We start from the raw sequence: 57,671 nt of genomic DNA on the forward strand, positions 1-57,671 counted from the left end.
TGAAAAAAGCGCTGCAACGAATCAAGGCTGTACACGATCTTTCCACTGATGTGTATGAAGTAGTGAACAAAAGTCTTTAATTGATTATTAGCCGGCAGACTTGCATTTGCTGGTTAAATATTGGACTCTGAGGTCTGGTGCAGGAATACCGTGTTATCGGATGAGTACTTCTGCACCTCTCACCTTAGAGAAGACGTGATGTAGCCGTAAACAAAAAGAGGTAGCTGTAACCAAAATAAAAATAAAAACACATGACAGGGAGTCAGCACACCATGATGCCCGGACGCACACCGGCTTTGCGAATAGCCCCGGTTCAGGCTGGCTTTTCGCTAGCAGGACTGTTACTCGCCTTTCCTTCTTATTCCCTTGAATTTTCTGATGAGTCAGGCTCCATGACCGGCGCCCTGGATACCACTTTGTCTTACGGTACATTGTGGCGGGTACAGGGGCAGGACCTGAAACATTACAAGGGCAGCTCAACCGCTGACCATGATGATGTCAACACCAACGATGGCAACCGGGCTTATGATACCGGGGTGGTGTCGCAGGTGTTCAGAATCTCCGCTGACCTGGAGGTAGACTGGGAAGATCAGTATGGACTGTTCATCCGGGGTACCGCATTTTACGACACCCGGATGATGGATCGTCACAACTACTGGCTGGATGCAAACCGTGGGCGTTCGCCTGATCAGACAGATACCTATCCCTATGGTGATGACTGGTCAGAGGATGTACTGGACGGGCAGGGGCATGATGCCAAAATTCAGGATGCCTATATTTACGGAGCCTGGGATATTGGCGATATGCCACTGGATGTGCGTTTTGGCAAACAGGTTATCAACTGGGGAGAGGGAATTTTTTACCGGGATGGCATTAATACCGTTAATGCATTAGACGGCGCTTCCTTTGCATTACCGGGGTCGGAAGTGAAGGACTTGCTGATTCCGCAACATGCCCTGTCTTTCCGGCTGGGCGTCACCGATAACCTGTCCATGGCAGCCTATTACCAGTTTGAATGGGAAAACTCTGTAACGCCGGGGCGGGGGACTTTTTTCAGCACCAATGATCTGTTTACGGATGGGGGGACCAAGGGGTATAACGAGGCACCTGCATTGTTTGAACAGGTAAGAAGAGGCTGGAATGCATCAGCTGGCGGCGCATTGGGTGATTTTTATGATATTACTGGCGTCAATGTCCATAGCGGCTATCTGGTTGTCGCTGATACATCCGGTGAAAAAGATGCAAGTGATAATGGGCAATGGGGAATTAACTTTAAATATTATGCCGAGGAGTTAAATGACACTGAATTTGGATTTTATTTTGTAAATTACAACTCCCATACACCTTACATTGAAGCCCACTTAAGTGATAACGCCGGTTCTGATGCACTGTCAGCAGTTACGGGCGGAAATAACCCGACACTTCAGGCGGCTCTGGATCAGTATTATAGTGGTATTGAGGCATCAGGGCTTGCTTCTAAAACAGCAGTGATCCAAAGTCTGGCGACTGCTCATGTATTGTCAAACAGTGTTTATGCTACACGCGTTTACCCTGAAGATATACAAATGTACGGCTTGAGTTTTAATACCGCCATTGGAAGGTCGTCGATAGCAGGAGAGCTTGCTTACAGACCCAATGCGCCAATCTGGATTGATCACCCTGATGACTTAATTGATGGTGTAAAGGATAACATAAGGAATATTTTGTCTGGCAGTGACTGCTTTGCAGGAAATTTATCACAGGCTTATCCGGATCAGGGGTATTGTCAAAGCTCAGGTGCCTATAAAAATTTTAAAGAAGTTAAATTATGGACGGGTTCGTTAGCGATCGTGCATAACTTTGGTCCATCGCTTGGTTTTGACGGATTGTATGGCATCGTTGAGCCTGCCTTTGAGCTGATTCAGGGGCTGGATGATTATGACCGACATGTTTCTTCAGCTTCAGGTCCATGGGGAGGTGGATTTGACGACGACTACCACCCAGCCAGCGACCGTCTCGACAAATTCAGCTGGGGCTACACGGCAGTTCTTTCAGGGGAGTGGCATGACTTTATTGCCGGTATCAACCTGAACCCTGTCCTGACCTTCAAGCATGATGTCAGTGGTAACTCACGGCTGACTGGTAATTTTCTGGAAGGTCGTAAGGCCGTCACTATGGCGCTGAGGGGTGTTTACCTGAATACGGTAGAAGCTGGTCTTGCCTATACCTCATTCTTTGGCTCAAAACGAACCAATAAGTTACACGACAGAGACAATGTTGCATTTAGCGTGAAGTACTCCTTTTAAGCGACGGATTGCAGGGATTGAATGATGAATAACAATAAGACCATTGCCTTTCTGGCCTGCGCCCTGATGATCGCTGCCAGCTGTCAGCTCAGGGCGGCGGTACCTGAGTCTGAAGCACGGCGTCTGGGTAAAGACCTTACCCCCATTGGTGCCGAGAAGGCTGGTAACAAAGAGGGCAGCATTCCGGCATGGAACGGAGGTATTAAAGATGCGCAAATCCCCGGAGACTTTAAACCGGGCAGCCATTATCCGGACCCGTTTCCTGATGACAAACCACTGTTTACCATTACCGCAAGCAATGTTGACCAGTATAAGGACAAACTGACAGCAGGACAGATTGCCTTGCTGAAGGCTTATCCGGAAACATTCAACATGCCGGTGTACAAGACCCGTCGTACAGCCAGGCAGCCTGTCCGGATTTATAATAATACCCGTAAAGCAGCGACGAGAGCTCAGTTGCTGGCTGAGGGCAAGGGTTTTTCCGGTGCTTATGATGCTTACCCATTTCCGATTCCTCAGAATGGGCTGGAGGCTCTGTGGAATCACATAGTGCGTTATCGTGGCGAGTATGTCGTACGACGTGCGTCAGAGGTAGCCGTGCATCGTAATGGTGCTTATTCATTGTCGACTTCCCAGCAGGAAGCCCTGATGAACTACAACCTGCCCGGTGGATCCGAAGCGACTCTGGATAATATTATTGTCTATTATCTTGCGTTTACGCGCTCACCGGCCCGGTTGGCAGGAGGTGCGGTGCTGGTTTATGAAACCCTTGACCAGATTAAGCAGCCACGGCAGGCATGGGCCTACAATGCCGGGCAGCGGCGGGTGCGCAGGGCGCCAAACCTGTCTTACGATACCCCCATTACGTCGTCAGACGGGCTGCGCACAGCAGACGACACCGATATGTATAACGGAGCGCCAAATCGTTATGAATGGAAGCTGCTGGGCAAGAAAGAAATCTACATCCCTTACCATAATTACCGGCTGGTCAGCCCGGATGTAAAGTATGACGACCTGTTGATGATCGGCCATGTCAATCCGGAGTATACCCGCTATGAGCTGCACCGGGTCTGGGTGGTAGAAGGCACCTTGAAGCCCGGTGCGCGTCACATCTATTCCAAACGGGTGTTATACCTTGATGAAGACAGTTGGGGCGCAGCAGTGGTGGATCAGTATGACGGACGAGGTGAGTTATGGCGTAACAGTATGGCTTACCTGATCAATTACTACGATCGGCCAACAGTATGGACCGGTTTGGATGTTTATCATGATCTTCGCTCCCGTCGCTATCATGCCCAGGGGCTGGCGAATGAAGAAGCCCAGTTTGTCAGCTTTGACAGGCCAATACCTGACTTGAAATACTTTAAGCCTTCTGCCCTGCGTCGGCGTGGAAGACGTTAGCGACACAAGACAGAAGAGGACTAGCATGACCAAACTCACCAGCCTGCTGGTGTTTGCTATGTTGCTTAGTGGTGGTTTGCCTGCAGTCAGTCAGGCTTCAGGCGACTCCATTACAAGCAAAGCCATTTCAGACACTGCCATTAAAGAACGCTATTCCGTTATATCCAGCAAGGCTGCCACTTCGCTGCTGCTGGATATTACCCGTCTGCCAGACAGTGAACGGCTGGTGGCTGTGGGAGACCGGGGGCATATACTTTTTTCCGATGATGATGGCCGTTCCTGGCAGCAGTCCCGGGTGCCAACGATTCAGATGCTTACAGCGGTGGCCTTTCCTTCCAGAAGAGTGGGCTATGCCGTTGGCCACGACAACCTGATCCTGAAGTCAGAAGATGCCGGAGAGAACTGGCAACGGGTTTACCGGGATATTGAAATGCAGGCCCCCCTGCTGGATGTCTGGTTCCAGAGTGAACAGCGCGGCTTTGCGGTAGGCGCCTATGGCACGATATTGAGTACCGTCGACGGTGGTAAAACCTGGGCCGATATTCGTAACAGCATCGACAACGAAGAAGAGTTTCACTACAACGGTATTGCCAGTGATGGACTCGACAACCTGTACCTTGCCGGTGAGGCGGGCATTCTGTATCGCTCTGCTGATGCGGGTGAAACCTGGAGTACATTAACCGGCCCCTATGAAGGCTCTCTGTTTGGTGTCAGTGCCAGCGGTGATGAGGTGATCATTCATGGGCTGAGAGGTAATGTGTTCCGCAGCAGAAATAACGGGGAGTCGTGGCTTGCGCTTTCTTCAGGGACTGAAGACACTCTGTTCGGATCTCTGTTGCTCGATGATGGCAGCAGCTATCTGGTGGGTACTTCCGGCACTGTTCTGTCGGGCTTGACCGGTCGCTGGCAAATTACCCACCGTGAAGACCGAATGCCACTGTCAGCATTGGCTGAAGCCTCAGACGGTGCCATTGTTGTTGTTGGACAGGGAGGCGTTAAGAGAATGAATAAAAACGTCGATATGGCCCTGGCTAATAAGCGGCGTTTTATGCAATAAAGGGACTCTCACAATGCTGTCGAAAAGATCCGGTAATGTTGAGTCAACCCCGGAACGAATGATCTTCCACAACCGGACCAAGGTGTGTGTATTTTTTGTTCTGGCCACTTTATTCCTGACCTGGAAAATTGTCACCGGCCTGAAGGTGGACGCCAGCTTTGAAAAGATGGTGCCTGTGCAGCACCCTTATATTCAAAACATGTTTAAGCACCTGCAAAGTACAGGGGGAGGCAATGCCGTCCGTATTGCTGTGGCAGCCCGGGAAGGGGATATTTTCTCAGCTGAATATATGGAAATTCTGCGCCAGATAAACGACGAAGTGTTTTATCTTGATGGTGTCGATCGTCCTAAGTTGAAATCTCTCTGGTCTCCGGGTGTTCGCTGGACCGAGGTAACAGAAGAAGGCTTTGCTGGTGGTCCGGTAATTCCACAGACCTATGATGGTTCCCGTGCCAGCCTGGATGAATTGCGCACCAATATTTTGCGTTCCGGTCAGGTAGGGCAGCTGGTGGCAAACGATTTCAGGTCCAGTATTGTCAGCATCCCACTGTTTGAAACAGACCCTGAAACCGGCGAGTGGCTGGATTACAAGGCACTGTCAGAACAACTGGAGCAGTTGCGCAGCCAATATACGGAATTGGGCGTCAATATCCATATTGTTGGTACAGCCAAAGTCTTTGGCGACCTGTTTGAAGGAGTTCAGTCTATTGTACTGTTCTTTATTGTTGCCATTGTGATTACGGCGTTGTTGCTGTTTTTGTATTCCCGCTGTTTGCGCAGCACGCTTATTCCATTGATTACTTCTCTGGTGGCTGTCGTCTGGCAGATGGGGCTGCTTGCTACGCTTGGCTTTGGTCTTGACCTGTACTCCCTGCTGGTACCGTTTCTGGTGTTTGCCATTGGTGTCAGTCACGGTGTCCAGATCATTAACAGTATTGGCGTGGAAGCCGCAGCAGGTGCTGATAAGGTGACTGCTGCCCGTCGTGCATTCCGAAGTCTCTATATTCCCGGTATGGTCGCGCTGGCATCCGATGCCATCGGTTTCCTTACCTTGCTGATTATTGAAATACAGGTTATTCAGGACCTCGCTCTGACAGCCAGTATTGGCGTTGCAGCTATCATTATGACCAACCTGGTGCTTTTACCGGTGCTTATGTCATACGGTGGAACCAGCCAGAAATCTATCAATCGAATCCGGGAGCGCCAGCATAATGACGGTGGGGTATGGAGCCTGTTATCGAACTTCGCCCACCCCAGAGTTGTGCCGGTTTCTGTTGTCATTGCTTTACTGGGATTTGGCTGGGGGCTATACCGGGCAGCAGACCTTGAAATAGGTGACCTTGATCCCGGAGCCCCTGAATTCCATCCGGATTCCCGCTATAACAAAGATAATTTATTCCTGACGTCTAATTATTCGACCAGCGCCGACCTGTTTGTTGTCATGGTGGAAACCGGGGTTGAGCAGTGTTCGACCTATCCGGTTATGGAAGCGATAGACCGCTATATGTGGCATATGGAGAATGTGCCGGGTGTACAACAGGCATTGTCGATGGTGACGGCTTCCAAGCAGGTTGTTAAGGGGTTAAATGAGGGAAGCCTTAAATGGCAGGCGCTGTCCCGCAACCCTTATGTTCTTAACAGTTCGGTGTCTACCCTGAGGGGGCTTTATAACAGTGACTGTTCCATGGCACCGGTGGTTCTTTACCTTGATGACCATAAAGCCGACACCTTGTCGCGGGTAGTGGCTGAAACCAAAGCCTTTGCTGACGAGAATAATAATGAGAATGTGCAATTTGTTCTGGCCAGTGGTAACTCAGGCATTGAAGCCGCCACGAATGAAGTCATCTCTCTGGCTCAGAACCAGATGTTGATGTGGGTGTACCTGGTGGTCAGTATCCTCTGCCTGCTAACCTTCCGCTCTCTGCGCGCGGTCTTCTGTATAGTGATTCCTCTTGGGTTGACCTCGGTTCTGTGTCAGGCACTGATGTCCTTCCTGGGGATCGGGGTGAAGGTTGCGACGTTGCCTGTGATTGCACTGGGAGTTGGCATTGGTGTGGATTATGGCATCTATATATACAGCCGTCTGGAGAGTTTCCTGAAACAGGGGCTGCCCTTACAGGAGGCTTACCATAAGACCTTGCAGATTACAGGCAAGGCGGTGACATTCACTGGTATCACTCTCGCTATTGGTGTCGGGACCTGGATATTTTCCCCGTTGAAGTTCCAGGCAGATATGGGGATTCTGCTGACCTTTATGTTTATCTGGAATATGGTTGGTGCGATCTGGCTGTTACCAGCTCTCGCCCGGTTCCTGTTGAAGTCGGAGAGTTATGTAGAAAAAACGGAAGCCAGTGACCGGGAAGGAAAGCTGACCGGTTCTACTGCGTAATATTCTTTGACTTGTAGGTTGGGACGAGCGAAGCGATTCCCAACATCGGAGTTCAATGCTATTCACCGTGTTGGGAGTCGCTGTCGCTCGTCCCAACCTACGGAACACACAGCAAACGGGTTAATCTGTAGGGTACAAACCCGGTAACGAGTCATTCTTTTTCGTTTGCTTCAAGTGCTGGTTTCTAAGCTTTTCACATTCGCGCAAAATATCAGGGAAAGGCGCGTCACTCTTGTCGGGCGAGTAAACGGCAGAGTCCATCTGCTGGAACAGGGCTCGAAGTTCAGTGGATCCAAGTTTTGTCAGACAACGTTCTACAGTAGACAGGTGTTGTTCATTGAACAGGCTCTGGCACCAGGTGGTTAATGCCAGCTTCACTTCATTAACGTTTCTCTGCTCACAACCTTCCCGGAACAATTTGAAAGCGTCAGCTTCAGACTGATGTTGTCTGTCTTCCTGCACCGTATCCGTAATAACAGGTATCCGCTGACGTCTGGCAAGAAGCCAGAGAGAGGTGCTGATCAACCACAGCAGTGCAAACAGCCCGGTTAGAAAAGGCCATAAGTAAGCATTACCAGTGGTTGGGGAAGTAGTTTCCATAACCTCTGGAGGTGGGCAGTCAGCAGTTTGAGAGTCGGCTCTGGCTTTGTCGATCGGGGTGGCAGCTGGCAATGCAGGAATGGCTGCTGCATTAGCAGCCGGAAGCACCCTGATGGTTCTGGCTGGCAGCTCCGCCACTTTTTCTTCGTTACTGGTCACATCAAACCAGCTGTAGCGCAGGGCTGGCAGAGTCATGTTGCCGGGCTGGGTAGGTATGATAGCCACTGCGTCCATCCGCTTGCCAATGATGCCGGTATCCGTCGGTGTATCTTCGGTTTTAGACTGATCTGGATAAATATTGGCATTCTGCAATCTTGGTTTGGGAATGGTGGGCAGCTGCGCACTGGTCAGTCCATCGGCTTCAACGGTAATGGTTCGGGTAATGGCGTCCCCCACATGGACCCCGTCGTTCAGGTCCTGGCTCCAGGACTCACTAAGGGACAGGTCAGAAGCCGGTAGCCAGGCTCTGCCGCTATAGCTTGCAGGCTGGGGTTGCACGTTCAGAATGATTTCGGCAGACCTTGCGACAACAGGCTTGCCGTTTGACAGGGAGAACATGCTGCCGAACGGATCATTGCGCTCTGCCATGGTACCGTTGAAGACCAGTTCAGGTATTTCCATCGGGCCGGTTTTCTGCGGGTGGATGGCAAACTTCAACTCGAACACGCCATAGCGTTTACCATCAATGATGGTTTCATACTTTCGGGTGTCACCCAGTTGCTGAACAATTGCGCCCTCAATATTTAGCGGGGATAGACGGCTATCGTCATAAAGGTTAACCCTGTAGAACACTCTTAGTGTGAGAACAACCTGCTGCTGAACATAAACAAATTCATTATCCACTTCTGTGCGCATAAAGACCGGGCTGACGTTGTTGCCGGTGGATGAGTCTTTCTGCACCTGAATCCTGATTGGCTCAGACGAGAGGTTACCCAGCTTCAGGGCTGGAATGGTCAGGTGGCCTTCGTGTTTAGGAGCCAGTGTAACAATCCAGTCAAACCATGATTCTGTTTGCCCGTTGACGATACGAATCTGTCGGTTCTGTCGTGTTGTAACGACTTCGAAATCCTGGTTCAGGGCGGACAGGTCAGGTGACAGGTCCGTGCTTTTATCCGTTCGCAGGGTCAGGTCAAGGGTTTCGTAGGGGGCAATGATGGTTCGATCAACCGTTGCTGTGAATGTGGCAGCCAGAGCTGAGCCAGCAAACATAAACAGAAGCAGAGCCATCAGCGAATTAACAGCCGTCAGCGATCTTGTAGCCATCAGCCGTTTTGTGGTTAATCTGGTTAGTAATTCATAGAGTGCCGACGTCACCATGCCCGCTCCTGTTGTCTGTTTTCCTGCCTGAGTTGTTGCTGGTGCAGAAACTTTCTTCTTAATAATCCCCCGGGGTCATCAGGGATGGTATTCAGCCAGTTTTCCACTGCCTGCTGGTCGGGTGTCTGAGCATCAAGCTCTTCAGCAGGTTGCTCCATCATGGCCTGTTGTTGCTGTTCATCCTCTTCTCTGTCTGCTTGCTGGCTGGCAGAGTGCTGTTCCTGTTGCTGTTGTTCCTGCTTCTGTTCTTCGGTTTGAGCATTCTGTTGTTGAGCGTCCTGTTTTTGTTGCTCCTGCTGCTGACTATTTTTCTGCTCAGATTGCTGCTGCTCAGTTTGTTGCTCGTCAGCCTGCTGATTCTGAGAGTCACGGTTTTCCTGATGTTGTTGGGAACTGTCCTGCGACTGTTGCTGTTCACCTTCAGAGTTTTGCTGATCCTGCTGGTTTTGTTGTTCCTGCTGCTGTTGTTTCAGCTGTTCCAGCAACGCTTTGTTGAACTGGGCGTCGTCCATGTCCGGTTGCAGTTTAAGGGCCTTGTTATAGGCGGCAATAGCATCGTCCAGCTTGCCAGCTTTCGCCAGGGCATTGCCCTGGTTGTAAAAGCCCTGCGCGGTTTCAGACTCACCAAAAAGGTTGGCAGCGTCGTCAAACTGCTGGTTTTGGTAAAGGGCTTCAGCTTTCCAGTCCGGGTCTTTAAACAGTTGTGCGGCTGACTCCGGGTCGTTGTTGTCAAGTGCTGAGGCACCACGCTGGTCTGTGTTTTTCCAGAGTGCTGACCAGTCAACCGCCATAGCCTGTTGTTCAGGCAGGGCGGTGAATAACACAAACAGCACCAGTAACCAGCCTTTACGAAAGCTGATCAGGGCCAGGGGCAGGAGAAGCAGCACCAGCCAGTAACCTGCGTCATGCCATTGGTCAAACTGCCGGTCAACCTTAACCACTGAATCCGAAGCATCGGGTTTAGGTAGCAGGGCTTCGAGGTCACTGTTATCGAGTGACAAGTCCCGGTACTCGCCAGAAACTGCACGGGTAAGTTGCTGCAGCTCTGTTCTGTTCAGTCTCGGTACCAGTATGGCTCCCTGATTGTCTTTCAGGTAGCCTCCCCCGGGAATCGCAATAGGCGCCCCCTGTTCAGAACCAATACCAAGGATTGACAGTTTATGGCCCGACTGTTTTATCCGGGTTTCGATGTCAGCCATTTGATAACCGGGAATACTGTCTGTGATCAACAGGATATCACCATGTTCACTGGCACCTTGGGATAACAGTTTGATAGCCTGTTCAATGCCTCTGAGCGGATTTTGCCCCTGCTCAGGCATAATGTCCGGACTGAGTGCCGGAACCAGGTTTGATAATGTATTGGTGTCGTCTGTTAAAGGGGAAACGGTGTGAGCGCCACCGGCAAAGGCGACGATAGCCGTAAGCCCATCCTGTCGCAGACGAAACAGATCAAGCAGTTTATAACGTAATCGTGTCATCCTGTCCGGTGGCAGGTCGGCAGCGTACTGGTGATAAGACAGGTCTGCCACCACAACCAGAGGGTGCTGGCTTTTGCTGACAGGGGTTGTAACCTTCTGCCAGGTTGGGCCGGCAAGGGCGATACAGGCCAGAATCCAGCCGGTCGTCAGCAGAGCTACTGGCCAGCGCTGCTGTTGGCGGGTTTCGCCATGGATCAGGTGAGCCAGTAACTCGGGCGCAATGACCTTGTTCCAGTTACCCGATGTCTGCTGTTGTCGCCAGACCAGTGTCAGTAGCAACAGGCTGGGCAACAGCATCAGCAACCACATCGGACGCAGAAAATGAAACTGAGAAAAAAATTCTGTCATGCTCAGACTCCTTCCTGCGTTTTGTGTTTAGAGAACCATTCCCGGGGGCGTGTTTGCTGGTGTAATAAAGCGATTAAAAAACTCAAAATCAGAGCCAGCAGCAAAGGCCAGTAATACAGGGCTATGCCGGGGCGAAAACTTTCTTCTTCCTGCTGAACGGGCTCCAGTTCATCCAGTATGTTATAAATCTGTTCCAGCTCTTCCGTGTTTTTTGCACGGAAGTAGCGGCCACCGGTGAGGTTTGCCATTTCGGTCAGAGTTTTTTCATCAAGATCGGCAGAGGGGTTAACCCGGCGCGCCCCGAATGAAGTACCAAAGATACCGGGCTGGACCATCTCTTCAGCGCCCATACCGATGGAATAGATTTTAATGCCTTCCTCTGCCGCCAGTCTGGCAGCCTGCAAAGGCGTGATTTCGCCAGCCGTGTTAGCGCCATCGGTGAGCAGAATCAGTACCCGGCTCTCCTGGGGACGATTACGCAGATGCTTGACGGCCAGGCCCAGTGCATCGCCTATGGCGGTTTTATTGCCCGCCATACCAATAGCAGATTCGTCCATCAGGGTGCCAACGGTTTGCAGATCGAAGGTCAGCGGTGCCTGAAGATAAGCCTGGGTTCCAAAAAGAATCAGCCCTAACCGGTCACCTTTGCGACGCTCGATAAAATCGGTCAGCACATGCTTGGTAACCACCAGTCGGTCAACCGCTACACCGTTGAGTTCCATATCATTGATTTCCATACTGCCGGACAAGTCAACCGCCAGCATGACATCCCGACCGCTGCCCTGAAGCTGGACGGGTTCGCCCAGCCAGACAGGGCGCGCAGCCGCCAGCAGCAGCAGTAGCCAGATAAGAATCGGGAGTATAGATGACCACTGACGTTTTGGTGCGGGATAAGCCTGATTGTCTCCTGCAATGCTGGTCAGATGACGATAGAAAGGCACCTGCAGAGCCGTCCCCCCGGACTGGCTTGCGGGTGTCATAAAACGATAGATCAGATAAGGCAGCGGGATTGCGATAAAGACCCAAGGCCATTGCAGTTCAAGCATGGTGTTTTTTAATCCAGCTTAAGGTGATGGAATGCAGGGCATTCACTGCCACAGTATTCTCTTCTGAAGCGTTCTCTTCTGAAGATCGTTCTTTCCGGTAACGGCTGTCGCCCAGGGCAGCTCCGGCGCCCTGGAGAAAACCTCTGTTACCACTTTTGTCGGCTAGGAACTGTTGCCACTCTTTGCCATGTAACCGGGCAACCGGTTCATCGGGATAGGCCTGAAGAGCCGTTTGCTTCAACAGACGGTTACAGGCGTTGATAAACCGGCGTTCGTCGCCGTGTTGCTGAAACTCTGCCAGAAGCTGATGGCTGGCCCTTGCCGCCTGTCGACGGTAACGGGTTCTGCGAACAGCCTTCAGGGTTAAATAAACGACAGCGGCGATCACCAGCACGGCCAGCAGGCCACCCAGCCACCAGCCTATAGCAGGTGGCCACCAGTTGACGGGATCTGGCAGGTGGTTAGGACGAAGTTGGTCCAGTGGGTTTTGCATCTCCATAACCGGTTAACCCCTCGTTCCCTGTCGGCTTCTGACTGAACCGAAATATTCTGTCAGTTGCGCTGAGGTATCAAGGTCCGTTTGTAACCGGATAAAGGGGATTTTCAGGCTGGAGAACTGCTCTTTCAGATTGCTGGTGTACTGCTCATACTGCTGGCGGTATTTTTGTCTGATTTTTCCCGAACGGGTTTCGATAGTCTGACGGTGGACACCGTTGGTGATGTCGTACCGACCGGGTAGGGGCAGTTCGGCCTCCATCGGGTCCGATACGTGAACCGCCACTAATTCACAATGTCTGGACAACCGGGAGAAATGGCGCAGGGTTTCTTCGTTGTGCTGGGCAAAATCACTGATCACAAAAATATGGCTGCCCGGGTGTGAGACTCTGCGGGCATGGCGCAAAGCTTTAGCCAGATAACCGCCACTGGCTGAAGCAATTGACGCAGGAATGGATTTTGCCTCCAGGGACTGATTGTGTTCACTGGCCTTTTTCAACAGGTGCATGAGTGTCTGTTTCGAACGCTTTGGGCGAATCTCACTGAGTTGTTCTTCGTTGAAGACAACACCGCCAATCCGGTCACCATGGTTCAGTGTTGCCCATGCCAGCAGGCTGCATGCCTCGGCCGCTGTGACCGACTTGAAGTTGAGACGGCTACCAAAGAACAGACTGTGGCTCTGGTCCAGCAGTATCAGAACCGGACGCTCGCGCTCTTCCCGAAACACTTTGGTATGAGGTTTGCTCCGCCTGGCCGTTACCCGCCAGTCGATGGAACGGATATCGTCACCATGCTGATAGGCACGCACTTCTTCAAAGTCGACTCCGCGGCCTTTAAAAGGAGAAATGCCTGTGCCTGCCAGCAGGCTGCGTGAGCGGTTATGCTTAAACAGTGCCAGATCCCTGGCCTTGAAGCGTAATCCAACCAGCTCTTTCAGGTCCGAGTAGGCTCCACTCATTATGCGTTAATACTCCTGCCTTTCGCTCACTACTATTTATTGCCCGGCTTATCTGCCTGACTTGCTTTGCCAGACTTATCTCGCCCGGTTCATGCGACCGGAACCAGATTTAGCAGCTGGTCAATAATCTGGTCAGCATCCTTACCCTCGGCTTCTGCTTCAAAACTTAACAGCAGCCGGTGGCGGAATACATCGTGAACCACGGCCTGAACATCGTCCGGGCTGACAAAGTCTCTGCCTGCGAGCCAGGCATGGGCGCGGGCGCAGCGATCCAGGGCAATGGTTCCACGAGGGCTTGCACCATAGTCCAACCAGCCTGCCAGGCGTTCACCATACAATGATGGGTGCCGGGAGGCGTTGACCAGTTGGACGATATACTCTTCAACCACGGGCTCCATGTGCATGGCCAGCACATTCTGCCGGGCTTCCAGAACGTTTCCCTGGGTCAGCTGTTGCGAGGGTCTGGCAGGCTGCTGTTGCATGGCTTCGCCACGTGCCAGCCGGAGAATCTGCCGTTCTGCGGATATATTCGGGTATTCCACTTTTACATGCATCAGGAAACGGTCAAGCTGTGCTTCCGGCAATGGATAGGTGCCTTCCTGCTCAATGGGGTTCTGGGTTGCCATCACCATAAAAACCCTTGGCAGCGGGTAGGTTTTACGGCCAATACTGACCTGCCGTTCGCCCATAGCCTCAAGCAGGGCTGACTGCACCTTGGCTGGCGCCCGGTTGATTTCATCGGCCAGAACCAGGTTGTGGAATATCGGTCCCGGCTGGAAACGGAAACTGCCGTCTTCGGGGGTATAGATATCAGTGCCGGTAACGTCGGCAGGCAAAAGGTCGGGTGTAAACTGAATGCGGTGGAAGCTGGCTTCAAGCCCTTCTGCCAGAACTTTTATGGCGCGGGTTTTTGCCAGTCCGGGTGCGCCTTCAACCAGCAGGTGACCATCGGCCAGAAGGGTAATCAGCAGGCGGTTGACCAGGTGCTCCTGACCAATAATACAGCTACAGAGGTACTCTTTCAGTTCATTCAGAACGTTTTGTGCAGACATAAATTGTTCTGTCCCAGTTTATTTACCGTAAAAACTTTTTATCACCTAAGTGATAAGAAAATTTCCTTCGCTTATGGCTCTTTGTGCCAATACTGTTCAAAATATTGGCAATAACCAATAAAAGCACTGGTGTTGTGCCGATAGTAGTAATGATCAGGGACGTCCCTGCCCGGCACGGGATTTCTTTTGCAGGCAGCTGACAGCTGTTTACCTAATTGTTTGTAACAAGGGTTCAATACAAGGTAATTCTGCAATAAATGATTCAGACAGACCAGCGGGCGGTTTTAACTGATAGCAAGCAGTTAAGGGGCTTGATCTATCAGGCGAAGCAGGCTGTCTTTTTCTATAGTTCAGTAATATAGGTTCAGTGACCGCAATGGTCTAGTTTATCAGCCGGTTTATAGCCGATGATGGCATAAAACTGACAACTCCCTTGCATAAAGCGGACACTCTGACCCTACTTATTAATCAAGATACCGCTTTTGCCCCCGGAGATGCCAGCATGGGTCAGCGAGACGCTCAGGAGCGTAAGGAAGCCCTGGATAAAATACTGGACGAGTTAGCTCCCCAGATTCCCGCAGAACAATACGACGCCCTTCGACCTTTTGTTTACCAATACTATTCTATGGATACCCGTCAGGACCTGATGGGGCAGAAGCGACGGGACCTGCTGGGTTCAACCCTGTCATTCTGGAAGTTTTTGCAGTATCACGATCCGGAACAGCCCGAAATTGAAGTTCTGAACCCTGATTACCCCCACCACGGCTGGCATTCGACCCATACGGTCATCCGTATTATTCACCGGGATATGCCCTTTCTGGTCGATTCCCTGAGAATGAAGCTGAATGAGCGAGGCGTGGTGATTCATCATCTCAGGAATACGATTCTGCAGTCGCACCGCGATGAGCATTATCAGATGGTGTTTGGCGATAGTGCTAAAGATCGTGTCGAAGCGACTGCCTGCAAGGAAGCCATCATCTATGTAGAAATTGACCGGCAGGAAAAGGATGAAGATCTGGAAGCCCTGCGGGAGCAGATTTATGCGATTATGGAGGATGTCTCCAGGGTTGTTGAGGATTACATTCCGACCTGTGACCGCATCAGGCAGCTGGCTACCACCCTGACCGGTAACCGGGCAAAGGAGGTTCAGGACTTTCTGGGCTGGTTGCTGGATAACAAGTTCACCTTTCTTGGTTACGAAGAGCTGAAGGTGATTGAGCAGTCAGGTAAAAAGCAGATCATACGTCCTTCAGAATCGTTACTGGGGCTGCTGAAAATCAATCATCAGGGCAGTATCGGGCAACTGGACCTTGAGCCTTTTATTGAGCATGATTTCTTTGAGCAGACCGAACCGCTGTCATTCTCCAAGGCCAGTGTTCGTTCAACTGTTCACCGCCCGGCCTACCCCGACTTCATAACCGTGCGGCAGTTTGCCGAGGATGGTTCTGTTGTCGGTGAGGCGAGGATTGTTGGCCTGTATACCTCGCCTGTTTATCGCCAGAGTCCGTTCCGGATTCCTTATATTGCCAGTAAAGTTACCGATATTTTTGAACAGTCCGGTCTGGGGCGTAAAAGCCATCATGGCAAGGACCTTGAACAGATTCTGGAGGTTTTTCCACGGGATGAACTGTTTCAGACGCCCAAAGATGAACTGTTTCAAACCGTCATGGAGATTCTTCGCATTCAGGAGCGCAAGCAGATCAAACTGTTTATCCGACAGGACCTTTACGGCCCTTTCTGTTCGGCCCTGGTGTTTGTACCCAGAGAGGTTTACAGCACTGAGCTGCGCAGGCGCATGGAAACCATCCTCTGTCAGCATCTGCAGTCGGTTGATTCAGAGTTTACAACGTATTTTTCAGAGTCTGTTCTGGCCCGGGTTCATTTCAATTTCAAGCTGCGTAACCGGGTTGAGTTCAGTCAGGAGTCGATCAATGATGAACTCGTTATGGCTGCCAGTTCCTGGGAAGATGAAGTCCGGGCTTCTATTCTGGAGTCCCATGGTGAGGTGAAAGGCAATAAGCTGATCTCTCTCTATGCCAATGGTTTTTCTGCGGCTTACCGGGAGGCTTTTACGCCCGATGCCGCTGCTGTAGATGTTGAGCATTTTCAGCGCATTGATAAAGACAATCCACTGTCCATGGGCTTCTATCAGTCATTAAACGATGCGCCTGACCGGATTCACTTCAAGCTGTATCACTTTGTCGAACCCCTGCCACTGGCTGACCAGATTCCGATTATTGAGAACCTTGGCCTGCGGGTAATTGGTGAATACCCGTTCCTGATTCACAAAAGCAATGAAGAGGTGATCTGGATACACGACTTTTTGCTGAGTTTTCACGATAACGTCAGCACCAATATCCAGAAAGTGGACAGTATCTTCAAGGAAGCGTTTGAGAAAATCTGGTTTGGTGAGGCAGAGAATGACCGGTTTAACCTGTTAGTTCTGGCGGCTGGTATGAACTGGCGTCAGGTGGCTATGCTGCGGGGCTATGCCCGTTATATCAAACAGATCCGGATGGGCTTCAGTCAGACCTATATTGCCGAAACCCTGTGCAATAATATCGAGATTACCCGGCAGCTGCTGGAGCTGTTTGAAGTACGCTTTAACCCGGAACTGGCACTGTCCCGTACCCAGCGTCTGGCCCGGCAGCAGCAGATTCAGCAGTCTATTCTGGAAGCTCTTGATCAGGTAACGGTGCTTAGTGAAGATCGGATTATTCGTCGCTTTCAGACCGTTATTTCTGCGACCTTGAGAACCAACTTCTATCAAATGGATGAAGAAGGTAATCCTAAGTCGTATATTTCATTCAAAATCTCTCCCCGTGATATTCCTGATATCCCCAAACCCATGCCTCTGTACGAAATTTTTGTTTACTCGCCCAGGGTCGAAGGTGTTCACCTGCGCGGGGGCAAGGTGGCACGTGGCGGGTTGCGCTGGTCTGACCGGGTAGAGGACTACCGGACTGAAGTGCTGGGACTGGTAAAAGCCCAGCAGGTGAAAAATGCCCTGATTGTACCTGTTGGTGCCAAGGGCGGTTTTGCGCCCAAGCACATGCCTGTGAACCCAAGCCGTGAAGCGATGATGGAAGAGGGTATCGCCTGCTACCAGATATTTATACGGGCTTTGCTGGATGTGACGGATAATCTGGTGGATAACGAAGTGATTCATCCAGAATCTGTCGTGTATTACGATGACAACGATTCTTATCTGGTGGTTGCAGCGGATAAGGGAACGGCAACCTTTTCCGATATCGCCAATAACATTGCACAAGAATATAATTTCTGGCTGGGGGATGCCTTTGCTTCCGGTGGCAGTGCCGGGTATGACCACAAGAAAATGGGCATTACTGCAAAAGGGGCATGGGTGTCCGTGCAGCGCCACTTCCGTGAAAGGAGTATCAATGTCCAGCAGGATAATGTCACCGTTATCGGGATCGGGGATATGGCAGGTGACGTCTTTGGTAATGGACTATTGTCGTCTGAAACCCTGCAGATGGTGGCCGCGTTTAACCACATGCATATTTTTATTGACCCTAATCCTGACCCTGTCCGCAGTTACCATGAGAGAAGAAGGCTGTTTAATCTGCCAAGGTCAAGCTGGAAGGATTATGACAGCGGCCTGATTTCTGAAGGCGGTGGCCTGTTTTCCCGTAATGCCAAGTCCATTGTGGTCTCTGAACCTATGAAGGAACGGTTTGGAATCAAAGCTAACCGCCTTACCCCGAACGAACTGATTCGTTCGCTGCTGCGTGCGCCGGTTGACCTGATCTGGAACGGCGGTATCGGCACCTACGTTAAAGCCATCAATGAAAGTCATGCCCATGTGGGGGACAAGGCCAATGACCCGTTGCGTATCAACGGTTGCGAACTGAGGGCGAAAGTCGTCGGCGAGGGTGGGAACCTCGGGTTAAGCCAGCTGGGACGCGTTGAGTACGCCTTGCAGGGCGGGGCGCTGAATACGGACTTTATTGATAACTCCGGTGGCGTAGACTGTTCTGACCATGAAGTGAATATCAAGATTCTGCTGAATGATATTGTTTCTAATGGCGATATGACCATGAAGCAGCGCAACCAGCTGCTGGAATCTATGACGGACGATGTTGCACGACTGGTGTTGCTCAATAACTACCGTCAGACGCAGGCCATTACCCAGGCTGAGTCTGAAGCCCGGTACCGGATGGATGAATACAAGCGTTTTATGGATTATCTCGAAAGTGAAGGCAGGCTGGACCGGAATATTGAATACCTGCCAGACAACGAGGCGCTCGCAGAGCGCAGTGCCGCCGGGCAGGGGCTGACCCGGCCTGAGTTGTCGCTGCTGATCTCCTACAGCAAGGCGGAACTGAAAGAAGCCTTGATGGGATCCGATGTCATCAATGAAGATTACCTGTCCAAAGAATTGTTTACCACATTCCCGGCAGTGCTGGTTGAACGGTTTTCTGAGCAGATCAACCATCATCGATTGCGCCGGGAAATCATTGCCACCCAGATTGCCAACCACATGGTGGACATGATGGGCATCACCTATGTCCATCGAGTGCGACAGACAACCGGTGCCAATGCACCGGAAATTGCCAGGGCATTTCTGGTCAGCCGTGATGTCTTTGGTATTCAGGATTATTGGCAACTGATTGAATCGCTGGATTATCAGTTGTCCAGCAGCCTGCAGCAGCAAATGATGGGTTCCATGATCAAACTGGTACGCCGCGCCAGCCGCTGGTTTATCCGGCTGAAGCGTCAGGATCTGGTGGCGGCAGAAACCGTTGAGCAGTACGGGCCACTGATTCAGGAGTTTATTCACTCCTTCGTTGACTATCTGAGCGACACTGAGCATGAAAACCTCAGTGCCAAAGTTGAACAGATGGTGGGTAACCAGATTCCTGAGGATGTTGCCAAGCTGGTCTGTGGTCAGCGCTATCTGCTGAGCTCCCTGCCCATTATTCAGGCTGCCGACCAGACCGGCAAACCCATTGAAAGTGTTGCCAGAATGTTCTTTGCCATTGGCGAGCGGCTCGACCTGAACTGGTACAGCCAGGAGCTGGGAAGTCTGGAAGTTACCAACCACTGGCAGTCGCTGGCACGGGACAGTATTCGCGATGAACTGACCTGGCAACAGCGGGCTCTGACGGTTGCGTTACTGAGTGCAGCTTCGGATACCGGCGATGATCTGGCTCAACAGCTGGATACCTGGATGATGCATCATCATGCCCTGGTTGTTCGCTGGCAGAGTATGCTGGCAGAGATTCGCAATGCCTCCGTATCAGAAATGGCGATGTTTACCGTAGCGAACCGTGAACTGATGGATCTGGCCCAGGCAACGATCCACTCCGCTCAACCTCATTAAACAGGATTAACTGACGGGCTGGTCTTTCCGGGTGGAAGACTGGCTACTCTGTTTGTTTGCGATGTATTCATATCAATTTTCATCTCATTTATAGCGCGACTTTTTGCCCGTAGCCTGTTGATTTGTATCAGGGTATTAACGAATATACTCCCGACTGCCTGTGGTTTTCGGGGAATTTGCCCTGCTGCGAAGTCAGATAGATAAAAACTGCATCTGAATACTGTTTGAAAATAAAAGGATGTCGAGTTGCTTGAACTTGTGAAACTGGGATGTGCAAGGGACGACCGAACCCTCTTCCGTAATCTCTCGGTTAAACTGTCCCCGGGGGAACTGCTACAGATTGAAGGGGCCAACGGTTCAGGCAAGACAACGCTGCTGAGAATTCTGGCCGGGCTGTCCGGTGATTATCAGGGGAAAATAATCTGGAAAGATAAACAACTGTCCAGTGTCTACGCTGATTTTCGTCTGTCGACGTTTTATTTTGGTCATAAACCTGCTGTAAAGGCAGAGCTGACGCCGGTGGAAAATATTGCCTGGCGTGCGAGCCTTCGAAACGAACAGTATTCTCAGCAACAGGTGTTGGAAGCGCTGCAACAGGTCAGTCTGAATGGCTATGAAGATACACCCTGCGGGCAGCTCTCCGCTGGCCAACACCGGCGTGTAGCGCTGGCTGACCTGTTTGTCGGTCAGTCATCGCTCTGGATTCTGGACGAGCCTTTTACGGCCATCGACTTTCATGGGGTAGCCTGGTTGGAAACTCTGTTGGCCAGCCATGTTGCCAGTGGTGGTATGGTCATCATTACCAGCCATCAGAGTTTATCGGAATTGTCGGGCAGCCATCGTACGCTCAGGCTGGATGACTATGTCGTTGAAGATACCATAGAAGATGTCTCTGAAGAGGTCGGGGATCATAAAACCGGGGAGGTGTTCCTGTGAATACTTCCAGAGATACCAAGCAGGCTCCTATGCTGGGTCGACAGGCATTTGTGGGGCTGATCCGGCGAGACCTGGTTCTGGCCTTCCGTACACCCGGCCAAACCCTGAATCCGGTGGCGTTCTATCTGATGGTTGCCAGCCTGTTTCCCATGGGTATTTCCCCGCAAGAGGCGTTATTGTCCCAGCTGGCTGGTGGGGTGGTCTGGATAGGCGCACTGCTGGCCGTGCTGTTGTCACTGGACTCCCTGTTTAAAGGGGATCAGGAAGACGGTTCACTGGAGCAGTTATTATTGTCGCCTCATCCGCTGCCGTTGCTGGTACTGGCTAAAGTCACGGCACACTGGTTAACAACAGGTCTTGCTCTGATTCTTATGGCTCCCCTGCTGGGGTTAATGTTGCATTTGCCAGCCGGGGCCTTTCCTGCACTGATACTAAGCCTGCTGCTGGGTACGCCTTTGATGAGTCTTGCCGGAGGCATTGGTGCAGCCCTTACGGTCAGGGTTCAAAGAGGCGGCGTTCTGTTAACTCTGCTGTCACTGCCGCTCTATACCCCTGTTCTGATTTTTGGTACCGGAGCCATACAGAGTGCCATTGCCGGAATGCCCTACACCGGCCATCTGCTCTGGATGGCGGCGTTGCTGGTTTTTGGATTATGCCTGGCTCCGCTGGCTATTGCGGGAGCCTTGAGGGTTGTGGCTGATGGCTGATTGATGGGAAAGATCATTAAATAGTGGTGGCAGTAAAGTCTGGCGCAACTTTTAATGAAAGAGATTGTCTTATGTTGACAGATATTAATTCATGGAGATATAAGCAATGGATAGAGCACCGGGTTTTGGAGGCTGGCCTCTGTTTACGCCTGAAACGAGTACAACTCAATCGAGAGCGGCTGCCGGGAGTGTTGGTACTAACCCTGTTGAAGGCAGAAAAACCTTTTGGGGCCGTACAACCGGAGTTATCAACAGTCCTTGCCCTATCGCAAGAACTGAAAGAGATAGGAATAGGGGAGAGGCTGACCTTTATCAAGAATTAAAAAAGCAGTTGCCCTCAGAGACTCATAATATGAAAAGCAAAAAAGATATTTTGAGCAAAGCTATCCAATATATTTCAGATTATAATTGTCAGGCTGCTAAGAATACTAATATTGTACCCATCTCATTAAAGCGCATAGGCCAGGAAAGACCAGAATTGCCTAATGTCTATTCAGGAAAAAGTACTGATCAAGAATATGAAATGATAAGAAAGCAAGGAATTAATTCTAAACTTAATGAGCTGGATCGACAGGTGCTTATTTGGGAAGGTAATGATTGCTACCCGCAAACAGAAACTAAAAAATCATTGCTTGAGAGGGCAGCCTCTTGTGTTTCTTTCATCAATAGCAGAAGGGATCAATGTCCAACACTTTTTGGCTCATCAATGGCCACTTCGTTTAATGACGGCCCAGAACCTATTATTGATAAGATCACTATTAATCCAATTGTACCCACGAGATATTATCTCACAAGGGAGATAAGTTCAGACTCCACAACAGCTAGCTTTTCCTCGGAAAACTCGGTTGGCTCTGATTCCTCGAATGAAACACAGGTTGTTTATGAAGCACAACGATCATCCAACTTGATACCAGCTATCACTGATTGTCAGATAGAGGATGAAGATGTGAGTTGTCGTTTCACACATAATGTGAAGGAGAGGAAGCGGCGTGTAGAAATAAGTAATCTTATTACTAGCTTAAACGAAATGCTTCCTGATACTGATGGTTCTAATAAGGCGACAAAAAACGGTACATTAAAAAAAGCTGCTGAATATATCTCAAAATACAATACAGATAATGGTAAAGTTCATCATCTGATACCATCCAACATAAATCGCCTTAGCAATACAAAGAAGGATGAAAGCACTGTTGGTATGGAAAGAAAAAACCAGACAAGAAGGGAAAGGCGAACACAGACTGAAAGGCAAAGGCGAGAAAATATAAATGATAACTTTTGCCGTTTGGATCGTGAACTTCTTGTTTGGGAAGGTGCCAGCAGATATGACTCAAAAACCAGCAAAAAGTCTGTTCTTGAGCGGGCTATTAATTGTGTTTCGGAGATTAAAAATTCGAAGAGCAGGATGGGAGTCTCCAGCCATCCGGTTTTATTCACTCACCAGCCTGGTCGTCTGAATACAGCAGGTGCTGGATTTAATGCTAGCGTCGGATCCTTTGGTTTCGATAATAACCAGCCCTTAGTTTCGGGGATTGCAACAGGTGGCAACCAGCCTGTTAGATCTGTGGTAGTCACTGGGTACACGCTGCCAATTCTAAACGTAGTCGATTCTGATTTTTTATAAGGTTGTTTTTTCATAAGCCCCCGGTTCTGTGATTTCTTAGGGGCTCAGTGATTATTACTCAATATGTTCTGTCAAAGCATCAGAGTCTTGACAGATTAATAATCAGAATGCCATTACTGACGGTGCAAAGGCCCAGCTGGTACGATTCAGCAATCCCCTTGCCGCTGCCCCGGACAGCTCGCTGGCTTTAGAGAACAAGCATTCATAGCGGTTAGCCTGAGCTTCTACCGTGTCTTTCAGTAACCGCTCCTGGCTTCTCACTTCTGCTACCGCTGCGTTAATTACTGCCGGTTTTTTCATGGCCTCTTCTGTTAATTCAGTATCTGCCTCCAGCTGGGTTTCTGCCGCTCTGGTTAAACCTGCGGTCAGCATCAGCCGGGCTCTTTCTTCGTAGTGTCTGACAGCGGTTGCTTCTGCCGCTTTCACAACCCGCTTCTGGGCTTTCTTTTCGGCTTTTCGCTCGTCTCTGGCGCTCAGTCCGAGCAGGTCTGGGATCTTGCTACCCAGGATAATGGTGCGGTAATGCTCATTCAGCGTGTCCAGAATGGCTTCTTCCGATTCACCCGGGGCTGTGGTTCCGCATTGTCTTTCAATGATACCCAGCTGTTCTTCTTTCAGCGTTTGCAGAGTCAGTGCCAGCGCTGCACGGTTAGTACGGCTTGCTTCTATACCGACCTTTGCCAGCTCCGCTTTCAGAGCCTGTAGTTTTTCATCAGACCGGGTAATCTCAGCGGCGTTTTTAATCCCTTCTTCCAGAACGCTCAGGACCTTAACGGATTCAGCGATCTGTGCTGCCAGTTGTTTACGAGACTGTTCAGTCTCTTGCAACTGTCGGGCAACCGCCTGAACATGGGTCAGGGCTTCTGCGTTGTGCGATTCACTCCAGCGCTTCCAGTGGGCATCGTAAAGCGCTTTCATTTTTTCTTCCTGAATGCGCTGGTAGTACAGATCGCGATCCATCATCCGGGCCACCAGGGTTCGGGCTTCCTTCTCACATTCTGCCCGAATCTGTTTGACCATGGGGTTGCCAGAGTTAAACATGGCCTGCTGATAGTGCTGAATGCTGTTGTAGACCGTACTGCCTAAGGTTCGGACTCTGTTTAGCAGCTGGAGGAAGCCGTGGCTGAAGACCAGGGCGGCAAGGGTGGCACCCAGTACCGGGCTGCCCAGAATCACTGCAAAGCCGGTGGCGTAGAGAGTCGCCCCCAAGGCTGCGGTCAGGGCAATGGCAGAGGTGGCGACAGCCAGTTCAGTACCGAGTTTCTTCCATGCGCCGTCCTCACCGTGATAGATCCCTTTGATCGCCTTATACATGTTTTTGAAGGGGGTCAGAACCGGCCCCAGAACGGTACGGGCCATGGCTGTTGGCAGGCTGTCACCCTTGCCGAAGTGGCGAAGCCCTGTCGCAATAGCGTCGTAAGGGCTGGTGGCTGTCAGGAAAACAGGACCGTGATTAACAACTTTGTCCAGCAGACGAACCTGTTCGCCATCCAGGCTGCTGATACCTTCACGAATGGCGTAAGTCCCTCCCGCCTGAAGTGCTGCCTTACCAACGGTCAGGGCGGTGCCGACGGCGGTACCGATGGCAGCGCAGGCAGGTGCCGCAGCGCCAAAGGTGAGCAGTCCACCCATAAGGCCAGCCGCTGTTCCGCAGATGCCAGCCGCAGTGCCGGTCATAACATTTTTAGCAAAATTCAGGGCGGTGGTGGTGTGCATGGTGTAGGCAGCCATATCACACAACAGCTGGAAACGCTTGATGTGTTTAGCCAGATCCGAGTTCGGGTCAACCTCTTCATTAACCGCTTCGTCACCGGCAAAGCAGGATGCCATTGAATGGGCTCTTGCCGCGTTCTGCAACTGGGTTAACAGACCGACACTGTCCGGTCCCAGCAGTGATTGTAACTGGTCCATGATCAGGGAGACATCACCAAACAGTCGGCGGAATTGTTCGGGGTTACGCTCGGCCACTTCCAGAGCCGAGGTGATAATACTCCGGGCTTCCTGTTCCAGCGCTCTGTAACTCTGGCCTGGCAGGCGGAGTACCTGCAGGAAGCTGGCTTTGCCAGCCTGCCAGTCCTTCCACAGCTGACTGCCCGGAGCTGCAATGTTGGCAGCTGCCTGTTTTATCGAGTCTCCGTCCAGGTCGGGAAGTTCTTTGAGTAACTGCAGGAACTCCTCTTCCGCAGAGTAGCCCAGCTTTTGCAGTGTCTTTGCCTGTTCCAGGTCGGCCAGGATCTGGGGGAAGGGACGTTCTTTATCCCAGAAAACCCGTCTTGCGAGCCTATAGACCCCTTCGGTATGGCTTCCTGCCGGACGCACTGGTGTGAATTGCTGACGGATCGAGTGAATCGTTTTGAGTGTCTCGACATCCTTGTCGTAGTCACCGCTGGTGAGAACCACCAGTCCCTCCTGACCTTTGAGTCTGGCGCGAATTTCGAACTCAGCCTGCTCCTGCTGTAAGCGACGGGCATCAAAGCGCACCTTTTGCAGGGTCATCAGGTTGGCATCGCTGCGATTGGTGTGGAAGTCTGCTTCTGCTGTGAACAGGCTTTCCATGGTGGTGTACAACCGGGTTTCCGTGTCACTGGCATTGTTGGCCAGCTTTTCCATCAGCCGCTGCACAGAGGGAACCTTCAGGGCAAACAGACGTTTCCCGACAGGTTTGTGTTGTTCGCTGTCCAGTATGCGATGCAGCTGTTCGGCACGTTCAAAGTTCTCAACCGCTTTATCCATGGCCGCCAGGGCTTCCTGCTCTTCCTCACTGAGAACCAGTGCTGTTCTGTAAGTCGCCATCAGCTCTTTAAACCGCTGGCTCTCTTTAACCATTTTATGAAGCTGGGCTTTATTCATGGCGGCATAGTCGGCATTAACGATCCTGTGCCGGAGCTGTTGCAGGTAGACGTCAACCAGGGCATTTTCCAGATCTTTGTTCAGTTCAGCATTGGCAGGGTCTGCCAGAAAAGCCTGAAGCTCTTTGCGGTTGGTGGTCTGGCCAAGCTGCAGTAACTGGCTGGAGAGCGCTTTTACTTCCGCACGTTCTGAGTCGGTCAGCGACTGACTGGTGTCTTTCAGCTTCAGGCGCAGTTCCTGCAAACGGTATGCACACTGGCTTTTCAGGTATTCTCTGACGGGAGCTGGCTCTGCCAGCAGCATATACTTTGTCAGGTCTCCGGGAGAATGTACTTTGTTAGCATTACGATGTTGCAGCTCGTCAAAGCTCTGCTGCAGGCGATGAAAGGCGGCAGAGGCATCAGCAATGGCTTCCGTTTTCTGCAGATCGGACAGGATGGCAGTGCAAAGGCCTGAGAACCAGCCTTCGTTTTTAAAAGGCTTGAACAACGGTGTGGCTTTATGATGGTCCGGGTCCAGGAACTTCGCGTTCATTACCTGGCAGAAAGTGATTTTTTTGTTGTCTTTTTCCAGTTTTACCAGCAGGGCAAACAGCTCTTCGTACTGACCGGATGCCAGCAACTGGCTCATCAGGGCGATCTGTTGGTTTGCGTGCTCGCGATTGGCACTGCTCCACCAGGTAGCGGCATCGGCTGTGAGTTCTTTCAGGCGCTGGGTGATCAGGGCTGAAACAAATTCAGGATGGTCTTCGCTTATCTGGCCCAGAATACCGTAAGGATGCAGAATTGCCGTTTCCTGACGCTCCAGACCGTTATTGTCATAGAGTGCCATCAGCTCATTCAGTTGTTCTTCCAGTCCCTGCTGGGATTGTGAAATAACACGGGTGTTCAAGGTTTTCTGGCTGGCTGAGGAATGTTGCTTTAAAGATCTGGAAGCAGACCTGGGGGCAGAGTGATCAACCGTAGTGACCTGACTAGTGACCTGACTTTTTGTCGCTGAACCCGTATCGTCATAAGACCGACCGCTGGTGGTGCGGGCGTTTCGGGTCTGTGTGGATGTCAGGTTCATCATGGCGGGCCTCCTTGCATTGCCTTTTATGATCTCTGTGTAACTTGAGACCCGGCATTATTAAGGAAGTTCGCTAACTGGTCAGGCTGGCTGTCAGCCATGTCAGTAACCCTGACAATGACAGTAGATTGAAGAATGATTCATAGAGTTTATGACTAAATTGCATAAAAAAAGTTCCAAATCTGGTGTTTGCATCAGAAAACCGTATAATTCAGCCGGTTTATCTTGACACTTTTTCTTCGGATTTCTGCATGTACCAACTTGGCCGCAAATTACTGTTCTGTCTTTCAGCTGAAAACGCTCACGATATGGCTCTTGAGATGATTGCGGCTGGTCAACGTCTGGGTGTTACCGGATTGCTGGCACCGAACGTGCCTTCCCGTCCGCGTCAGGTGATGGGACTGACCTTTAACAACCCGGTCGGCCTGGCTGCGGGCATGGACAAAGATGCAGACTGCATCGACGGCATGGGCGCCCTGGGTTTTGGTCATGTTGAGCTGGGTACCGTTACTCCGCGTCCTCAGCCGGGTAACCCCAAACCTCGCGCTTTCCGCATCCCTGAGCGCAATGCGCTGGTCAACCGTATGGGTTTCAACAATAAGGGTGTGGATCATCTGGTTGAGAACGTACGCAAGTGCAACTACAAAGGCGTGATCGGCATCAATATCGGTAAAAACTTCGATACCCCGGTTGAAAACGCGAACAGTGACTATCAGATCTGTCTGCGCAAGGTTTATGCCCATGCGGGTTACGTAGCTATAAACCTGTCCTCCCCGAACACGCCGGGACTGCGTAAACTGCAGTACGGCGATGCCCTGAAAAGCCTGCTGAATATGCTGAAAGAGGAACAGGCTGCCCTGACTGAACGTTATGGTCGTAAAGTACCCATTGCCATCAAAATTGCCCCGGATATGACCGAAGAAGAGATTGCCGGAATTGCTCAGGAACTGATGGCGTATGAGCTGGATGGTGTTATTGCCACCAACACCACCCTGTCCCGTGATGCTGTGCTGGGGCTGCCTAATGCCCGGGAGCAGGGCGGTTTGAGTGGTGCGCCATTGAGCGATCGTTCTACCGAAGTTATTCAGCTGCTCTCTTCCGAGCTGTCCGGCAGACTGCCGATCATCGGTGTGGGTGGTGTGATGGATGCCAGAACCGCAGCAGACAAGATTAAGGCAGGTGCAAGTCTGGTACAGCTGTACTCTGGATTTATCTACAGAGGTCCGGCCCTGATTCGTGAAGCAGCGGAAGCGGTATACTCCTGCGATCGCTGATCGCTCCTGTTGATAGCGGCGACAGGCAAAACACAAGAAAGCCCCGGTTTTGCCGGGGCTTTCTTGTCCTGAAAGGCTATTTCTGAAGGGTTGTAAGTCAAAGATGGCTGGTGTCGGATAACCTGTGTACACCCGATACGCCAATCATGCCATCCCAGTTGTCGACACGACCTTCCCGCCAGCCAGTCAACCAGGCCTGACGAAGTTGTGGTTCCACGTGTGGGCAGATATCCTTGGAGCGGCCAGACACGCCTGTTTGATATCCCTTGGTATAGGCTCTGTCTGATTTATCCCTTTTTTGTCTTTTCATCATGTGGTACTGCCTCTTGCTGGTACGTTTGTTGATTGCCTCCATGGCATCCCTTGATGCTCCCCGGTGTACAGCGTTCCGGCAGCTCCCCGAGTCGAAGCAACCCTTGAAGCTGTTGAAGGCTCCGGGGGCATGTCTTGCAGGGAAAGTCTACGGGTCAATTTCTATCGAATATTAATTGAACTGTCGAGAAATAAAATCTGATAAAAATAAAATTTTTTATAACTATTTAGAATTTATGCGCTGTAAATCATAGTGCTGTAAATCGTAGCACTGTAAATCGTAGCGATATACATCGTGACGCTAAAAATCGTTAATTCTTCAGGAAAGTCCGCCGTCGTGCAGTCTTCCTGAGCAAACCGTCCATGAGAGCGCTCTGGCTGTGCTAAATAAAGTGCTTCTCAAAGTGTTCTCCAGAAGAATAGAGTTCAGAAATGAGTTCAATTGAATTTTTTGCCAGCTGTCCGAAAGGGCTGGAATACCTGCTGGCTCAGGAGCTGGAACAGCTCGGTGCGCAGACCGTGCAGGAAACGGTAGCCGGGGTCAGTTTCAGTGGTGGTCTGGAAGTCGCTTACCGTGGGTGCATGTGGTCCCGGCTGGCGAGCCGGATTCTGTTGCGGCTGGGTGAGATTAACAGTGCCACCAAAGAACAGCTCTACGATGGGGTAAAGTCTTTTGAGTGGGACGACCATCTGGACAGCAACAGCAGCTTCCGCATTGATTTTACGGGTTCAACGCCGGATATCAATCACACCCGCTTTGGCGCCCAGGTGGTGAAAGACGCCATTGTTGACCAGCTGCGCGATGAGCACGGCTGGCGCCCTTCGGTCAATGCCAGTAATCCGGACCTGCGGATCAATGTGCATGCCCGTGGTGAAAAAGCCTTTGTCTCTGTTGATCTTTCCGGACAGAGTCTGCATCAGCGTGGTTACCGGCTGGAAGCGGGTACTGCACCACTGAAAGAAAACCTGGCTGCTGCATTGCTGATTCGGGCTGGCTGGCAGGAGAAAATGAAAACAGGTGCCACTCTGGTTGACCCTATGTGTGGCTCTGGCACATTGCTGATCGAAGGTGCCATGATGATGGCGGACATTGCGCCCGGTCTGATGCGGGCGCGTTTTGGCTTTGACCGCTGGATGGGGCATGTGCCGAAAATCTGGATGAATATTCTGGAAGAAGCCCGTGAGCGCCGTAAGGTTGGGCTGGCGAATGTTCAGTCCAGTATCATTGGTTTTGAAGGGTTGTCGTCGGTTGCTCATCGGGCAAAAGCGAACCTCGAACGCATGGGGCTGTCCCGGCTGGTCAGTGTTCGTCAGCAGGAACTGAAAGATTTGCAGCTGGATGCGGATCTGCCGACCGGTCTGGTGATCTGTAACCCGCCTTATGGTGAACGTATGGGGGACGAAGCGAGCCTGGTGTACCTGTACCAGCATCTGGGCGAGAAGCTGAAGCAGAATTGTCCGGGCTGGGAAGCCGCTATCTTTACCGGTACGCCAGCACTTGTCCGCAGTCTGGGTATGGGGCCGAAAAAAACGTACTCCCTGTTTAACGGTGCGCTGCCGTGTAAATTGTTCCTGTACGATATTCGTGAAAAGCAGGAGCAGCCGGTTTCTGCCAGTGCTGAACAGAAATCTGCCTCTACTCCTTCCACCAACATCCCATCTGTCACTTTCCGTTCAGAAGGTGCCACGATGTTTGGCAACCGTTTGAAGAAAAACCTCCGAACCATTGGCAAGTGGGCGCGCAAAAGTAAAATCCAGTGTTACCGTCTGTACGATGCGGATATGCCGGAATATGCGGTGGCTGTCGATGTTTATGGTGACTGGGTGCATGTGCAGGAATACGCCGCACCGGCTTCCATCAATGAAGAAAAGGCGAAAGAGCGTCTGCTGGAAGCGCTGGGCGTGATCCCTGAGATTCTGGAAATTCCCCGAGAACATGTGGTTTTCAAACAACGTAAACGTCAGTCCGGAACCAGCCAGTACAACCGCGTGGATGAGGTGGGTCAGATGATGGAAGTTGAAGAAGGCGGTTGTCGTCTTCTGGTCAACCTGCGCGACTACCTGGATACCGGGTTGTTTCTGGATCACCGCCAGATGCGGCTGCGTATTCAGAAGGAAGCGAAAGGTAAGAAATTCCTTAACTTGTTCTGTTATACGGCAACGGCAACGGTTCATGCAGCGGTGGGTGGAGCAAGTACCACCACCAGTGTCGACCTGTCCAACACCTATCTGGACTGGGGTCGTAAAAATCTGGCGTTGAACGGTTTGAGCGAAGTGCGCCACCGCTTTGAGCGGGAAGATTGCCTGAAGTGGATTGAACGGGATAAAAACGATTATGACCTGATTTTTATCGACCCGCCCACTTTCTCAAACTCCAAGAAGTTCGAAGGCGTGTTTGATGTGCAGCGTGATCATGGTCATCTGATCAAACTGGCAATGCGTCGTTTGAATGAAGGCGGTACCCTGTACTTTTCCAACAACTTCCGTCGTTTCAAGCTGGATGAGAAGGTAGAGGCTGAGTTTGAGGTGAAAGAAATTTCCGGTCAGACCGTTGATAAGGATTTTCAGCGTCGCAGCAATATTCACCGCAGCTGGATGATTCGCCACAAGGCTTAATGCTTTTTTATACAAATACCATCGTTCCTGTGAAGGCGGGAATGATGGTACAAAGTTTACAGAGGCTTCTCTTTGACCTTCCAGCGGCAGAGCGGTTTATCTCGCGGAAAAAACCGCAGAAGTGGATGGTCGCCCTGATTTTGTGACATTGTTGCAGGGTCTGGAAGCTATTGGTAAGCCGGGGTCGTTAATCGATAGTGAAAAAGACAGTCGTCGTCAGTAGGGGCAGAGTGACCAGACGCAGTATCCCTGCCTGCTGAAATGCGGCCTTTTTGCTCTGGTTAGGTGATTAAATCATTGTTGGCTATAATTTCCTGAAGTGATGGTTGCTCTCTCCAAAAAAAAGGGAGGCAATAATAGTGAAACTAGTTTTTAAGACAAGAAATAACCATTCAGTTTTTTCCTATTGGAATAAACAGAGTGGGCATGCTGTTTTTAACAAAGCAGGTATTTGCACTGGTATGGTGGTGGTCTGGATAAAAAAGAGCATAGCTTCAGAAGGAAGAGGCTTAAAAGAATTTGGTGATACTGATATAAAAATAAGCTCAATTATCCAGGCGTCGTTCACATGGAAGCATCTGTTTCCTTCTAAAGGCTTGCCTTACCCTGATGGCATTCCTATTTTATTACAAAACCAAGAATTAATTTCTTTGCGTAGCACATTTGGACAAATGACGGTAGACCGCGAGCGTATTGCTGAATGGATGTTAGAAAAGACTGGACATTTTATTTTAATGTTTTTTTCCAAAGATGGTGAAAACTCGTTGTACAACGGTCATTCAATAGGCTTTCGGAATGAAAATAGTGTGCTGGAACAGTTTGACCCCAATCTCGGGCTTTTCTGGTATGACAATATAGAACAATTTAAGAGCTATATAGCTGCTCGTCTTAGTGTTGTTTACTCAGGTCTTGATGGTAACTGGTATCTCCACAATGTAGGGTTGGATACGTGAGTTTCCTTTTTGCAATAGTGGAGCCGGGTTGTCTGAGTCAGGAGACGATGAGCCTGTCTGTACCGAATATGAATTGTGCAGGCTGTGTGGCAAAAGTCGAACAGACACTCAAATCTGTTAACTATGTTAAGGATGCCCGGGTTAATCTCGCGGAAAAAAGCCACAGGAGTGGATGGTCGCCCTGGTGTTGTGACATTGTTGCAGGCTCTGGAAGCTATTGGTTAGCCGGGGTCGTTAATCGATAGTGAAGAAGACAGTCGTCGCCAGGTGGGGGAGGGTGTCAAAAGCAGCGTTAATCTTTTCCGGGGGGATTTTTCCATAGGGCAAGAGTCGCCGCGTGCTATTTTCAGGTTATAATAGCGCACTTCCTTACAATTAACATTTGGCTGGTCTTTGTTTGTGAATGACTGGTCATCACCGGACCCGGATTGAATGTTCAGACCCTTACCCTTTTTCATTGGTTTGCGGTATACGCGAGCCAAGCGGCGAAATCATTTTATTTCCTTTATTTCGCTGATGTCGATGATCGGGCTGACGCTCGGTGTGTGTGTACTGATTATCGTTATGTCGGTGATGAACGGCTTTGACCGGGAATTGCGCACCCGGATTCTGGGTATGGTTCCCCACGCTTCTATTACCGCGGTCAGTGGAGGCATGCCGGAGTGGCAGGAGGTGCTGGAACGGGCTGTTGAGTTCGACGGAGTGGAAGCCGCTGCGCCGTTTATTGACGGTCAGGGCATGCTGGCGAACGGGACTTCTGTTCGTGGTGCCATGGTCTATGGCATTGAGCCTGAGTATGAGAAGCAGGTATCCATCATCAATGACCACATGGTTCAGGGGTCACTGGATGATCTGAAACCGGGGGAGTTCGGGATTGTTCTGGGTGAGCTGTCTGCCCAGTATCTCGGTGTGACACTTGGCGACAAAGTGACCATGGTGCTGCCGGAAGCCAATGTAAATCTGGCGGGCGTGTTCCCAAGGATGCGACGCTTTACCGTGGTCGGGTTGTTCTCTGTGGGGGCTGATCTGGACGGCAGTCTTTCCTACATCAATATTCAGGATGCCGCTCGTTTTTTGCGGGTACCGGAAGGTGTGGAAGGTATTCGCCTGAAAATGCACGATCTGTTCCGGGCTCCGGCTATCGCCTGGGATCTGGCGATGACGCTGCCCGGGCGTTATTTTGTGCAGGACTGGACCCGCACCCAGGGACGTTTGTTTCAGGCCATCCAGATGGAAAAAACCATGGTCGGTTTACTGCTGACTCTGATTGTTGCCGTGGCCGCGTTTAATATTGTTTCTACTCTGATCATGGTGGTGACCGATAAGCAGTCTGATATCGCTATCCTGCGAACACTGGGGGCCAGCCCTAGAACCATTATGGGCATCTTTATGGTACAGGGTTCTCTGATCGGCATCATTGGTACGGTGCTGGGTGTGGTGCTGGGCGTGATTGCTGCCTTGAATGTGGCCGATATTGTGGCAACTATTGAACGGGTGCTGAGTATTCGCTTCCTGAGTCCTGATGTCTATTTTATTTCCTATCTCCCTTCTGAACTTAAATGGCAGGATGTTGCTGTGATCAGTGTGGCGGGTCTGTTGATGAGTTTTCTGGCAACTCTGTACCCGGCCTGGCGTGCTTCCAAAACTCAACCGGCGGAGGCGTTGCGCTATGACTGAGCAGGTAAACGACGTATTAAAATGTACGGCTCTGGCAAAGAGTTTTGATGAAGGACCACAGGAACTGAAGGTTCTGAAGGATGTTAATCTGTTCGTTTCACCTTCTGAGCGTATCGCTATCGTGGGGGCTTCCGGTTCCGGCAAAACCACGCTGCTGCAGCTGCTGGCAGGGCTGGATCAGCCCAGTTCCGGTGAAGTGCTGGTCTGTGGGCATAACCTGGCACACATGAAAGACCGGGAGCAGAACCGCCTGCGTAACCAGCATCTGGGTTTTGTCTATCAGTTTCATCATCTGTTGCCAGAGTTTACCGCACTGGAAAACGTTTCCATGCCGCTGCTATTACGCAAGGGACTGTCTTTGAAAACGGTACGGCAGCAGTCAGAGCAGATGCTGGAGCTGGTAGGAATGTCACACAGGATCAAGCACAAGCCTGCTGAATTATCGGGTGGTGAACGACAGCGTGTGGCTATTGCCAGGGCGCTGGTGACGCAGCCGGACCTGGTGTTTATGGATGAGCCGACCGGTAACCTGGACCCGAATACTGCTGGCAGGGTTCATGAACTGATGGCTGATTTATCCAGAGAACTGACCACGAGTTTTATTGTGGTGACTCATGATATGGCATTTGCAGAGCAGATGGATAAAACCTACCTGCTTACTGATGGCAGTCTGGTGTTGAGCTGAATAATGCATGAGACCGGTGCAGTGATACAGGATCACTGCACGCACAGAACAGGCTGTTTCAGGTGTCCTGCATGTACTGAGCCGGGTCAATGTAAATTCCCAGGGAGCGCTTGTCGATACGCTTTTCCTTGCCCTGTTCCTTGTAACGGAACACTACGGTGTCGCCTTCGCTGACATCCAGTGTTTTCTCAGCTGCCAGGTATTTGTATTCTTCCCCTGCAACGATCAGGGTGTGAATGAAATAATCTGGCATGCCCAGCCAGTCGCTGTGTGGGCCGTCGGTGATGATTTTTTCAAGAACGCCGCGGCCTTCCAGTTTGGGCTTGCGCTTTTGGAAGCTTCTTTGCATGACTGTAATCGAATTGCTGTTAATCGGATGAACGGGATGAGCGTTTGCGGTTTCGGCGCTGCTGCCAGTTATGAGTGACATTCCAGCGCCAGTACAGGCGGATCAGGAAGTAGCACAGTGCGCCTCCTACCAATCCGGTCACTATGGAACCCACAAATAAAGGCTTCCATACCCGTACCAGTTCAACCCCAACCCCGTGAATCGTCAGCTCAAAGGAAGTCTCGCTGACAGGGACGTGGAGGATATAACAACCAACGTTATAGGTAAAATAGAAAATAGCGGGCATGGTCAGTGGATTGGTAATCCAGACCAGAGCAACAGACAGTGGCAGGTTGCAGCGAAAGATCACTGCCAGGGTGGCCGCCACAACCATCTGAAACGGAATCGGGATAAAGGCGGTAAAAATTCCAACGAAAAAAGCACTGGCGGCCGAGCGACGATTCAGGTGCCACAGGTTTGGGTTGTGCAGGGCTTTACCCAGAAAAGCCAGATAGCGGTTTTCTGTAATGGTTTTCGGGTCTGGAAGATAGCGCTGTATCAGTTTTTTCGCCATGTCCCTAACGGTCTCTCTTGCGGCCCGCCCACGGTGTCGCGAAAAAGGGATGCTTTTTCCTGGTGGGCGCATGGGTTTATGATCAGGCAGTCTTCTGCATTGTTAAGCGTTGCCAACACAGTGTAGATGTTCCCCGCTAAAGTACATCATCCAATATTAAAGCCTGTTCAGGTTCCTTGGGACGAGCAATACTGTCGGTTTCAAACAATAGACTGATTGACTGGCCGGTTAACGACTATCCTGTCTTGCGATGTCTTTATCCCTGTGATGGCTGGTCTCAGAGCTTGCTAAATCGGCTCTGGGGGTAGTGACCAGTCATCGGTTTAAATACCAGTCAATGGTTTTGCATACACAGGTTGCACACAACAGTTGTGATACACAAAACCCGTCTATTATGCCCTGAAAATAACAAACACTCTATCCATCTGGGCAGCTGTGTTTTTACGTATATCGCTGCCATTGTTCTTGCGAACCAGTGCCTGGGGCAGTCATTTTTTCTCTGCCTGAAGGTTATCGGCCTCTTGCTGTTGCCATTGATACCACTCTGTGCGGGTTGTTCCCGGCTGAGTATTCCTGCGGTTTTTTATCTGCTGGGGCTTTCTGCTGGTTTCTTTCATGCCGTCAATACTCAGAGCCACTGGGTGGAAGATGACCTGTTTGGGCAGGTGCTGACAATAAAGGCGAAGGTTCAGGGCTTGTCATCAGACCTGGGAGATTTTCAGCGCTTTAGTGCTTCAGTGTTACCTGGTCAGGAGGCATTTTTTAAAGAGCAATCGCTTAAACAACTTCGCCTGAGCTGGTATGGCGGGCCAGAGCTGCAACCCGGTGATCTGTGGCTGTTGACGGTTAAGTTAAAACCCCCATTGGGAAACAGCAGTCCGGGCGCGTTCGATATGCAGGCATGGGCAGCCAGAGAGGGCATACAGGCGACCGGTTACGTGGTTTCAGGTATCTGGCTGGAACAGGGAGGCTTTTCTCTGGCGGACTGGCGGGACCGGTTACGACAGCGTATTGCCATAAAGGTTAAATCACTGTTGCCGGGTGATTCATCCGGTTTGCTGATTGCCCTGATGACTGGTGACAAGTCAGGCGTTTCGGCTGACCAGTGGCAGCGGTTAAACCAGACCGGCACTACACACCTGATGGTGATTTCAGGGTTGCATATCGGTCTTATGGCAGGGCTTGGGTTCTGGCTGACCCTGATGTTGGGGCGTCTGGGGTTGTTGCCACTCAACCTGGTACCATTGCCGGTTGTTGCGTCTGTTATTGCCCTGTTGATGGCGTTCTCATACGCCATTCTTGCCGGGTTTACCGTCCCGGTTCAGCGGGCGCTGGTGATGACCGGAATGGCTTTGTCGGGCCCGTTGTTCGGCATCCGGGCAAAGCCTTCAACACTCTATCTGCTGGCACTGGCTCTGGTGCTGACGATTGATCCGCTGGCGATCACCAGTGCCGGTTTCTGGTACTCCTTTGCTGCTGTTGCTGTTTTGCTTTATGGATTTGTCGGCCGTCTGGGTATGAATGAACACTGGCAGCGCTGGGGACATCCTCAGTGGCTTGTTTTTCTGTTGCTGTTTCCGCTGTTGCAGTTTAATGGTCAGGGTGTGAGCCTGTTGTCGCCTGTTATCAACCTTATTGCTATTCCTCTTGTAGCGGGCCTGATGGTGCCAGTAGCACTCTTTGCGCTGTTACTAAGTCTGTTCTCCCTGACTTTATTTCAGTGGCTGCTAGTACTGCTTGATCGACTGATGTCGTATTTTTTGTTGGGTCTTGGCTGGCTGGATCAACCGGTGTTCAAAAGTCTTGTGGTTGAGCGTCACGATGTGGGAATGGCGGGTGTTGTCTTTGCCTTGCTGGCCGTTTTTATTCTGCTGGCACCCGGGGCATTCGCTTTTTTTCGACTGGTGCCGGTTCTGCTGCTGCCGTGGCTGTTACCCAAACAGAAAACGCCAGAGACCGGGCTGGCGGAAATAGCAGTGCTGGATGTGGGGCAGGGGTTGTCGGTGTTGATTCGAACCCATTCGCACAGTTTGCTTTACGATACCGGCGATGCGGTCTCGCCCCGTTACTCAATGGCTGAGCGTGTTGTTGTGCCTTACCTCCGGCAGCAGAACATCAGCGCTCTGGACCGGGTCGTGATCTCTCATGGTGACCGGGATCATGCCGGTGGCCTTGTCAGCCTGAAACCATTCGTTCATGTCACAAGCGTCTGGGCGGGTTCTGGCATACCTGATTATTCAGGCTATATACAACCCTGTGAGCCGGGCATGATCTGGGAATGGGATCAGGTGCGGTTTGAGTTTCTTGCGGGCAGTGGGTTGTGGGCTGCGACAAACGACCGTTCATGCGTTCTGAAAGTGACGGCTAACGGGCAGTCATTACTACTGACCGGTGATATTGGCGGGCGGGTTGAAAAAGCGTTGCTGACCAGCTCGCTGGACCTGAAGTCGGACTATTTGTTACTACCTCATCACGGTAGCCGGTATTCAGGGTCACTGCCTTTTCTGAATGCCGTCAGTCCTGAAGTGACGTTAATTTCTGCTGGCTATCTGAACCGGTTTGGTCATCCATCGAAGGACGTGCTTGATCGTTTACAGGTACTGGGAACCGAGGTTTTCAACACGGCCACAGATGGCACGCTTGAGTTTACCCTGGGTTTACCTGTTGATGTGCAATCCTGGAGGCAGCAGCGTAGTCATTACTGGCAGCGACCTCTGAGGTGAATGAATCCGTAGAGGTTGTAAACATCCGGAAAGTGGAGGTTCAGGCATTTAACCCTGAGCCCTGAGCTGTGTTAAAGTTCTCAGATCATAGATAAAGGGAATGAACCGTGTTCGAACTGGTGAAATCCGGCGGTTGGTTAATGCTGCCGATCATACTTTGCTCCATTATCGCCATGGCTATCGTGTTTGAGCGCCTGTGGACGCTCAGACCTTCCCGTATCGCACCTCGAAACACTCTGTCCCAGGTATGGAAGTGGATCAAAAGCAACGATCTGGACAGTAAGAAGGTAGCCAGCCTGCGTGAAAGTTCACCGCTTGGGGAGATTCTGGCAGCCGGTATCACCAATGCACGTTATGGCCGTGACATCATGAAAGAGAGCATTGATGAACAGGCCGGACGGGTGATTCACGAGCTGGAACGTTACCTGAACACACTGGGGACCATTGCCGCTATTGCCCCTCTGCTGGGTCTTCTGGGTACGGTGATTGGCATGATTGATGTCTTTACGGTCATCATGCTGGAAGGTACTGGCAATGCAGGAGTTCTGGCTGGTGGTATCTCCAAGGCGCTGATTACCACGGCAGCGGGTTTGAGCGTTGCTATTCCCTCCGTTATTTTCCATCGTTATTTTGTGCGCCGCGTTGATGAGCTGGTAGTAGCCATGGAGCAGGAAGCGACCAAGCTGGTTGAAGTTCTGCAGGGTGAGCGCAAGCTGAAAGACCGCAGCGAGGGTAAGTGATGAAGTTTCGTCGCCAGACCCAGGAAGAGGTGTCGGTCAACCTGACGCCACTGATTGATGTGGTGTTCCTGCTGTTGATTTTTTTTATGGTGTCGACCACCTTTACCCGTGAAACGCGGCTGGCGATTGATTTGCCGGAAGCCAGTGGTGAAGTGCAGGAACAGGTCAGGAAACAGGTCGAAATTGTGATTGGTAAAGACGGTGACTTTGCCGTAAACGGTACTAGTCTGGTGAACAGCCGTCTGGAAACTCTTAAAACCGCCCTGGGTAAAGTGAGCGATGGTGACAGTACTCTGCCACTGGTGATCACCGCCGACGCTAACACTCCCTACCAGTCTGTGGTGACGGCCATGGACGCAGCCGGTCAGCTGGGCTTTGCCAACCTGAGCATGACCACCCGGAAACCGGCTGATTCAGACAGGGAGTGATAAGCTCCCTGATGTTGAGTAACAAGATGTCTACTGTTCCCCCGAAAACTTCTGCTAAATTCTGGCGTGATCGTCTCACCGACTCGGTGCTGAACTGCTGGTATGGTTCCGGGCGCTGGACTCTGCTGTTATTACCTTTCACGGCTCTGTTCAAGTGGCTGGCACATCGGCGCTGTCGGAAAATTATCCGCTCGGATCGCTGGCAACCGCCGGTGCCGGTGGTAGTAGTCGGCAATCTGTCGGTAGGCGGTACAGGTAAAACACCGGTCGTTGCTGCTCTGGTTCGCTTATTGCAGGAAAAAGGCTATCATCCGGGCATTGCCAGTCGTGGTTTTGGCGCTGATACTCAGGATCTGCCATTGCTGGTGACATCAGACACCAATCCAGCCATCGCCGGAGATGAACCTGTTATGCTGGCGCAACAGCTGCGTATACCGGTGATGGTCGACCCGAATCGTGTCTCCGCTGCCAGGACACTGGTTGAAAACTGTGGCTGTAACCTGATCATTACCGATGATGGTCTGCAGCACTACCGTTTGCAGCGCCATGTTGAAATTGTGGTGATTGACGGGCAGCGCATGCTGGGCAATGGTTTGTGTCTGCCCGCCGGTCCCTTGCGGGAACCGCCGGAACGGCTGCAGACCGTGGATCAGGTGCTGGTTAACGGTCGTCCGGCCAGCGAACTTCCGGTAGATTTTGACTGCATCTATCTGGAAACCGGTGACCTTGTACCGGTTGGCTGTTCGGATTGCGCTCCGCCTGAAACCGGGACGGTTCATGCGGTGGCGGGAATCGGGAACCCTGAGCGTTTTTTTCAGACGCTTGAATCTCTGGGTTTTAGCGTGATTCCCCACGCTTTTCCGGATCATCACCAGTTTGCCCCGGAGGATATTGTCTTTCATGACGATCTGCCGGTTCTGATGACGGCCAAAGATGCAGTAAAGTGCCGGAGCTTTGCCGGGTCAAATGCTTGGTATTTGCCGGTGCAGGCGCATATTCCGGAAGCGGTGCTGAATAAAATCATTCAGCTGGTTGAAACCAAAGGACCGGATTCTGTGTCGAAGATAAGTTAAAGCCACAGATAACAAAGTCATGGATAAATATCACGGATAAGTATCATGGATAAAAAACTGTTTGAGATTCTTGCCTGTCCACAGTGCAAGGGTGAATTAAAATATGCAAAAAATGCAGCTGAGTTGATTTGTCGCCCCTGTGGCATGGCGTTCCCGATTCGGGACGGTATCCCGGTGATGCTGGAGGGTGAAGCGCGTACCCTGACCAGCGATGAACGCCTTGATGAAAGCAAAGGCAGCAGTGAATCAGTGCGCTGATTTTCAGGTAAATAGTAAAAATTGAGAGAAAGATGGTTCCATGACTGAAGCAGTCCGCCCTTTTACCGTGGTTATTCCCGCCCGTTTTGGCTCCAGCCGTTTACCGGGTAAGCCTCTGGCTGACATTGATGGCAAACCAATGGTTCAGCATGTCTATGAAAGAGCCAGTGAGAGTCGTGCTCAAAGGGTTATTATTGCGACCGACGATGAGCGTATTTTCAAGGCGGCGAAAGACTTTGGTGCTGAAGTGTGCATGACGTTGTCTGGTCATCCTTCAGGCACAGACCGCTTACAGGAAGTGGCTCGCCTGTATGAGATGTCTGACAACGAAGTGATTGTTAATGTGCAGGGAGATGAACCACTGATCCCGGCAACCGTCATTGATCAGGTGGCGGAAAACCTGATGGATAACCCCCACGCAGGAGCGGCAACTCTGGCAGAGCCGATCCGGCAGCGTGACGATTTATTTAATCCGGCAGTGGTCAAAGTAGTGTCTGATAAAGACGGTAATGCCCTGTACTTCAGTCGTGCGCCAATGCCATGGGCTCGCGACAGCTTTGCGGCAAGCTCTGACTCGCTGCCGGATATTGATGGCTTTCGGCGCCATATTGGCATTTACGCTTATCGCGTGAATCTGCTTAACCAGTATGTTCGGTGGCCGCAAAGCCCGATTGAGCAGCTGGAATCTCTTGAGCAGCTGAGACTGTTATGGAATGGTCATCGGATTCATGTGGCAGACGCTCTGGAAACACCGCCACATGGGGTCGATACTGAGCAGGATCTGGAAGTGGTTCGTCGTACTATCAAAGGGCGGAAAGCTATCGCATAAAGCTATGAGAGCTGGCGCAAGGCTTGAGGTGTCTGATTCTTGTTACGGTGGTGATGATGGCTTCGTTGATGTTTTGCGCCTGGTTGAGCAGGGTGGTCAGGCACTGCCTGATCACTTCATGCTGCATCTCTTTTCTTCCAGAATCTCCGCCCCTGACAAAAAATGATGTCTTAATGAATATTGTTGAAAATTACTCCCTGAAAGGCCGAAATACTTTTGGCTTTCAGGTGGCAGCCCGCTATTTTGTGGAAGTCACTTCTGTTGAGCAGTTGCAGAAGGCTTTGGCGTTTGCCCGGGAAAACAAGCTGAACATTGTCCCTCTTGGTGGTGGTAGCAACCTTGTTTTAACAGGGGATATAGAAGCGTTGGTGATCGCTGTTAGCTTGCGGGAACGCTCTGTATTAGAGCGTTCTGATGATGCCGTTATTATACGGGCCGGAGCTGGTGAAAACTGGCATGAACTGGTGCGCTGGACCCTGGCTGAACAGGCTTATGGACTGGAGAATCTGTCACTGATTCCCGGTCATGTCGGGGCAGCGCCAATTCAGAATATTGGTGCTTATGGTGTTGAGCTGAAAGACTTTTTTGAGAGCCTCGAAGCGGTTGATATTCACTCGGGTGAACTTCGTCGTTTTTCTCTGGAAGAGTGTCAGTTTGGCTATCGGGACTCGGTGTTTAAGCATGCCCTGCGTGACCGGTTCATCATTACATCCGTGAACTTTCGTCTGTTGCCCGGTCTGCAGCCAAAGCTGGGCTATGGACAGTTGCAGCAGGAGATTGCGCAGCGCTGTGGTCGCCGATCGCCAACAGGTATGGAGATCAGTGAAGCGGTTGCTGATGTGCGTATGCAGAAGCTGCCCGATCCAAATGTTCTGGGTAATGCCGGTAGCTTCTTTAAAAATCCGGTCGTGAATGCTGATGTTGTTGAACGTCTGAGAGCAGAGTTTCCTGATCTGGTCGCCTTCCCCTTCGATGAACAGTGGAAACTGGCTGCTGGATGGCTGATCGACAAGGCTGGCTTGCGAGGTTACCGGGAAGGGCGTGTTGGAACCTATCAGCATCAGGCGCTGGTGCTGGTGAATCATGGTGATGCCGAGCCCGGGGAGCTGCTTCATCTGGCTGATGTCATTCAGCAAAAGGTGAAGGCGATGTTTGGGGTGGCTCTGGAAATGGAACCCAGAGTTTATTAATCGTCAGTGCTGAATGTCTACCCTTTTAAATAGTTATATAAATAGTCATAGCCTTTTTAAGCATCAGGGCTTTGAACGCTTTACTGTTTAAAAGGGTTCTTCATGTTTGTCTTCAGGGTTTGTCGTCCTTTCCTGTTGTTGCTGTTTGCCAGTCCGCTGTTTTACAGTAGTGCTCAGGCAGCAGGCTGGCTTGAACTGCCCGAGCATTCAGTACCGCCGAAATCAGACAGTATCGATGAGTCATTCAATTGCTCCGTTAAGGGGCAGCAGCTTATTCAATGGCTGGGTACTGCTTCTCAGCATGGTATAAGCCTGCCTGAGCAGGGCTGGCTGCAGCAGTTTTCCGAAGATCTGGTGCTGGATAAGGGTGATCGCCATGCTTCTGTCAGTCAGTTGAATCAGTGATTTAAAGGATCTTGATCTGGCTGATGATTTGCCAGTTGGTGTCTATTCCCGAAGGCATCAATCGGCAATCAATAAAATTCAGAAGATGTTCAGGCTGACGGCAGATGGCAAGCTTGGCCCCAGAACGCGACAGGCGCTGGTTGCCATGACATTAAAACGAATTAAAACACTGCGGATCAATCTGGAGCGTTTACACTGGCTTCCGGGAACATTGCCTTATCCGATAGTCTGGGTGGATATCGCCGGATTCCATGTGTACTGGGTGGCAGACCGCTACCGAAAGAAAAAATTTAAAGCGATAGTAGGGTTACCTTCCAGGCAAACGCCAGTATTTCAGGATGAAATAGAGAGTATTACCATTAATCCGCCGTGGCGGGTGCCTGCTTCGATCGCTTTAACCAACCTTCTGCGCATGGCAAAACAGGATTCATCATTTCTGGAGCGGGAAGGATTCACAGTGTATTCCAGCTGGGAAAGCAACGCCAGAGTGGTTGATCCGGATAAGGTTGACTGGCACAGCCTGACCAGTCGGTCTTTTCCTTACCGGTTGGAACAGAAACCGGGCAAAGTGAACCGTCTTGGGCGTTACAAGATGGATTCGCCTAATCGTTTCAGTATTTATCTTCATGACACACAAGCCTGAGCTATTTAACAAAATGGTACGTACTTTTAGTTCTGGCTGTACCAGGGTGAAAAATATTGATGAGCTGATCAAGAGTATTCTTGCCAGTCAGGGTATGTCAGGCCGTGTGAGAGCCTTGCAGCAACTGGGTGACACCAGTAAATTGATACTTCATAAGAAAATTCCCCTTTATTTTGCATATTTCACAGCCTGGCCAGAGAAAAATGGGCGGGTGCGTTTTCGTGAGAATATTTACCGGCTGGATGATGCGCTTCTGGCGAAGTTTTAGTGTTTTATCTGTTTATAGCAAAAGGGCGTACCGAAAATGGTACGCCCTTTTTATTTCAGACTGGCAGAGCTTACTGGGAAGCTTCTGTGTGGGAGTCAGTCTGCGCTGTTGGCTGCCTGTCTTCCGTAGTCTGTTCTGCCTGCTGCTTGCGCTTCAGTCGAGGGTCGTTCATGGCACGACTGCGGCGACGACGGCGAGCTGGTCTCTGGCTTTCGGGGGTGTTTTCCACTTGTGCCTGAGGTTCGGATACTGTTGTAGCAGCTTCCTGTTCTTCAGCAACGGGCGCTGTTTCCTGATCCACCGGCTTCACAGCTTTCTGTTGAGCGGCAGGTTCTTGAGCAACAGGTTGTTGGGCCGCAGGTTCTGCTGGTTTTTCAACAGCTGGTTTTACAGTCGGAGTAGTTTCTGCACTGGTTTCCTCAGGCTTTTCAGTCAGCTGAGTCAGGGCATTTTGAAGCTGCTCTACCGCGTCACTGAAAGTCTGATCGGCCCGGGCTTCAGGCTGAGCGAACTCTACCGGAGTGGTGACCGGGGCCGTCTCAACAGGGATTGTAGGCTGATGGCTGGCCGCTACCGCTTTGGCCATTTCAGTCATACGTGGTTCCCGGGTGGCAGATTCAGGTGCTTCACTGCGCACGCCTGCAGCAGGTTCAGCTTTTTCTGCTGAGTCACTTGCCTTGTTTACTGGCTTGGCAATGACGGGTTTCTCTGTTTTTGCTGCTTCAGTTGGAGCCTGTATTTCAGGTTTTTGCTGTTGCGCTTTCGGAGCTGGTTGTGCTTCTGCAGGAGCGGCTTTTGCTACTGGCTGAGGTGCAGGCTTGCGCTCTTGTGGTGTTTCAGTTTTTGCTTCCAGAGCAGGTTTGGCTTCCTGTGCCGGAGCTGGCTTAGCCTGTGCTTTGGGCTCCTGTGATTTGGATTCCTGCGGCTTGGGCTCTTGTGGTTTGGGCTCTTGTGGTTTGGACAGAGGCGGCAGCGTTGGCTGGTCCTGTACATTGCGATCACGCTGAGTCGGACGGTTGCTGCGACGACGCTGGGCAGAGCCCGGACGACGACGGCGGCGGTTGTCTTCACCCTGCTGTTCAGGTTCCTGACTCAGACTATCGGTTTTACGGGCGTCGCTCCGGCTTTCATCGCGGGAAGCCTGTTCTTCCCGGTCAAAGCGTTCCTGCTTCTGGCGCTGAACACGACTTTCCTGACGATCCTGTTTCTGGCGAGGCTGACGCTGCTGACGGTTATCACCCTGATCGCCCCGTTGCTCGTTGCGCTGCTCATTACGCTGCTCATTACGAGAGTCGCTACGATCCTGACGGCCGCCACGACGACGCTCGTTACGGTTCTGGCGCTGTTCATCACTCTGTTCGCGACGGGTGTCACGAGCTTCACGCTGCTGGTCGCGACTGCTGCGCTGTCTGCGCTGAGGCTGCTGGCGTTCACGCTGAGGACGGGAAGAAGGCTGAGGCTTTTGACGGCTTTCGGTCTTCTTAGGCTGCTCTTCGGTGCTTTCTTCAGTGCCAAACAGGCCGCCCAGGGCTTTAACAAAAGAGCGGATCAGGCCGGGCTTTTCCTGCTTTACAGGGGCTGGTTGAGCAGGTGCAACAGTCTTGACGGCTGCTTCCTGGCGAGGAGTAGGCTTGGCGGTAGCGGCCAGTTGTTCAACAGTGTCTTCTGCTTCCAGAATCTCATAACTGCTTTCAACATGCTCGGCTACATGGTCATCACGCAGGCGCTGAACGTCGTAGTGTGGAGTGTCCAGGTTGGCGTTTGGAATAACAATCACGCGAGCCTGGTGGCGCTTTTCGATTTTGGCAATCATTGAGCGCTTTTCGTTCAGCAGGAAGGCAGCCACTGATACCGGTACCTGAGCACGGATTTCAGAGGTTTTGTCCTTCATGGCCTCTTCTTCCATCAGGCGCAGGATAGACAGAGCCAGAGATTCGATGTCACGGATAGTGCCTTGTCCGGAACAGCGTGGGCAGACAACGCCGCTGGTTTCACCCAGAGACGGGCGCAGGCGCTGACGGGACATTTCCAGCAGGCCAAAGCGGGAGATGCGACCGGTCTGAACCCGGGCGCGGTCCATGGACAGAGCCTGACGAATACGGTTCTCTACCTCACGCTGGTTGCGGTTGTGGCTCATGTCGATAAAATCGATCACGATCAGGCCGCCAATGTCGCGCAGACGCAGCTGGCGGGCAATTTCGTCAGCGGCTTCCAGGTTGGTGTTCAGTGCGGTTTCTTCGATATCACCGCCACGGGTCGCCCGTGCGGAGTTGATGTCGATGGATACCAGGGCTTCAGTCGGATCGATAACAATAGAGCCACCGGATGGCAGACGTACTTCACGCTGGAAGGCGGTTTCAATCTGGGATTCGATCTGGAAGCGGTTGAACAGTGGAATGCTGTCTTTGTAAAGCTTGATCTTTTGCTCGTACTGCGGCATTACCTGCTTGATGAAGGTGACGGCTTCGTCGTACACAGACTGCTTGTCGATCAGAACTTCACCGATGTCCTGACGCAGGTAGTCGCGAATAGCACGGATGATAACGTTGCTTTCCTGATAGATAAGCAGAGGCGCAGGCTGTTCTGCGGCGTCCTTGATGGAACTCCACAGTTGTAGCAGGTAGTCCAGATCCCATTGCAGTTCTTCCTGGCTGCGACCCAGACCTGCGGTGCGAACGATGACGCCCATTTCTGCAGGGATGTTCAGCTGACTCAGGGTTTCACGCAGTTCCGCTCGCTCGTCGCCTTCAATACGACGGGAAATGCCGCCAGCGCGAGGGTTGTTTGGCATCAGAACCAGGTAGCGTCCAGCCAGGCTGACCAGTGTGGTCAGGGCTGCACCTTTGTTGCCACGCTCTTCCTTATCCACCTGGATAATGACTTCCTGGCCTTCCTTGATGACGTCCTTGATGCTTGGACGGCCACCGGAATGTGGGGCGCGGAAGTATTCCCGTGAAATTTCTTTCAGGGGCAGGAAACCATGGCGCTCAGCGCCGAAGTCAACAAAAGCAGCTTCGAGGCTCGGCTCGACACGGGTGATCTTGCCTTTGTAGATGTTGGCTTTTTTCTGTTCACGGGCGCCTGATTCTATATCCAGATCATACAGGCGTTGTCCGTCTACCAGTGCAACACGCAACTCTTCCGACTGAGTTGCGTTGATTAACATTCTCTTCATAGAGTACCGATACGGTTTAGAGGCTAGCCTCTCGTGCCGGCACGGCCCGCTCTTTCTTTTCCGGTTTGTCACTCGGGCTTAACACGATGCGGAGTAAACCGGTTTTTATTAACTGCCATCAGACTTACACCGTCAGACCTGTATAGAATACTTCTGTGGCCTGTGAGGGTAACGATATGGCACTTTAGTACTTCCTGAACTGTTTGAATCAGGCAAGTACCGGGGCGCAGGAATGGAATTCTTACCGGGGAATGACTCGGCATTTCAAAATAAATAAAGCCGATTATAATCGCTGACAGTCCCGGGACCTTCCTCACGCCCGGAATCAGGGGGCGTTGCTCGACAGAGAGTAGCTCTGTTTATGTTCTCCACGGCTCTTGCCGTGCTCTATACCATGAAAATACGATTTTATTACCTGGAGTGATGAAATCGTATTATCTGCTCATGGCTTAACTTCTGTCCCAAGTATTTCATCGACCCGGCATCGGGGAAGCTTTATGGTGATTCCGTGATGTCCTGAGTCGGCGACCGCTATTTTTAGCTCTGGTCTGCCTGGGTTTCGTAAATCGAACTGCCCTTTCGGTTATGCGCAGGACAGTGTCTCAACTATATCAGTAATCTGTAAGTGCTTCAAATGAGCCAAAGCTGGTAAGATGCGCCCATGGACAGACGACTCAATGATTCCCGCGATTCGGCTTCTGCTCAAGCGGATCGCCCTAAAGTACGACTGGTCAGCATTGATGCTGATGATGCTGGTCAGCGTGTTGACAATTATCTGGTTCGGGAGCTGAAAGGTGTTCCGAAGACTCGTGTTTACCGGATCATTCGCAAAGGTGAAGTACGGGTAAATAAAAAGCGCGTAACGGCTGCCTATCGTTTGCAGGATGGCGATGTGCTGCGTATTCCACCCATCCGTGTCGCTGAGAAGACGGATAAAGTGTTAGTGGGTGGTGGCCTGGCGGAAAAACTGGAATCTTCCATTATTTATGAAGATGACCAGCTGATCATTATTAACAAGCCTTCCGGCATTGCCGTTCACGGGGGCAGTGGTATCAACTTTGGCGTGATTGAGGCGATGCGCAAAATTCGCCCGGACGCCCGCAGCCTGGAACTGGTACACCGGCTGGATCGTGATACCTCCGGCTGTCTGATGATTGCCAAGCGTCGCAGTATGTTGCGTTATCTGCACAACCAGTTTCAGGAAGACAAGGTCAGTAAAATTTATAACGCCCTGGTGATCGGGCGCTGGCCAAATCGCAAAGTACTGGTGAATGCGCCGCTGTTAAAAAACACGCTGCAATCGGGTGAACGCATGGTTCGGGTTGATCTGGACGGTAAAAAGTCCAGAACCCGTTATCAGGTGCTGGAGCGTTATAACCACCAGGGTGAAAGTGCAACCCTGGTGGAAGCCAGCCCGATTACCGGGCGTACGCACCAGATTCGTGTGCATTGTCTGCATGCCGGTTACGCCATTCTGGGTGATGACAAGTACGGCACAGACGAGGACAATAAACGCTACCGGAACTTTGGCCTGAAACGACTGTTTCTGCATGCGGCACGATTAAAACTTACCCTGCCTGATGGCACACCTTTGACTGTTGATGCACCACTGTCGCCTGATCTGCAGGCTGTTCTGGAAACCCTTGGAAGTGAGCGCGACGGACCGTCAGCCTGATTGAGAAGTAGAGACATTGGATAAACGTTATTCGTTAATTATTTTTGACTGGGATGGAACCCTGATTGATTCTGTCCCGACTATTACCCGTTCTCTGGCTATTGCTGCTGAACAGATGGGGTTGCCGCAGCTGGACGAGGTGGCTTATAAAAGTGTGATTGGGCTGAGCCTGACGAATGCCATTCGCAAGCTGTATCCCACACTGGCTGACGAGCAGTTGCAGCGGTTTATTAAACAGTATCGTGAAGAATACAACCGGCTGGAAAAACAGCCTTCTGTTCCGTTTCCGGGTGTCACTAACGGGCTGAATGTACTGCGTGAACAAGGCATTACCATGGCGGTAGCAACGGGGAAGGGCCGGAATGGTTTAGACCGGTCCATGACTGCCAATCAATACCATGAGTATTTTCAGGCGTCCCGCTGTGCGGATGAAACGCGCTCAAAGCCTGACCCGTTGATGCTGGAGCAATTGCTGGAAGAGCTGGATATTCCTGTTGAGCAGGCCCTTATGGTGGGCGATGCCGGGTTTGACCTGCAGATGGCAGAAAGCCTGGGAATGGATCGGGTGGCTGTCACCTATGGCGCCCAGCCAAAAGAAAAACTTTTAAGCCATGATCCGGTGTTTGTCGCTGACAGCTTTGATGACCTGATCGAATGGGTGGGCATCGTTGAGCATGGCTGAATGCAGCTGAACATTAAAAAAACAATCGTTGTTGGGCATCAAGCCCCGGAGTGAAGATGGAAGATAACTGGAAGGAGCCTGAGTCGGTTCTGCCCGATAAAGATGATGGCAAAGCCTGGAAGCTGATTGAAAACCTGGCTGAAGGCGCATTGAAAGAACAGCGTCGGGCTCGCCGCTGGGGCATTTTTTTCAAGTTGCTGACCTTTACCTGGCTGTTTGCCACCATTGGTATTTTTTATTCCGCTTTTCGCGTTGATGTGTCGGCGCTGGAAAATCCTGACGGACACACAGCGCTGGTGGATATTGGCGGTGTGATTGCTGATGGTAACGATGCCAGTGCTGACATTATTGTTGGAGGGTTGCGAGCTGCGTTTGAAGATCCGGGTACCAGGGGGGTTATCCTTCGCATCAACAGTCCGGGTGGAAGCCCTGTTCAGGCAGGTTATATTTACGATGAAATTCGTCGTCTGCGTGGCAAGTATCCAGAGACTCCACTGTACTCCGTGATTATGGATATCGGGGCTTCCGGAGGTTATTACGTGGCTGCCGCAGCCGATGAGATTTATGCCGATAAGGCCAGCCTTGTCGGGTCTATAGGTGTGGTTTCATCAGGCTTTGGTTTTGTTGAGGCAATAGACAAGCTGGGTATTACCCGACGTACTTATACGGCCGGTGAGTACAAGGCCTTTAATGACCCGTTTCAGCCAGTGGATGAAGAGGCCACTGCCCGCTGGCAGGAATCTCTGGACAGTATTCATAATCAGTTTGTTAACGCGGTTAAAACCGGCCGTGGTGATCGGCTGGCAGATGACGAAGTGATTTTTTCCGGCATGGTCTGGACCGGTGAAAATGCTGTCAGGCTTGGGCTGGTTGATGGTCTGGGTAGTGCGGGTTACGTTGCCCGGGAAGTAGTGGGCAATGAAACCATTGTTGACTTTACTGCCCGTTTGTCGCCACTGGAAAAATTTGCCAGAGATCTGGGTGTTGGTTTTACCGGTGCAATGATCAAAACGCTGGGGCTTGAAGGTGTCACCCTGCGCTGACAGAAGACTGGTTGTGAATTCGGAGATATGGCTCATGGCACGTGTAAAACGTGGCGTCGCTGCAAGAAGGTTCTGAAGAAGGCTGCGATCGAAGTCGACCGTAAGGTTCTGGCTGACATCGTTGTACACTACAAGACCGTTTTCGGTCAGCTGGTTGAGAAGGCTAAAGCTGCTCTGGCTTAAGTTTTTTCAAACTGCTTTTAAAAAAACGGGCTTATGGTTTTGCCATAACCCCGTTTTTTTGTTTCAGGCAAGGTGTTCCGATACCAGTTCAATGATGACAGGCAACACGGATATAGCCAGTAAAAGCGCCATGGAGACATTGAAAAGTCGCTGGTGTAATGTGTTTTTCAGTATTTTTTTAAGATTGGCACCAAACAGTAGCCAGACAGCAATGCATGGAAAGGCAGCCAGCAGGAAAGCAAAGGTAATATAAAAAACCTGTAAAAGAATATCACTATCTATGGTGGTATAAGCAGCGACTGCGCCCGTTGCCATAATCCAGGCTTTTGGATTAACCCATTGAAAAGCGGCGGCCTGCAAAAAGGTTAGTGGATTTTTGTTGTTTTCCAGGTTGGTCTCGCTGGATGCGGTTGCCACATGATAAGCCAGATAGAGAAGATAAAGTGTCCCTGCTATTTTTATCACATCATGCAAGAATGGTAGTTTCTGAAAAATAACGTCAAAACCAAGTCCGACTGCTGCGACCATGGCTGGGAACCCGATGCAAATACCCAGATAATGGGGCATGCTTCTTCTGATACCATAATTTAAACCTGAACTCATAATCATGATATTGTTGGGGCCGGGGGTTACCGTCGTCGAGAATGTAAAGAGCAGAACAGCAAGATAATTTTCCACTATCACTCCGTTCTTTATTGGAAGGTATTTATCGCAGGGTATCAATAAAATCTCATTATAGCGGCTTTTGCTCCTGTTTCCTGCGTGGAAACAGGGTGGCTGCTAGGCGGCAGAGTCCTCTCTCTGTTGAATTTTGCCGGATTTGATCATCAAAGATTGCGGATAATGCAATCGTTAACTCTGACGTAAGGAGGGATTTTTCCTCCTTACACTGATGGCTGCTCTCAAATAATGTTAACGCCTTCATTTAACAGCATGTCGGTTAACCGGATGAGTGGGAGTCCGGTCAGGCTGTTGGGGTCATCACCACTCATCTTTGTGAATAACGTGATGCCCAGTCCTTCGCATTTAAAACTGCCGGCGCAATCCAGTGGTTCTTCCTTCTTTATATAGCTTTCAATCTGTTCTCTGCTGAGTTGCCTGAAATGAACGGTAAAAGGTATACAGTCGAGTTGCTGCTTGGCGGTTCTGGTATTCAGCAGGCACAAGCCTGTGTAAAAGGTGACAGCCTGATTGCTGCAGGCGAGTAGTTGCCCGATGGCGCGGTTGTGGGTGCCGGGCTTGCCCAGAATAGTCTGCCCCAGTTGGGCTGCCTGGTCGGAAGCAATAATCAGATGATCCGGATAGCTCTCAGCCAGAGCCCGGGCTTTGGCCTCTGAGAGTCTCAGGGACAAAGCATCAGCAGTTTCTCCCGGCATAGGCGTTTCATCAATGTCCGGAGCCTGGCATGAGAACTCAAGCCCAAGTCGTTCAAGCAGTTGTTTCCGATAGGGAGAGCCGGAGGCAAGAAGTAGTTTCATGGTTGTCTTAAAATAGTCGCTTAGTGGATGAGGAAATGACGGCCAGCCTGTGGTTGCAAATGAAGCCTTGACAGGCGGGAAATTAAGCAGAATTTCTCGCCTTATACGCAGTTGGGTGCAATTAAAAGTGTTCCCCGGTCAGCAATTTCCCAGAACTTGGCCATAATGCTAAGAGTTCATTTTTCACCCGATGCGTTCCATGTCTACTTCCAAAACCCTTGCGGAAAAACTTGCTGCCCATCCAGAGCTTGAAAAAAGAGTATCTGAATTGATCAGTCTGGTAGAAGCCAAGTCCGGTCATCTTGACCGGGCTGATGAAGCAGAGGAAGCTGTCATTGAAAACCTTAAAGAACTGGGGAATGAGCTTCTGACGGACTGGGGAGCCCATAAAGAGAAGCAAAAGTTTGAAGAGGCCCACGATCTTCACTCTGAATCAAATACTAAAAAAAAGACCTCCACTGGATGACCACTTACGGCAAAGTTCGTCTCTGTGAGCGATGCTTGACCGTTGCAGGGCATCGTATACGCCCTTTTTCCGAGAATGCCCATATCCACTGTCGTGACTACTCTTTACCGTTACAACGGCGATTGGTGGATTTTGCATCAGACAGTTCTTTTGCAACAGCTTCACAGAAAATGGAAGAGCATTATGGCGTTATCGTACCTGAGTCATCAGTACGAGCCATTACCCTGGGTCACGCCCGCTGCATGAGTGAGCAATCTAAAGCTTCCCTGAAAAATTGTCAGGAATGTGTAGGAGAAGGCAAGCAGCTGATTGGTGAAATGGACGGCAGCATGATTCCAGTGGTTCTTTTTGATGAAGAAGCTGAAGGCGACAAGCGCAAGGCCAGAAAAGTTGACTGGCAAGAGGCCAAGCTTTGCTTGGTTTATGAACAAGGAAGTTGCGATAAGCGACATCGTGTAGTTATGGGAGAGCCCGGTGAAGCAGGCGATCAGTGGTTGAGTTGCGCTATTGAGCAAGGTTTGAATCGGCAGTCATCTATTCATTGTGTAAGTGATGGGGCTAAGTGGATTGCCAGCCAGGCAGACCGCGTATTCGCATCTCAGGGAAGTTTTCTGGTGGATTACTATCACCTTTGTGAGTACATCGCAGATGCTGCTAAAGAGTGCATTGGAAAAGATGAAAAAGCCCGTAAAAAATGGACTGATGAACAAAAAACAAGAATGAAAGCAGGTGAGTCAGAGAGAGTTCTGGCAGAGCTTGAGCCTTATCGTAACGGTAAGGTTGGAAAGGAAGCCAACAAATCGGAAGAGTGTCATCGCTATATCAGGAATCGTCCCGGACAATTTGATTATCAGGCGGCAGAAGCTGCCAATTTGCCTATCGGTTCAGGTGAAATAGAGAGCTCCAATCGTTCTGTTGTTCAAACCCGGTTGAAACTTCCCGGAGCATGGTGGAAACCAGAGCATGCTCACGATATGTTGAACCTTAGAACTTTAAGGGCTAATGGTGACTGGAATAAGTACTGGAAAGCCACTGGATAGAACACTTTTAATTGCACCCTACGCAGTTAAACCCTTTGACAGAGGGGTGACATGTGCCTATTATTGCGCCCTTATGATTATCGGGCAATTACCCAAGGTCTTTGACCCGCGAAAACTCGCGCGTCAAGGCAAGCAGTTTGAAGGTTCGCTGGCTCTGGAACAGTTTGGCCAGCTGGTGGACAGTCTGGCTGATGATAAGGGCGAGGTTAAGGTCTCTCTTCATTTTTATATGAGTGAGGACCACAGGGTTATCCTGGAAGGCACAGTGTCGGCAACGCTGAAAATGATTTGTCAGCGCTGTCTGGATGTAGCCGACATTCAGGTAACTGCTGACCTCCGGCTGATGGGTGTGTTGACAGATGAGCAAGCCAGGGCTTTGCCGGAAGACTTTGACCCAATGATGATGGGCGAAGAACCGGTTGAGCTGGTGCCTCTGTTGGAAGAAGAGTTGTTACTGGCTCTTCCGATCGTTGCCTATCATCCACCTGAGGACTGCCCGGCTCAGACAAGCTTTACCACTGAGTCGGAAGAAGAAGCTCGAGCCTTTGCTGAACAGGTAGAGGAAGAGCAGAAAAGCAGTAACCCTTTCAGCGTGCTGGCCAAACTGAAAACAGATACTACGAATTAGGAGAGTGGACACATGGCTGTTCAACAAAACCGTAAAACCCGTTCCCGTCGCGACATGCGTCGTTCCCACGATGCCCTGACTTCTGCCCAGCTGTCTGTAGAAGCGACTTCCGGTGAAACTCACCGTCGTCACCACGTTTCTGCTGACGGTTTCTACCGTGGTAAGAAAGTGGTTGCTGACAAGTAAGAGTCAGAACATTGCTTCAGGGACGACTCAATTCGAACCAGAGAATGCGGGTCGCACTTGATATTATGAGCGGGGACGAAAGTCCCCGTTCACGTATCCGGGCGGCACTCAGGGCGTTAAACAAATACGATTATCTCGAACTCCTGCTGGTCGGTGATAACGATCTGCTGCAATCCTACCTTAACGATGTCGGGTATTATGACCGGGGTCGACTCTCTCTGATTCATGCTGATGCCACAGTGGCAATGGATGATAAACCTTCCCTTGCTTTGCGAACCAAGCGGCATTCTTCAATGTGGCAGACACTGGAGTGCGTGTCTGACGGACGTGCAGATGCCTGTGTGTCGGCAGGTAACACCGGCGCGTTGATGGCGATGGGGCGGTTTGTCCTGAAAACCTTTGCCGGTGTGGATCGTCCGGCGATTGCCGCCAGCGTACCCAGTCGAAACGGCAGTACTTTGCTGCTGGACGTTGGGGCTAATGTTGACTGTACCTCCATGCAGCTTTTTCAGTTTGCCATTATGGGGTCTCAGCTGGCGAATGCGGCGCATGGTATCGACCGGCCGAGAATTGGCCTGCTAAACGTTGGGACAGAAGAAATAAAAGGCAACGAGCGGGTCCGTATCGCGCATCAGCTGCTGAATGAGCATAAGCAGTTAAATTACATTGGCTATATCGAAGGGCATGATATTTTTTCAGACCGTGTCGATGTGGTGGTGTGTGACGGTTTTGCCGGTAATATTGCCCTGAAAACCGGAGAAGGTGTGGCCAGCCTGATTGCTGACACGCTGACCGAGATATTCAGTCGAAACCTTGTCACGCAAGGACTGGCTGTATTACTCTCCCCCATTCTCAAAGAATTCAACCGCAAGGTTGATCCGGAATTACATAATGGTGCCAGCCTGCTTGGTTTACAGGGAACTGTGATCAAGAGTCATGGCGGTGCCGATGAAAAGGGCTTCTACCGGGCCATTTGTCAGGCAGTCCGGGAAGCTGGTAAGGAAGTGCCTGCCAGACTGGCGGCTGATGTGGAGAAAATGCTGCTCTGACCGGTGTCAGGCTGCTGTTTGTCTCTCTGCCTGTTTTCTGGTTTGTTTCCTGGGAGCCTATTCTCGGACAGGCTCCTAGCTTGCGTCTGTGTAAGCCTGCTTGTGAGTCTTCTTGTAAGTCTCGTGTAATCGTAGCCAGCGTTCTGGTACGTTTTGCAGGTAGACGGAAACATAAAATTACGCACCTGTCCTTCGACTTTTTCTATAATTGCCTGAGTTTTTTCTGGACACGACCCAAAGCAATCATGGATAAACTTGCATTTATCTTCCCGGGCCAGGGATCACAGTCAGTCGGCATGCTGGCTGAACATATCGAAACGCCTGTCGTACAGCAGACCTTTGCGGAAGCTTCCGAAGTACTGGGCTTTGACCTGCTCAGCCTGATAACAGAAGGTCCTGCCGACGTTTTAAACCAGACTGAAAATACCCAGCCTGCGCTGCTGACGGCCAGTGTTGCCCTGTGGCGTTTATGGGAACAGAAGTCTGATGGCATCAAACCTGCCTTCATGGCCGGACACAGTCTGGGCGAGTACTCGGCGCTGGTCTGCGCGGGTGCCATGGAGTTTGTAGACGCCGTACGTATTGTGCGTCAGCGTGGCCTGTTTATGCAGGAAGCTGTACCTCAGGGGACAGGTGCCATGGCAGCGGTACTGGGCCTGGATGATGACGCAGTACTGGAGGTCTGTGCCGCAGCGGCTCAGGGTGAAGTGGTTGAAGCCGTGAACTTCAACTCTCCGGGACAGGTCGTTATTGCCGGTCATGTTAAGGCGGTTGAGCGTGCAGCGGGGCTGGCGAAAGAGGCGGGAGCCAAGCGTGCCATGTTGTTGCCCGTCAGTGTACCTTCCCATTGCGCCCTGATGAAGCCGGCTGCCGAAAAGCTGGCGACAGAATTGCAGTCCGTTGAGCTGAAGGCGCCCGAAATACCAGTGATTCACAATGTGACGGCTGATACGTGTTCTGATCCGGATCAGATTCGCAGCAATCTGGTGGCGCAGTTATACAGTCCTGTTCGCTGGGTAGAAACCATCAGCCGTTTCAGCGAGTCAGGTGTGGCGCGTTTTGTTGAGTGCGGTCCGGGCAAGGTGCTGGCTGGTTTGAACAAGCGTATTGTTCGTCGCACCCCGGTGTCTGTGCTGGAATCGGCGGCAGCTTTTGATGAGCTGCTGGCAGAATAATGATTAATGACTCAGGACGCGAAAGTATGTCTGATTTTGAAGGGAAAGTAGCACTTGTTACGGGTGCCAGCCGGGGGATTGGCCGGGCGATTGCACTGGAACTGGGGCGAAAGGGTGCCATTGTTGTAGGTACTGCGACCACTGACAGTGGTGCTGAGAAGATTTCTGCCACCTTTGATGATGCTGATATTCGCGGCTGTGGCATGGCGTTGAATGTGACTTCGGCGGATGATTGCGTAGCGGTTGTGAAAGCGGTGACTGAAGAATTTGGCGCGCCGCAGATTCTGGTGAACAATGCCGGTATCACCCGTGACAATATTCTGATGCGTATGAAGGATGACGAGTGGGCGTCGGTGATCGACACCAATCTGAACGCCATTTATCGCATGAGTAAGGCAGTACTGCGCGGTATGACAAAAGCCCGCTGGGGTCGCATTATCAATATCAGCTCTGTGGTGGGTTCCATGGGTAATGGTGGTCAGTCCAACTACGCGGCTACCAAGGCAGCGGCTGAAGGCTTTGCCCGGTCACTGGCTAAAGAAGTGGGTTCCCGTAATATTACGGTGAACTCAGTGGCGCCAGGGTTTATCGACACGGATATGACCAAAGAGTTGCCAGAAGCTCAGCGTGAGGCGCTGCAGAGCCAGATTCCGGCGGCGCGCCTCGGACAGCCGGAAGAAATCGCTGCTGCCGTAGCTTTTCTGGCCAGCGAGCCAGCCGGTTACATCACCGGAGAAACGCTGCATGTAAATGGCGGCATGTACATGGGTTAAAGTGTTTGGCTATAAGCATTTGGCTGCACTGAATTGTTGAATAACCAGACAATGGTTTGATAATTCACCGGTTGCACTGAAAAGTGTTTGTAACCGGTCGTCAGTGAGTGCAAAATTAGCGCACCAATTTGAAACAAATGTCTCGATTTACGGTAAATCCACAGGGCTTGGCTTGAAATTACCGTAATCG

At 51.2% G+C, this 57,671-nt stretch carries 49 protein-coding genes and 1 pseudogene (1 of these 50 only partly in view); 37 read left to right on the forward strand and 13 right to left on the reverse strand.

Features of this window, described 5'->3' with window-relative positions:
* The 5 genes from pepN to V5J35_RS19875 all read left to right on the forward strand — a co-directional run.
* Positions 1 to 80 carry the 3' end of an aminopeptidase N gene (pepN, locus tag V5J35_RS19855; RefSeq protein WP_354008799.1) on the forward strand. It extends 2,563 nt beyond the left edge of the window, so 80 of the gene's 2,643 nt are visible here — the last part of the coding sequence; its start codon lies beyond the left edge, outside the window; the stop codon is at positions 78 to 80.
* Between the two features lie 192 nt (positions 81 to 272).
* Entirely contained in the window at positions 273 to 2,285 is a 2,013-nt protein-coding gene (locus V5J35_RS19860) for a DUF1302 domain-containing protein (protein ID WP_354008800.1), read from the forward strand.
* 21 nt (positions 2,286 to 2,306) lie between these two features.
* On the forward strand, positions 2,307 to 3,686 hold the full coding sequence (locus V5J35_RS19865) for a DUF1329 domain-containing protein (protein ID WP_354008801.1): 1,380 nt from the start codon (positions 2,307 to 2,309) through the stop codon (positions 3,684 to 3,686).
* Positions 3,687 to 3,711: 25 nt separating this feature from the next.
* Positions 3,712 to 4,743 (forward strand): WD40/YVTN/BNR-like repeat-containing protein, encoded by a 1,032-nt coding sequence (locus tag V5J35_RS19870; protein WP_354008802.1) that lies wholly within the window; start codon positions 3,712 to 3,714, stop codon positions 4,741 to 4,743.
* Between the two features lie 13 nt (positions 4,744 to 4,756).
* Positions 4,757 to 7,132 (forward strand): efflux RND transporter permease subunit, encoded by a 2,376-nt coding sequence (locus tag V5J35_RS19875; RefSeq protein WP_354008803.1) that lies wholly within the window; start codon positions 4,757 to 4,759, stop codon positions 7,130 to 7,132.
* 120 nt (positions 7,133 to 7,252) lie between these two features.
* On the opposite strand, the gene V5J35_RS19880 is transcribed toward V5J35_RS19875, so the two are convergent.
* The 6 genes from V5J35_RS19880 to V5J35_RS19905 all read right to left on the reverse strand — a co-directional run bounded on the left by V5J35_RS19880 (position 7,253) and on the right by V5J35_RS19905 (position 14,426).
* Positions 7,253 to 9,049 carry a BatD family protein gene (locus V5J35_RS19880; protein ID WP_354008804.1) on the reverse strand — a complete coding sequence of 599 codons (1,797 nt, stop codon included), beginning with the start codon at positions 9,047 to 9,049 and terminating at the stop codon, positions 7,253 to 7,255.
* Positions 9,043 to 10,875 (reverse strand): tetratricopeptide repeat protein, encoded by a 1,833-nt coding sequence (locus V5J35_RS19885; RefSeq protein WP_354008805.1) that lies wholly within the window; start codon positions 10,873 to 10,875, stop codon positions 9,043 to 9,045. The genes V5J35_RS19880 and V5J35_RS19885 overlap by 7 nt, the downstream gene beginning before the upstream one ends.
* 2 nt (positions 10,876 to 10,877) lie before the next feature.
* Positions 10,878 to 11,921, reverse strand: a complete 1,044-nt coding sequence (locus V5J35_RS19890) for a vWA domain-containing protein (RefSeq protein ID WP_354008806.1) — start codon at positions 11,919 to 11,921, stop codon at positions 10,878 to 10,880.
* Positions 11,914 to 12,420, reverse strand: a complete 507-nt coding sequence (locus V5J35_RS19895; RefSeq protein WP_354016481.1) for a DUF4381 domain-containing protein — start codon at positions 12,418 to 12,420, stop codon at positions 11,914 to 11,916. The genes V5J35_RS19890 and V5J35_RS19895 overlap by 8 nt, the downstream gene beginning before the upstream one ends.
* Positions 12,421 to 12,426: 6 nt before the next feature.
* Positions 12,427 to 13,374, reverse strand: coding sequence for a DUF58 domain-containing protein (locus tag V5J35_RS19900; protein WP_354008808.1), 948 nt, complete (start codon positions 13,372 to 13,374; stop codon positions 12,427 to 12,429).
* An 89-nt stretch (positions 13,375 to 13,463) separates the two neighbouring features.
* The gene (locus tag V5J35_RS19905) at positions 13,464 to 14,426 is read right to left on the reverse strand and encodes an AAA family ATPase (RefSeq protein WP_354008809.1); all 963 of its coding nucleotides are present in this window, start codon (positions 14,424 to 14,426) and stop codon (positions 13,464 to 13,466) included.
* 502 nt (positions 14,427 to 14,928) lie between these two features.
* Between V5J35_RS19905 and V5J35_RS19910 the strand changes: the two genes are divergently transcribed.
* The 4 genes from V5J35_RS19910 to V5J35_RS19925 all read left to right on the forward strand — a co-directional run bounded on the left by V5J35_RS19910 (position 14,929) and on the right by V5J35_RS19925 (position 23,034).
* Positions 14,929 to 19,770, forward strand: coding sequence for an NAD-glutamate dehydrogenase (locus tag V5J35_RS19910; RefSeq protein ID WP_354008810.1), 4,842 nt, complete (start codon positions 14,929 to 14,931; stop codon positions 19,768 to 19,770).
* A 246-nt stretch (positions 19,771 to 20,016) separates the two neighbouring features.
* Positions 20,017 to 20,706 (forward strand): cytochrome c biogenesis heme-transporting ATPase CcmA, encoded by a 690-nt coding sequence (gene ccmA / locus V5J35_RS19915; RefSeq protein WP_354008811.1) that lies wholly within the window; start codon positions 20,017 to 20,019, stop codon positions 20,704 to 20,706.
* On the forward strand, positions 20,703 to 21,413 hold the full coding sequence (gene ccmB, locus V5J35_RS19920; RefSeq protein WP_472924773.1) for a heme exporter protein CcmB: 711 nt from the start codon (positions 20,703 to 20,705) through the stop codon (positions 21,411 to 21,413). Before ccmA ends, ccmB begins: the two co-directional genes overlap by 4 nt.
* Positions 21,414 to 21,519: 106 nt before the next feature.
* The gene (locus tag V5J35_RS19925) at positions 21,520 to 23,034 is read left to right on the forward strand and encodes a helix-loop-helix domain-containing protein (RefSeq protein ID WP_354008812.1); all 1,515 of its coding nucleotides are present in this window, start codon (positions 21,520 to 21,522) and stop codon (positions 23,032 to 23,034) included.
* Positions 23,035 to 23,136: 102 nt separating this feature from the next.
* Here V5J35_RS19925 and V5J35_RS19930 read toward each other — a convergent pair whose 3' ends face one another.
* Entirely contained in the window at positions 23,137 to 26,955 is a 3,819-nt protein-coding gene (locus tag V5J35_RS19930) for a coiled-coil domain-containing protein (RefSeq protein ID WP_354008813.1), read from the reverse strand.
* A 248-nt stretch (positions 26,956 to 27,203) separates the two neighbouring features.
* Between V5J35_RS19930 and V5J35_RS19935 the strand changes: the two genes are divergently transcribed.
* Complete coding sequence (locus V5J35_RS19935) at positions 27,204 to 28,226, forward strand: quinone-dependent dihydroorotate dehydrogenase (protein WP_354008814.1); 1,023 nt, start codon at positions 27,204 to 27,206, stop codon at positions 28,224 to 28,226.
* A gap of 97 nt (positions 28,227 to 28,323) precedes the next feature.
* On the opposite strand, the gene rmf is transcribed toward V5J35_RS19935, so the two are convergent.
* Entirely contained in the window at positions 28,324 to 28,536 is a 213-nt protein-coding gene (rmf, locus tag V5J35_RS19940; RefSeq protein ID WP_354011327.1) for a ribosome modulation factor, read from the reverse strand.
* A gap of 434 nt (positions 28,537 to 28,970) precedes the next feature.
* On the opposite strand from rmf, the gene rlmKL reads away from it, so the two are divergent.
* From rlmKL to V5J35_RS19965, 5 genes are all read left to right on the forward strand, one after another.
* Entirely contained in the window at positions 28,971 to 31,154 is a 2,184-nt protein-coding gene (rlmKL, locus tag V5J35_RS19945) for a bifunctional 23S rRNA (guanine(2069)-N(7))-methyltransferase RlmK/23S rRNA (guanine(2445)-N(2))-methyltransferase RlmL (RefSeq protein WP_354008815.1), read from the forward strand.
* A gap of 359 nt (positions 31,155 to 31,513) precedes the next feature.
* Complete coding sequence (locus V5J35_RS19950) at positions 31,514 to 32,107, forward strand: hypothetical protein (RefSeq protein WP_354008816.1); 594 nt, start codon at positions 31,514 to 31,516, stop codon at positions 32,105 to 32,107.
* Between the two features lie 47 nt (positions 32,108 to 32,154).
* Positions 32,155 to 32,352, forward strand: coding sequence for a heavy-metal-associated domain-containing protein (locus tag V5J35_RS19955; protein WP_354008817.1), 198 nt, complete (start codon positions 32,155 to 32,157; stop codon positions 32,350 to 32,352).
* 187 nt (positions 32,353 to 32,539) lie between these two features.
* The gene (locus tag V5J35_RS19960; protein ID WP_354008818.1) at positions 32,540 to 33,784 is read left to right on the forward strand and encodes a lipoprotein-releasing ABC transporter permease subunit; all 1,245 of its coding nucleotides are present in this window, start codon (positions 32,540 to 32,542) and stop codon (positions 33,782 to 33,784) included.
* Positions 33,777 to 34,469 carry an ABC transporter ATP-binding protein gene (locus tag V5J35_RS19965; protein WP_354008819.1) on the forward strand — a complete coding sequence of 231 codons (693 nt, stop codon included), beginning with the start codon at positions 33,777 to 33,779 and terminating at the stop codon, positions 34,467 to 34,469. Before V5J35_RS19960 ends, V5J35_RS19965 begins: the two co-directional genes overlap by 8 nt.
* Positions 34,470 to 34,527: 58 nt before the next feature.
* Here the strand turns inward: V5J35_RS19965 and V5J35_RS19970 are convergent, their stop codons facing one another.
* The gene (locus tag V5J35_RS19970; RefSeq protein WP_354008820.1) at positions 34,528 to 34,899 is read right to left on the reverse strand and encodes a hypothetical protein; all 372 of its coding nucleotides are present in this window, start codon (positions 34,897 to 34,899) and stop codon (positions 34,528 to 34,530) included.
* Entirely contained in the window at positions 34,838 to 35,371 is a 534-nt protein-coding gene (locus V5J35_RS19975; RefSeq protein ID WP_354008821.1) for a DUF2062 domain-containing protein, read from the reverse strand. Before V5J35_RS19975 ends, V5J35_RS19970 begins: the two co-directional genes overlap by 62 nt.
* Positions 35,372 to 35,742: 371 nt before the next feature.
* On the opposite strand from V5J35_RS19975, the gene V5J35_RS19980 reads away from it, so the two are divergent.
* The 11 genes from V5J35_RS19980 (at position 35,743) to V5J35_RS20030 (ending at position 43,928) form a co-directional block, all read left to right on the forward strand.
* Complete coding sequence (locus V5J35_RS19980; RefSeq protein ID WP_354008822.1) at positions 35,743 to 38,094, forward strand: DNA internalization-related competence protein ComEC/Rec2; 2,352 nt, start codon at positions 35,743 to 35,745, stop codon at positions 38,092 to 38,094.
* 107 nt (positions 38,095 to 38,201) lie between these two features.
* On the forward strand, positions 38,202 to 38,834 hold the full coding sequence (locus V5J35_RS19985) for a MotA/TolQ/ExbB proton channel family protein (RefSeq protein ID WP_262568249.1): 633 nt from the start codon (positions 38,202 to 38,204) through the stop codon (positions 38,832 to 38,834).
* Positions 38,834 to 39,262 (forward strand): ExbD/TolR family protein, encoded by a 429-nt coding sequence (locus V5J35_RS19990; protein ID WP_354008823.1) that lies wholly within the window; start codon positions 38,834 to 38,836, stop codon positions 39,260 to 39,262. Before V5J35_RS19985 ends, V5J35_RS19990 begins: the two co-directional genes overlap by 1 nt.
* 26 nt (positions 39,263 to 39,288) lie before the next feature.
* Positions 39,289 to 40,335 (forward strand): tetraacyldisaccharide 4'-kinase, encoded by a 1,047-nt coding sequence (gene lpxK / locus V5J35_RS19995; protein WP_354008824.1) that lies wholly within the window; start codon positions 39,289 to 39,291, stop codon positions 40,333 to 40,335.
* 45 nt (positions 40,336 to 40,380) lie between these two features.
* A complete protein-coding gene (locus tag V5J35_RS20000) occupies positions 40,381 to 40,593 on the forward strand; it encodes a Trm112 family protein (RefSeq protein WP_354008825.1) in 213 nt (70 codons plus the stop codon).
* Positions 40,594 to 40,633: 40 nt separating this feature from the next.
* Positions 40,634 to 41,422, forward strand: a complete 789-nt coding sequence (gene kdsB, locus V5J35_RS20005; protein ID WP_354008826.1) for a 3-deoxy-manno-octulosonate cytidylyltransferase — start codon at positions 40,634 to 40,636, stop codon at positions 41,420 to 41,422.
* Positions 41,423 to 41,450: 28 nt separating this feature from the next.
* Positions 41,451 to 41,588 (forward strand): hypothetical protein, encoded by a 138-nt coding sequence (locus V5J35_RS20010; protein WP_354008827.1) that lies wholly within the window; start codon positions 41,451 to 41,453, stop codon positions 41,586 to 41,588.
* Positions 41,589 to 41,595: 7 nt separating this feature from the next.
* On the forward strand, positions 41,596 to 42,612 hold the full coding sequence (gene murB / locus V5J35_RS20015; RefSeq protein ID WP_354008828.1) for a UDP-N-acetylmuramate dehydrogenase: 1,017 nt from the start codon (positions 41,596 to 41,598) through the stop codon (positions 42,610 to 42,612).
* A gap of 102 nt (positions 42,613 to 42,714) precedes the next feature.
* Entirely contained in the window at positions 42,715 to 43,017 is a 303-nt protein-coding gene (locus V5J35_RS20020) for a hypothetical protein (protein ID WP_354008829.1), read from the forward strand.
* The gene (locus V5J35_RS20025) at positions 43,010 to 43,660 is read left to right on the forward strand and encodes a L,D-transpeptidase family protein (protein ID WP_354011328.1); all 651 of its coding nucleotides are present in this window, start codon (positions 43,010 to 43,012) and stop codon (positions 43,658 to 43,660) included. Before V5J35_RS20020 ends, V5J35_RS20025 begins: the two co-directional genes overlap by 8 nt.
* A 46-nt stretch (positions 43,661 to 43,706) precedes the next feature.
* Positions 43,707 to 43,928: a hypothetical protein gene (locus V5J35_RS20030; RefSeq protein ID WP_354008830.1), complete on the forward strand. Its 222-nt coding sequence runs from the start codon at positions 43,707 to 43,709 to the stop codon at positions 43,926 to 43,928.
* Positions 43,929 to 43,998: 70 nt separating this feature from the next.
* On the opposite strand, the gene rne is transcribed toward V5J35_RS20030, so the two are convergent.
* Positions 43,999 to 47,103, reverse strand: coding sequence for a ribonuclease E (rne, locus tag V5J35_RS20035; protein WP_354008831.1), 3,105 nt, complete (start codon positions 47,101 to 47,103; stop codon positions 43,999 to 44,001).
* A 661-nt stretch (positions 47,104 to 47,764) separates the two neighbouring features.
* On the opposite strand from rne, the gene rluC reads away from it, so the two are divergent.
* The 4 genes and pseudogenes from rluC to rplT all read left to right on the forward strand — a co-directional run.
* Positions 47,765 to 48,778 carry a 23S rRNA pseudouridine(955/2504/2580) synthase RluC gene (gene rluC, locus V5J35_RS20040; protein WP_354008832.1) on the forward strand — a complete coding sequence of 338 codons (1,014 nt, stop codon included), beginning with the start codon at positions 47,765 to 47,767 and terminating at the stop codon, positions 48,776 to 48,778.
* Between the two features lie 16 nt (positions 48,779 to 48,794).
* A complete protein-coding gene (locus V5J35_RS20045; protein WP_354008833.1) occupies positions 48,795 to 49,460 on the forward strand; it encodes an HAD family hydrolase in 666 nt (221 codons plus the stop codon).
* A 56-nt stretch (positions 49,461 to 49,516) separates the two neighbouring features.
* Positions 49,517 to 50,503, forward strand: a complete 987-nt coding sequence (locus V5J35_RS20050; protein ID WP_354008834.1) for a S49 family peptidase — start codon at positions 49,517 to 49,519, stop codon at positions 50,501 to 50,503.
* Between the two features lie 72 nt (positions 50,504 to 50,575).
* Positions 50,576 to 50,686, forward strand: a pseudogene (gene rplT, locus V5J35_RS20055) (50S ribosomal protein L20); the annotation flags it as partial.
* Positions 50,687 to 50,749: 63 nt separating this feature from the next.
* Here the strand turns inward: rplT and V5J35_RS20060 are convergent.
* The gene (locus V5J35_RS20060; RefSeq protein WP_354008835.1) at positions 50,750 to 51,364 is read right to left on the reverse strand and encodes a LysE family translocator; all 615 of its coding nucleotides are present in this window, start codon (positions 51,362 to 51,364) and stop codon (positions 50,750 to 50,752) included.
* 224 nt (positions 51,365 to 51,588) lie between these two features.
* The gene (locus V5J35_RS20065; protein WP_354008836.1) at positions 51,589 to 52,164 is read right to left on the reverse strand and encodes a Maf family protein; all 576 of its coding nucleotides are present in this window, start codon (positions 52,162 to 52,164) and stop codon (positions 51,589 to 51,591) included.
* A gap of 199 nt (positions 52,165 to 52,363) precedes the next feature.
* Here V5J35_RS20065 and V5J35_RS20070 point away from each other — a divergent pair, with 199 nt between their 5' ends.
* From V5J35_RS20070 to fabG, 7 genes are all read left to right on the forward strand, one after another.
* The gene (locus V5J35_RS20070; protein WP_354007673.1) at positions 52,364 to 52,630 is read left to right on the forward strand and encodes a hypothetical protein; all 267 of its coding nucleotides are present in this window, start codon (positions 52,364 to 52,366) and stop codon (positions 52,628 to 52,630) included.
* Positions 52,627 to 53,670 (forward strand): UPF0236 family transposase-like protein, encoded by a 1,044-nt coding sequence (locus V5J35_RS20075; RefSeq protein ID WP_354007956.1) that lies wholly within the window; start codon positions 52,627 to 52,629, stop codon positions 53,668 to 53,670. Before V5J35_RS20070 ends, V5J35_RS20075 begins: the two co-directional genes overlap by 4 nt.
* A 73-nt stretch (positions 53,671 to 53,743) precedes the next feature.
* A complete protein-coding gene (locus tag V5J35_RS20080; protein WP_354008837.1) occupies positions 53,744 to 54,298 on the forward strand; it encodes a YceD family protein in 555 nt (184 codons plus the stop codon).
* A 12-nt stretch (positions 54,299 to 54,310) separates the two neighbouring features.
* A complete protein-coding gene (rpmF, locus tag V5J35_RS20085; protein WP_034872518.1) occupies positions 54,311 to 54,484 on the forward strand; it encodes a 50S ribosomal protein L32 in 174 nt (57 codons plus the stop codon).
* A 44-nt stretch (positions 54,485 to 54,528) separates the two neighbouring features.
* Positions 54,529 to 55,533 (forward strand): phosphate acyltransferase PlsX, encoded by a 1,005-nt coding sequence (gene plsX / locus V5J35_RS20090; RefSeq protein WP_354008838.1) that lies wholly within the window; start codon positions 54,529 to 54,531, stop codon positions 55,531 to 55,533.
* 245 nt (positions 55,534 to 55,778) lie between these two features.
* Positions 55,779 to 56,708 carry an ACP S-malonyltransferase gene (fabD, locus tag V5J35_RS20095; RefSeq protein ID WP_354008839.1) on the forward strand — a complete coding sequence of 310 codons (930 nt, stop codon included), beginning with the start codon at positions 55,779 to 55,781 and terminating at the stop codon, positions 56,706 to 56,708.
* A gap of 26 nt (positions 56,709 to 56,734) precedes the next feature.
* Positions 56,735 to 57,481 carry a 3-oxoacyl-ACP reductase FabG gene (gene fabG / locus V5J35_RS20100; protein ID WP_354008840.1) on the forward strand — a complete coding sequence of 249 codons (747 nt, stop codon included), beginning with the start codon at positions 56,735 to 56,737 and terminating at the stop codon, positions 57,479 to 57,481.
* The last annotated feature ends 190 nt before the right edge of the window (positions 57,482 to 57,671 follow it).

Origin of the sequence: Endozoicomonas sp. NE40, assembly GCF_040549045.1 — a bacterium.
Lineage (GTDB): Bacteria > Pseudomonadota > Gammaproteobacteria > Pseudomonadales > Endozoicomonadaceae > Endozoicomonas_A > Endozoicomonas_A lisbonensis.

Excerpts from the sequence above, each read along its gene's own strand:
- lpxK (WP_354008824.1), top strand. The coding sequence starts at position 39,289 with ATGTCTACTGTTCCCCCGAAAACTTCTGCTAAATTCTGGCGTGATCGT.
- V5J35_RS19880 (WP_354008804.1), bottom strand. The coding sequence starts at position 9,049 with ATGGTGACGTCGGCACTCTATGAATTACTAACCAGATTAACCACAAAA.
- V5J35_RS20020 (WP_354008829.1), top strand. The coding sequence starts at position 42,715 with ATGTTTGTCTTCAGGGTTTGTCGTCCTTTCCTGTTGTTGCTGTTTGCC.
- V5J35_RS19990 (WP_354008823.1), top strand. The coding sequence starts at position 38,834 with ATGAAGTTTCGTCGCCAGACCCAGGAAGAGGTGTCGGTCAACCTGACG.
- V5J35_RS19885 (WP_354008805.1), bottom strand. The coding sequence starts at position 10,875 with ATGACAGAATTTTTTTCTCAGTTTCATTTTCTGCGTCCGATGTGGTTG.
- V5J35_RS19975 (WP_354008821.1), bottom strand. The coding sequence starts at position 35,371 with ATGGCGAAAAAACTGATACAGCGCTATCTTCCAGACCCGAAAACCATT.
- V5J35_RS19875 (WP_354008803.1), top strand. The coding sequence starts at position 4,757 with ATGCTGTCGAAAAGATCCGGTAATGTTGAGTCAACCCCGGAACGAATG.
- murB (WP_354008828.1), top strand. The coding sequence starts at position 41,596 with ATGAATATTGTTGAAAATTACTCCCTGAAAGGCCGAAATACTTTTGGC.
- rmf (WP_354011327.1), bottom strand. The coding sequence starts at position 28,536 with ATGAAAAGACAAAAAAGGGATAAATCAGACAGAGCCTATACCAAGGGA.
- V5J35_RS19900 (WP_354008808.1), bottom strand. The coding sequence starts at position 13,374 with ATGAGTGGAGCCTACTCGGACCTGAAAGAGCTGGTTGGATTACGCTTC.
- V5J35_RS20050 (WP_354008834.1), top strand. The coding sequence starts at position 49,517 with ATGGAAGATAACTGGAAGGAGCCTGAGTCGGTTCTGCCCGATAAAGAT.
- V5J35_RS19905 (WP_354008809.1), bottom strand. The coding sequence starts at position 14,426 with ATGTCTGCACAAAACGTTCTGAATGAACTGAAAGAGTACCTCTGTAGC.
- V5J35_RS19860 (WP_354008800.1), top strand. The coding sequence starts at position 273 with ATGATGCCCGGACGCACACCGGCTTTGCGAATAGCCCCGGTTCAGGCT.
- rpmF (WP_034872518.1), top strand. The coding sequence starts at position 54,311 with ATGGCTGTTCAACAAAACCGTAAAACCCGTTCCCGTCGCGACATGCGT.
- V5J35_RS20070 (WP_354007673.1), top strand. The coding sequence starts at position 52,364 with ATGTCTACTTCCAAAACCCTTGCGGAAAAACTTGCTGCCCATCCAGAG.
- V5J35_RS20075 (WP_354007956.1), top strand. The coding sequence starts at position 52,627 with ATGACCACTTACGGCAAAGTTCGTCTCTGTGAGCGATGCTTGACCGTT.
- plsX (WP_354008838.1), top strand. The coding sequence starts at position 54,529 with ATGCGGGTCGCACTTGATATTATGAGCGGGGACGAAAGTCCCCGTTCA.
- rne (WP_354008831.1), bottom strand. The coding sequence starts at position 47,103 with ATGAAGAGAATGTTAATCAACGCAACTCAGTCGGAAGAGTTGCGTGTT.
- V5J35_RS19910 (WP_354008810.1), top strand. The coding sequence starts at position 14,929 with ATGGGTCAGCGAGACGCTCAGGAGCGTAAGGAAGCCCTGGATAAAATA.
- V5J35_RS20065 (WP_354008836.1), bottom strand. The coding sequence starts at position 52,164 with ATGAAACTACTTCTTGCCTCCGGCTCTCCCTATCGGAAACAACTGCTT.
- V5J35_RS19935 (WP_354008814.1), top strand. The coding sequence starts at position 27,204 with ATGTACCAACTTGGCCGCAAATTACTGTTCTGTCTTTCAGCTGAAAAC.
- V5J35_RS19955 (WP_354008817.1), top strand. The coding sequence starts at position 32,155 with ATGAGCCTGTCTGTACCGAATATGAATTGTGCAGGCTGTGTGGCAAAA.
- V5J35_RS19890 (WP_354008806.1), bottom strand. The coding sequence starts at position 11,921 with ATGCTTGAACTGCAATGGCCTTGGGTCTTTATCGCAATCCCGCTGCCT.
- kdsB (WP_354008826.1), top strand. The coding sequence starts at position 40,634 with ATGACTGAAGCAGTCCGCCCTTTTACCGTGGTTATTCCCGCCCGTTTT.
- V5J35_RS19965 (WP_354008819.1), top strand. The coding sequence starts at position 33,777 with ATGACTGAGCAGGTAAACGACGTATTAAAATGTACGGCTCTGGCAAAG.
- V5J35_RS19970 (WP_354008820.1), bottom strand. The coding sequence starts at position 34,899 with ATGTCACTCATAACTGGCAGCAGCGCCGAAACCGCAAACGCTCATCCC.
- V5J35_RS19925 (WP_354008812.1), top strand. The coding sequence starts at position 21,520 with ATGGATAGAGCACCGGGTTTTGGAGGCTGGCCTCTGTTTACGCCTGAA.
- V5J35_RS19865 (WP_354008801.1), top strand. The coding sequence starts at position 2,307 with ATGATGAATAACAATAAGACCATTGCCTTTCTGGCCTGCGCCCTGATG.
- V5J35_RS19870 (WP_354008802.1), top strand. The coding sequence starts at position 3,712 with ATGACCAAACTCACCAGCCTGCTGGTGTTTGCTATGTTGCTTAGTGGT.
- V5J35_RS20000 (WP_354008825.1), top strand. The coding sequence starts at position 40,381 with ATGGATAAAAAACTGTTTGAGATTCTTGCCTGTCCACAGTGCAAGGGT.
- rlmKL (WP_354008815.1), top strand. The coding sequence starts at position 28,971 with ATGAGTTCAATTGAATTTTTTGCCAGCTGTCCGAAAGGGCTGGAATAC.
- V5J35_RS19895 (WP_354016481.1), bottom strand. The coding sequence starts at position 12,420 with ATGGAGATGCAAAACCCACTGGACCAACTTCGTCCTAACCACCTGCCA.
- fabG (WP_354008840.1), top strand. The coding sequence starts at position 56,735 with ATGTCTGATTTTGAAGGGAAAGTAGCACTTGTTACGGGTGCCAGCCGG.
- V5J35_RS19960 (WP_354008818.1), top strand. The coding sequence starts at position 32,540 with ATGTTCAGACCCTTACCCTTTTTCATTGGTTTGCGGTATACGCGAGCC.
- V5J35_RS20080 (WP_354008837.1), top strand. The coding sequence starts at position 53,744 with ATGATTATCGGGCAATTACCCAAGGTCTTTGACCCGCGAAAACTCGCG.
- fabD (WP_354008839.1), top strand. The coding sequence starts at position 55,779 with ATGGATAAACTTGCATTTATCTTCCCGGGCCAGGGATCACAGTCAGTC.
- V5J35_RS19930 (WP_354008813.1), bottom strand. The coding sequence starts at position 26,955 with ATGATGAACCTGACATCCACACAGACCCGAAACGCCCGCACCACCAGC.
- rluC (WP_354008832.1), top strand. The coding sequence starts at position 47,765 with ATGGACAGACGACTCAATGATTCCCGCGATTCGGCTTCTGCTCAAGCG.